The sequence below is a fragment of the Nocardia shimofusensis NBRC 100134 genome (assembly GCF_001613125.1).
In the GTDB taxonomy this organism is placed as follows: Bacteria; Actinomycetota; Actinomycetes; order Mycobacteriales; family Mycobacteriaceae; genus Nocardia; species Nocardia shimofusensis.
The window spans coordinates 1-57,671 of record NZ_BDBT01000006.1 but is presented as its reverse complement, the minus strand read 5'-3'; the positions used below and the strand labels follow the sequence as shown (position 1 = coordinate 57,671).

The 57,671-nt window shown below is 68.3% G+C and carries 46 protein-coding genes and 4 pseudogenes (1 of these 50 running past the window's edge); 5 read left to right on the top strand and 45 right to left on the bottom strand.

All coding sequences use genetic code 11. The features are described from left to right. From NS3_RS08550 to NS3_RS28940, 6 genes are all read right to left on the bottom strand, one after another. A protein-coding gene (locus tag NS3_RS08550) for a DEAD/DEAH box helicase family protein (RefSeq protein WP_067856389.1) crosses the window boundary here: on the bottom strand, positions 1-1,598 show its start. 1,861 nt of this gene lie to the left of the window's left edge; the window shows 1,598 of its 3,459 coding nt (coding positions 1-1,598); it begins with the start codon at positions 1,596-1,598; the stop codon falls past the left edge of the window. 14 nt (positions 1,599-1,612) lie between these two features. Beyond that, positions 1,613-1,978, bottom strand: a complete 366-nt coding sequence (locus tag NS3_RS28945; protein WP_157101239.1) for a restriction endonuclease subunit S domain-containing protein — start codon at positions 1,976-1,978, stop codon at positions 1,613-1,615. After that, entirely contained in the window at positions 1,950-2,192 is a 243-nt protein-coding gene (locus NS3_RS08545; protein WP_067856386.1) for a hypothetical protein, read from the bottom strand. Before NS3_RS08545 ends, NS3_RS28945 begins: the two co-directional genes overlap by 29 nt. Before the next feature lie 993 nt (positions 2,193-3,185). Then, positions 3,186-4,313, bottom strand: a complete 1,128-nt coding sequence (locus NS3_RS08540; protein ID WP_067856383.1) for a hypothetical protein — start codon at positions 4,311-4,313, stop codon at positions 3,186-3,188. Positions 4,314-4,390: 77 nt separating this feature from the next. Further along, entirely contained in the window at positions 4,391-4,756 is a 366-nt protein-coding gene (locus NS3_RS08535) for a hypothetical protein (RefSeq protein WP_067856381.1), read from the bottom strand. Positions 4,757-4,764: 8 nt separating this feature from the next. Then, positions 4,765-5,481: a hypothetical protein gene (locus NS3_RS28940; protein ID WP_157101238.1), complete on the bottom strand. Its 717-nt coding sequence runs from the start codon at positions 5,479-5,481 to the stop codon at positions 4,765-4,767. Between the two features lie 476 nt (positions 5,482-5,957). Here NS3_RS28940 and NS3_RS28340 point away from each other — a divergent pair. After that, a pseudogene (locus tag NS3_RS28340) lies at positions 5,958-6,218 on the top strand (transposase); the annotation flags it as partial. 495 nt (positions 6,219-6,713) lie between these two features. Here the strand turns inward: NS3_RS28340 and NS3_RS08520 are convergent. The 26 genes and pseudogenes from NS3_RS08520 to dop form a co-directional block, all read right to left on the bottom strand. Next, complete coding sequence (locus NS3_RS08520) at positions 6,714-8,351, bottom strand: long-chain-fatty-acid--CoA ligase (RefSeq protein ID WP_067856375.1); 1,638 nt, start codon at positions 8,349-8,351, stop codon at positions 6,714-6,716. 70 nt (positions 8,352-8,421) lie between these two features. Further along, complete coding sequence (locus NS3_RS08515) at positions 8,422-9,687, bottom strand: wax ester/triacylglycerol synthase domain-containing protein (RefSeq protein WP_084495182.1); 1,266 nt, start codon at positions 9,685-9,687, stop codon at positions 8,422-8,424. Continuing rightward, positions 9,684-10,853 carry an acyl-CoA dehydrogenase family protein gene (locus NS3_RS08510; protein ID WP_067856372.1) on the bottom strand — a complete coding sequence of 390 codons (1,170 nt, stop codon included), beginning with the start codon at positions 10,851-10,853 and terminating at the stop codon, positions 9,684-9,686. Before NS3_RS08510 ends, NS3_RS08515 begins: the two co-directional genes overlap by 4 nt. Further along, on the bottom strand, positions 10,850-11,101 hold the full coding sequence (locus tag NS3_RS08505; RefSeq protein WP_067856369.1) for an acyl carrier protein: 252 nt from the start codon (positions 11,099-11,101) through the stop codon (positions 10,850-10,852). The genes NS3_RS08510 and NS3_RS08505 overlap by 4 nt, the downstream gene beginning before the upstream one ends. Before the next feature lie 112 nt (positions 11,102-11,213). Further along, positions 11,214-12,581, bottom strand: coding sequence for a lysine N(6)-hydroxylase/L-ornithine N(5)-oxygenase family protein (locus NS3_RS08500; protein WP_067856366.1), 1,368 nt, complete (start codon positions 12,579-12,581; stop codon positions 11,214-11,216). Then, positions 12,574-14,127 (bottom strand): pyridoxal phosphate-dependent decarboxylase family protein, encoded by a 1,554-nt coding sequence (locus NS3_RS08495; RefSeq protein ID WP_373865287.1) that lies wholly within the window; start codon positions 14,125-14,127, stop codon positions 12,574-12,576. Before NS3_RS08495 ends, NS3_RS08500 begins: the two co-directional genes overlap by 8 nt. Positions 14,128-14,256: 129 nt before the next feature. Then, the gene (locus tag NS3_RS08490; RefSeq protein WP_067856363.1) at positions 14,257-15,735 is read right to left on the bottom strand and encodes an amino acid adenylation domain-containing protein; all 1,479 of its coding nucleotides are present in this window, start codon (positions 15,733-15,735) and stop codon (positions 14,257-14,259) included. Then, complete coding sequence (locus NS3_RS08485; RefSeq protein ID WP_084495180.1) at positions 15,732-18,161, bottom strand: penicillin acylase family protein; 2,430 nt, start codon at positions 18,159-18,161, stop codon at positions 15,732-15,734. Before NS3_RS08485 ends, NS3_RS08490 begins: the two co-directional genes overlap by 4 nt. Further along, complete coding sequence (locus NS3_RS08480; RefSeq protein ID WP_067856360.1) at positions 18,158-19,975, bottom strand: IucA/IucC family protein; 1,818 nt, start codon at positions 19,973-19,975, stop codon at positions 18,158-18,160. Before NS3_RS08480 ends, NS3_RS08485 begins: the two co-directional genes overlap by 4 nt. Before the next feature lie 44 nt (positions 19,976-20,019). Beyond that, positions 20,020-20,556: pseudogene (locus tag NS3_RS30510) on the bottom strand (GNAT family N-acetyltransferase); the annotation flags it as partial. A 126-nt stretch (positions 20,557-20,682) separates the two neighbouring features. Next, positions 20,683-24,132, bottom strand: a pseudogene (locus tag NS3_RS08475) (non-ribosomal peptide synthetase); the annotation flags it as partial. Between the two features lie 295 nt (positions 24,133-24,427). Continuing rightward, positions 24,428-26,194 (bottom strand): ABC transporter ATP-binding protein, encoded by a 1,767-nt coding sequence (locus NS3_RS08470; RefSeq protein ID WP_067856354.1) that lies wholly within the window; start codon positions 26,192-26,194, stop codon positions 24,428-24,430. Next, entirely contained in the window at positions 26,194-28,911 is a 2,718-nt protein-coding gene (locus NS3_RS08465; protein ID WP_067856351.1) for an ABC transporter ATP-binding protein/permease, read from the bottom strand. Before NS3_RS08465 ends, NS3_RS08470 begins: the two co-directional genes overlap by 1 nt. A gap of 90 nt (positions 28,912-29,001) precedes the next feature. Further along, complete coding sequence (locus NS3_RS08460; RefSeq protein ID WP_245649519.1) at positions 29,002-29,796, bottom strand: ABC transporter permease; 795 nt, start codon at positions 29,794-29,796, stop codon at positions 29,002-29,004. Continuing rightward, complete coding sequence (locus NS3_RS08455) at positions 29,793-30,530, bottom strand: ABC transporter ATP-binding protein (RefSeq protein WP_067856345.1); 738 nt, start codon at positions 30,528-30,530, stop codon at positions 29,793-29,795. The genes NS3_RS08460 and NS3_RS08455 overlap by 4 nt, the downstream gene beginning before the upstream one ends. 135 nt (positions 30,531-30,665) lie before the next feature. Further along, on the bottom strand, positions 30,666-31,148 hold the full coding sequence (locus tag NS3_RS08450) for an MTB12 C-terminal domain-containing protein (RefSeq protein ID WP_067856852.1): 483 nt from the start codon (positions 31,146-31,148) through the stop codon (positions 30,666-30,668). A 234-nt stretch (positions 31,149-31,382) separates the two neighbouring features. Continuing rightward, positions 31,383-32,330 carry a twin-arginine translocase subunit TatC gene (tatC, locus tag NS3_RS08445; RefSeq protein WP_067856342.1) on the bottom strand — a complete coding sequence of 316 codons (948 nt, stop codon included), beginning with the start codon at positions 32,328-32,330 and terminating at the stop codon, positions 31,383-31,385. 110 nt (positions 32,331-32,440) lie between these two features. Next, positions 32,441-32,728 (bottom strand): Sec-independent protein translocase subunit TatA, encoded by a 288-nt coding sequence (tatA, locus tag NS3_RS08440; protein WP_067856339.1) that lies wholly within the window; start codon positions 32,726-32,728, stop codon positions 32,441-32,443. Between the two features lie 100 nt (positions 32,729-32,828). Beyond that, positions 32,829-33,860: a 2-dehydropantoate 2-reductase gene (locus NS3_RS08435; RefSeq protein ID WP_067856337.1), complete on the bottom strand. Its 1,032-nt coding sequence runs from the start codon at positions 33,858-33,860 to the stop codon at positions 32,829-32,831. A 20-nt stretch (positions 33,861-33,880) separates the two neighbouring features. After that, on the bottom strand, positions 33,881-34,867 hold the full coding sequence (locus tag NS3_RS08430; RefSeq protein ID WP_067856334.1) for a helix-turn-helix transcriptional regulator: 987 nt from the start codon (positions 34,865-34,867) through the stop codon (positions 33,881-33,883). Further along, the gene (locus NS3_RS08425; RefSeq protein ID WP_157101237.1) at positions 34,864-35,934 is read right to left on the bottom strand and encodes a helix-turn-helix transcriptional regulator; all 1,071 of its coding nucleotides are present in this window, start codon (positions 35,932-35,934) and stop codon (positions 34,864-34,866) included. The genes NS3_RS08430 and NS3_RS08425 overlap by 4 nt, the downstream gene beginning before the upstream one ends. Positions 35,935-36,028: 94 nt before the next feature. After that, positions 36,029-37,387 (bottom strand): Pup--protein ligase, encoded by a 1,359-nt coding sequence (gene pafA / locus NS3_RS08420; protein ID WP_174550446.1) that lies wholly within the window; start codon positions 37,385-37,387, stop codon positions 36,029-36,031. A gap of 191 nt (positions 37,388-37,578) precedes the next feature. After that, positions 37,579-38,382, bottom strand: coding sequence for a proteasome subunit alpha (prcA, locus tag NS3_RS08415; RefSeq protein WP_067856328.1), 804 nt, complete (start codon positions 38,380-38,382; stop codon positions 37,579-37,581). Then, a complete protein-coding gene (gene prcB, locus NS3_RS08410) occupies positions 38,379-39,230 on the bottom strand; it encodes a proteasome subunit beta (protein ID WP_067856849.1) in 852 nt (283 codons plus the stop codon). Before prcB ends, prcA begins: the two co-directional genes overlap by 4 nt. Positions 39,231-39,244: 14 nt before the next feature. Beyond that, entirely contained in the window at positions 39,245-39,439 is a 195-nt protein-coding gene (locus tag NS3_RS08405) for a ubiquitin-like protein Pup (RefSeq protein WP_067856325.1), read from the bottom strand. A gap of 164 nt (positions 39,440-39,603) precedes the next feature. Then, positions 39,604-41,103: a depupylase/deamidase Dop gene (gene dop / locus NS3_RS08400; RefSeq protein ID WP_067856322.1), complete on the bottom strand. Its 1,500-nt coding sequence runs from the start codon at positions 41,101-41,103 to the stop codon at positions 39,604-39,606. Positions 41,104-41,292: 189 nt separating this feature from the next. On the opposite strand from dop, the gene NS3_RS08395 reads away from it, so the two are divergent. After that, the gene (locus tag NS3_RS08395; RefSeq protein WP_067856846.1) at positions 41,293-42,471 is read left to right on the top strand and encodes a DUF418 domain-containing protein; all 1,179 of its coding nucleotides are present in this window, start codon (positions 41,293-41,295) and stop codon (positions 42,469-42,471) included. A 147-nt stretch (positions 42,472-42,618) separates the two neighbouring features. Then, a complete protein-coding gene (locus NS3_RS08390) occupies positions 42,619-43,383 on the top strand; it encodes an AraC family transcriptional regulator (RefSeq protein WP_067856843.1) in 765 nt (254 codons plus the stop codon). Positions 43,384-43,507: 124 nt separating this feature from the next. Here NS3_RS08390 and NS3_RS08385 read toward each other — a convergent pair whose 3' ends face one another. From NS3_RS08385 to arc, 5 genes are all read right to left on the bottom strand, one after another. Continuing rightward, entirely contained in the window at positions 43,508-43,903 is a 396-nt protein-coding gene (locus tag NS3_RS08385) for a nitroreductase family deazaflavin-dependent oxidoreductase (RefSeq protein ID WP_067856319.1), read from the bottom strand. A gap of 10 nt (positions 43,904-43,913) precedes the next feature. After that, positions 43,914-44,594 (bottom strand): TIGR00266 family protein, encoded by a 681-nt coding sequence (locus NS3_RS08380; RefSeq protein WP_067856316.1) that lies wholly within the window; start codon positions 44,592-44,594, stop codon positions 43,914-43,916. A 36-nt stretch (positions 44,595-44,630) separates the two neighbouring features. Then, complete coding sequence (locus NS3_RS08375; protein WP_067856313.1) at positions 44,631-45,839, bottom strand: Fic family protein; 1,209 nt, start codon at positions 45,837-45,839, stop codon at positions 44,631-44,633. 170 nt (positions 45,840-46,009) lie between these two features. Continuing rightward, complete coding sequence (locus tag NS3_RS08370; RefSeq protein ID WP_067856310.1) at positions 46,010-46,378, bottom strand: arsenate reductase family protein; 369 nt, start codon at positions 46,376-46,378, stop codon at positions 46,010-46,012. A 141-nt stretch (positions 46,379-46,519) separates the two neighbouring features. Further along, positions 46,520-48,280 (bottom strand): proteasome ATPase, encoded by a 1,761-nt coding sequence (gene arc / locus NS3_RS08365; RefSeq protein WP_067856306.1) that lies wholly within the window; start codon positions 48,278-48,280, stop codon positions 46,520-46,522. A 175-nt stretch (positions 48,281-48,455) separates the two neighbouring features. On the opposite strand from arc, the gene NS3_RS08360 reads away from it, so the two are divergent. Next, positions 48,456-48,995: a WKL family lipoprotein gene (locus NS3_RS08360; RefSeq protein ID WP_067856303.1), complete on the top strand. Its 540-nt coding sequence runs from the start codon at positions 48,456-48,458 to the stop codon at positions 48,993-48,995. Positions 48,996-49,046: 51 nt separating this feature from the next. On the opposite strand, the gene NS3_RS08355 is transcribed toward NS3_RS08360, so the two are convergent. Continuing rightward, the gene (locus NS3_RS08355) at positions 49,047-49,880 is read right to left on the bottom strand and encodes a tRNA (adenine-N1)-methyltransferase (RefSeq protein WP_067856299.1); all 834 of its coding nucleotides are present in this window, start codon (positions 49,878-49,880) and stop codon (positions 49,047-49,049) included. A gap of 48 nt (positions 49,881-49,928) precedes the next feature. On the opposite strand from NS3_RS08355, the gene NS3_RS08350 reads away from it, so the two are divergent. Beyond that, complete coding sequence (locus NS3_RS08350; protein ID WP_067856296.1) at positions 49,929-50,825, top strand: RecB family exonuclease; 897 nt, start codon at positions 49,929-49,931, stop codon at positions 50,823-50,825. Between the two features lie 188 nt (positions 50,826-51,013). Here NS3_RS08350 and hisG read toward each other — a convergent pair whose 3' ends face one another. The 7 genes and pseudogenes from hisG to NS3_RS08315 form a co-directional block, all read right to left on the bottom strand. After that, positions 51,014-51,865, bottom strand: coding sequence for an ATP phosphoribosyltransferase (gene hisG / locus NS3_RS08345; RefSeq protein WP_067856293.1), 852 nt, complete (start codon positions 51,863-51,865; stop codon positions 51,014-51,016). A 52-nt stretch (positions 51,866-51,917) separates the two neighbouring features. Beyond that, entirely contained in the window at positions 51,918-52,181 is a 264-nt protein-coding gene (locus NS3_RS08340; RefSeq protein ID WP_040796837.1) for a phosphoribosyl-ATP diphosphatase, read from the bottom strand. A 136-nt stretch (positions 52,182-52,317) separates the two neighbouring features. Further along, the gene (locus NS3_RS08335; RefSeq protein WP_067856290.1) at positions 52,318-54,135 is read right to left on the bottom strand and encodes a choline/carnitine O-acyltransferase; all 1,818 of its coding nucleotides are present in this window, start codon (positions 54,133-54,135) and stop codon (positions 52,318-52,320) included. Between the two features lie 201 nt (positions 54,136-54,336). Continuing rightward, positions 54,337-55,173: a class I SAM-dependent methyltransferase gene (locus NS3_RS08330; protein WP_174550445.1), complete on the bottom strand. Its 837-nt coding sequence runs from the start codon at positions 55,171-55,173 to the stop codon at positions 54,337-54,339. Between the two features lie 32 nt (positions 55,174-55,205). Beyond that, the gene (locus NS3_RS08325; protein ID WP_067856283.1) at positions 55,206-56,066 is read right to left on the bottom strand and encodes a HalD/BesD family halogenase; all 861 of its coding nucleotides are present in this window, start codon (positions 56,064-56,066) and stop codon (positions 55,206-55,208) included. Between the two features lie 143 nt (positions 56,067-56,209). Continuing rightward, entirely contained in the window at positions 56,210-56,881 is a 672-nt protein-coding gene (locus NS3_RS08320; RefSeq protein ID WP_067856281.1) for an HAD family hydrolase, read from the bottom strand. A gap of 154 nt (positions 56,882-57,035) precedes the next feature. Further along, positions 57,036-57,671: pseudogene (locus tag NS3_RS08315) on the bottom strand (serine/threonine protein kinase); the annotation flags it as partial.

Below are 57,671 nucleotides of genomic sequence, written 5' to 3'. Positions count from 1 at the left end.
TAGACGTCGGTCGGCACGCCCTCCTCGAGGTGGAACAGCCGGTAGGTGTTGCGGTCGATCTCGTTCTTCGGCGTCGCGGTCAACCCCACGAGCAGCGAATCGAAGTGCTCGAAGATCACCCCGTACTTCTGATACACCGACCGATGCGCCTCGTCGATGACCACGAGATCGAAGTACCCCGGCCCGAACGGCCGCTGCTTGGTGTCGTCGACCTGATTGATGAGATTGAGCATCGTCGGATACGTCGACACGTAAACCCGTGCGTTGCTGTCCTTCTCGTTCAACAGGTTCACAGTCGGCACGCTCGGCAGATGCGTCTTGAACGCATTCGTCGCCTGCGCCACCAACGCCTGCCGGTCGGCCAGGAACAACACCCGCTTCACCCAACCGGCCCGGATCAGCTGATCCACCAGCGCGATCACCGTGCGCGTCTTGCCCGTGCCCGTCGCCATCACCAGCAGGGCTTGGCGCTGTCTGTCCTTCTCGAACGCCTCCCCGATGCGCTCGATCGCACGCTTCTGGTAGTGCCGGCTCGCGATGGCATCGTTGATCGGCTCGGTCGCCAGGGACCGCCGATTCGCGCGCCGCCGAACGAGCAGGCGCAGTTGCTCTTTGGTGTAGAAACCCTGGACGGGGCGGGGCGGGTAGAAGGTGTCGTCCCAGATCTGGGTCTCGTAGCCGTTGGTGTAGAAGATGACCGGCCGCTGCCCGTGCTGGCGCTCCAGCGCGTCGGCGTACAGCGACGCCTGATACTTGCCCGACTCCACGCTCTTGGACGTGCGCTTGGCCTCCACCACGGCCAGCGGTTTGCCGTTGTCGTCCCACAGCACGTAGTCGACCCGGCCCTTGCCGCTGTCCGTCGGCATCCCGGTCACCGGGTACTCGCGGTCGTCGTCCCCGTCCAGCGCCCATCCCGACTCCTGCAACAACAGGTCGATCAGCTGCGTCCGCGTCTGGGCCTCGGCGTAATCGTGCCGGTCCGGCACCGTGGCATTGGCCGCCTTCGCCGCCTTGACCTCGGCCCGCAGCCGCTTGACCTCGTCGTCGAGTTCCTTGCTTCGCCGCCGCTCGTTGGCCAGCTCGGCCTGCTGCGCGGCGAACTCCTTCGCCATCTCGGCGACCTCGGCCTGCTTCTTCTTGCGCACCTCGGCAGGCAGCGGGCGCGGGATCAGCGAGGTGTCGAACCGCTGCCCGTCGAACGGCTTACCCTCCTCGGAGCGCGCATAGGTGCGGCCCAGCCAATACAGCACATGGAACAGCTCACCGACCGCACCCACCGCATCCTGCGCCGGCACCTCGCCCTTGCGGTGGACGGCGACATTGCCCCGCCGCCGCACCACATCCATCTTCGTGACGATCACCTGCCCCGCCACCTGCGCCAGCGTCGGCTCCTTGAGCTTGGCGCTCAGATCGTCGCGGTAGGGCATGCGCAGGGCGCTGTCGGCCCGGAACAACCATTCGACCGCCAGCTCGAGCGTGCGGCGGGCGAAGAAGCACGAGACTCGCGGATCGCCCACCGCGCTGCGCTCGGCCCGGATCGCTTCGGCGAACAGGTCCGGCCACTCGGTGCGCAGGAAGTCGAAGTTGCTGTCGGTCACGAAAAGTCCTCCCCTTAAACGGCTTTCACGTCATCTTGCCAGAGCTCGCCACGGAAGGCGCGGGACTGGATGGAGGCGAAAAGGTTGTCCAGATGGGCGAGGTGGCGCTCCGCAACTTGACGTGCTTCTCGAATCTTTCGGACCCGTTGTACGTAGCGCTCTTGTAGTTCCAGAGGAGGAACTGCGACAGGAAGCGATTTTATGATTCCCATGTTCAAACCGGCCATGATGGCACCCTTGGCCTTCTGCCGAAGGTACCTCTGCGCGTCCGGATGCTGAAGAAAGTAACTGTGCAGATATTCAGGTAAGCATTTACTGTGATCGAGGGTGATGCAGCAGAGATGCTTCGTATTAATGGCAACTGAAATACTGTCGGGCACCACAGCGCATCTCGGGGTCGTGCATGATCTTCAGCGCGGTCCAGTAGCCGATCACCAGAGTCGCCGGGACGCCCGGCGCGAGCCAGATCGGCGCCAGTGAACCGAACCGCTCACGCATGTGGGCGTAGGCGGCGTGCGGGTCGGCCGCGAACCGGTCGGTGTAGATCGGGACGCGGAAACTGTTGTCGGCGTCCTGCGGTGAGCCACGGCCCACGCCATGCAGAACAGGATCGGCGGAATGCGCTGTAGGCAACGTGATACTCCGGATCGAACGGAATGCGGACGATGCGCACCCATCACGGCGACACTGTTCGCGACTCGCTGATGATGTCGAGCTGGTGTGGTGCGGAGCGGCTACCGGTAGCTCGGGCGAACATCCCAGCACAGCGCCTCCTGGAGGGTCGTTGGAGTGGAAGGCACTCGACACCGGGGCTTTCGCCACCGGCTTCCCTCCTCTCCGGGGAAGCCGCCGCGCCGTGTGAGGGTGAGGACGGCGTCACCCGGTGTCGAGCGCCGGGGCGACCATATGGGCGCGGATTCGGCAGCGCCGAGGGCAAATCCGCGAAGAGTTATCGAGGTATGCGCGAATCGCATGAGGTCGCACGAGCAGACGGGGACCACCCTGGTACCGAGATTCCGATCGCATCGATCCCCCAAGCCAATGGACCTCGGAAGGCTTGCGATGACCACCGCGACGGGCGAAGTCATCCGGCGAATACGCAAGTCCTACGGCATGGCCTGGAGCGGGACACGATGATCGAACAGACTCGCGCCGGACTGGCAGCGGTATCGGAGAACGGTCGACTGGTTGATCGCTCAGGCGGCGGCCGCGCGTGATCGATGACTCCATGTCGAGCTCAAGCGCTTTGTCTACCAGCAGTTTTACGCCGCCCGCTCAAATCTGATGACAATCTTCGGCGCAGGTGGTTCCGCCTTCCCGCCGCCGGAATGGGTCGCCGATGTCAACGGCCATTCGTAAGCCCCCGCTGGTGGCCGGCAGCTTTCTGCTCCGCGACCAGGCGGCGGAAGTTATGGGGTGAGCCTTCGTAGCCGGCAGCGCGGGCGATCGGCAGCGGCCACACCAATATCGCCGCCGCGCTACGCGCACGACTTCACCCGGCCGTTCGAACTACTACTGAGCTGCTGAAAGGAGACTTTGACGGAGCCCTGGCCCGGATACAACCACCTCATACCTAACAAAGCACTATTAGGAGGGCGATGCAATGGTGCTCTCCCACCACACTAGGTTTTCGAACCCGTATCGGCTCGCACCGAAATCGACAACCACTTTGTCTGGCACCTCATATTCAGCAGCGGAGAAGGTCGGAACGGCCCCTCCCGGCGCGTAGTCGAGCGCCTGGGTGATCTTGCCGATCATTGTCGTGATCGACTCGTGCCGAGCAGCGGATGCTGCTTTCAGAGTATCGACTGCCGTGACGATCTGCGATCTATAGGACTCGTTCATCGGCCGATCGATGAGTTGAGCCCAGCCTCCGAGCGGGAGAGTGAAGTTCAGGAAGGTCATCGGCTGGGACAGCCCGCTGCTCAAGGCCATCGCCTGGTTGTAGACCAGACGTTCGAGGCAAGCCCCACCGTTGGTGACGATCTTCGCCACGACGTCCAGATCGGAGCTGCGGGTGGACAGGGCCTGCCCGAGGGCAGTCGCACTCGTCGCAAAGGACTCCGCAGTGTTCCCGGACCAGCTGCCCTGCAACCACCGGACGCCGCTGGACAGGTTTTCCGACGCCACGAAGTCATTGAAGCCGAGCTGTCGAATCCGACTGCCCAGCGCCTCCAACCTCTCCCAATCCGAGGCCAGCGGGACGAGATAGTCTGCTGTCGGCTTGATCCCGATCGCCCCGTACAGCGGATCATCGAAGTGTGCGAGCAGCTCGATAGCCGAGTCGACCACCTTGCGCACGGTGAACTGACTGTCCTCGATTGCTGGCAGTGTAGGCAACTGCAGACCCGCGTATCGGGTGACTCCGATAGCTTCCGACAGCCCAGTGGTCGCTTGATCAATCATCGTGCTCGCAGCGAGGGTCGAGATCGCGTGTGCGGAAGCATTGTCGGTTCCCTGAAACTGACGTGAAGCTGTGGACAGGCTGGACCGGTAGGAAGACAAGCTGGTCAAGTCCTGCTGATACGACGTGGCCAACCTTGCCTGAAGGTTCTCGACCGACGATGTCAGCGTGGCGAGTAACCCGGTCGTGCCACTGGGTATTGATAATTCCGAAAGCATGCGCGAGGCATTGGAGGAGAAGTTCATTCCAAGGTCCTGCAGGTCCAGCCCGAATCCCTCGAGACTGGCCACCTGCACGGTGAAGTCATTCATAGGTTCCCCCCTCAGGGCCCGGCGACAACGTTCGGTTCGAACTCGCATCCCCTTCCGATCCGGCCACTTCCACCCGGTCAGTCCGGTGCAAATCCGTTGGTTTCGAATGAGATCACCATAGCAGCAACTGCGGCCGAGCCCAGGACGAAAACTACCGTGAACACCAGCGCGAAGACCCGGAGTCGACGCCAGAAAGACAATGCCGATCCGATGGAAATCACGACAAGTATCGGAATCATCCACGTTGCCCAGTACCACATCGATATCGGTTCCGTTTCGCCTCGATATTTTTTGGGAACCGGTGTGAGTTCGGGAACATCAAAAACGTTCTGCAGCCACGCAACCACAGGGAAATAGACGAGCACCGCCAATATGCCACCAGTGATGACACCCACGATCGAGGGCATCAGCGCGTTTTCCGACCTGCTGCTCTTGTCAGTCATGCCTCTACCTACCTCGAGCCCGACCATGCATGTACCGAACTCTCCCCTTGCACAAGGAACGGCTTGGCAAGTCCGAGTTGCTCGCTCTGTGCCATTGTGTTCACCGCAGACTGCGCCATATTCCCGTAATCGGAGTCCTCGTGAAAGTTGTAAATGTCGCAGATGTGGGACTGCTGCCGGAGTTCGATTTGGTGCGAATTGATCTCTCCCGGCCGAGCGATCACCACGGTAGTCGAAGCCATGCTGTAGCGGCCAATCGATTGAACATTATCGTTCGAACTTCCGGCGACGACCACCCAGTCGGTGGACAAGATTACCTTGACGGGATTCTGGGTCCTGTCCACTTCGGCGATCGCTCTCCTTATCGTAGCCTCCTTGTTGTCGGCAACTACTACAGGGCAAGTTGAAATTTTTGGATCACCGTATGCGTTGCTGTCCTCTGCAATCCAGCGGTCAACGGTTGATTCATCCAGGTAATAGTCGTCACCAGTCCTCCGATAGTAGTGATCGAACAACTTTTTGGCGATCGGACGGTCTCTCACGTCAAAGTATGCCCCCACCGAGGCTGCTTGGACCAGATTGGCCTGAGTCAATTCGCCGGTGAGGTCCGAAAGTGTATCGTAATTACTCAGATCGACCGTCGGATAATTTGGATGAATAGATGTATCGTAACTACGAATGGTCGGCGTCTGCCCGTTCTCGGCATTCTGGACTTCCTCGTACATCACACCCCCCTTGCTGCATCAACCCTGCGCGCATTAATTGCACGCTGCTCGAGCGCCCCGACTATACTTTATTGGTGTCCACTGGTCAATTCGACGGCATGACCAGTCTTGTCGTAGTGACGGGGACGGCGTCAGCCGTAGAGACGCTCGCGCGTCTCGAGCACCCGCGGCAGATCTGCGGCCAGCATACGAATCCACTCGATGAAAACGTGTCCCCACTTCTCTGTAGCGGACGATTTCGGCATAGATCCAGAAATGGGGATCGCCCGAAGCGGGATCCTCCCCGCGTAAATCGTAGAACATGTACCCCAGATGCGTTTGAAAATGAATGCATCGGCATATGGTGAGAAATCCTCGGAGTAGTCGTCCTCTGGGATCTCCTGTGCGATCGTCTTCGCTGCGCGAAGCCAGTCGTAGAGCCTCTAACGGGCTCGCTCGGATAGCGGCGGTCATGCTGTAGTGCAGTATCTTTCGTCGTGGCAGCACCGTGGATCGTGAATGACGAGTTATGGTCGGTTATCGAACCTCTACCACCGATCAAACCTGCCGGGACACCGGGCCCGGCCCAGCATGATCCACGGTTGGTGTTTCAGGGGATCTTGTTCGTGTTGTTCACCGGCATCGGATGGGAAGATTTACCCCAGGAACTCGGGTTCGGATCCGGGATGACGTGCTGGCGTCGGTTGCGGGACTGGCAAGCCGCCGGGGTGTTCGAACAGATGCATCAAGCGGTCTTGCGCGAAGGCGCCCCGATCTTGGTGCTGTCGGCGTCCGCAGGTGGTTGATACTGCGTTCCACGCTGGATCTGTGAGCGCTGATCTCCTGAGCGGCCCGGATCTGGCAGCCCGCGGTGATCTTGTGCAGGATGAACATCAGCCGTGTCGCGGGGGGTGAGGTCGCGGCGGCGCAGGGTGTCGAATCGACGGTGGTGAGGTCATCGAGAATCAGGCGGAGGCGGGGCAGGTGTTCGCCGAGTGCGGGGCGGGTGGCGGGGGGCAGGTCGATGAGTTCGGACAGCTCGGTGGGTGTTCCAGCGGCGGCCGTGAGGTCCGCTGTGGACGACGACTGGGACGATGGCGGGCAGGGTACGGGCGTCGGGGCGCTCCGCAATGCACTGGTCGATCCCCCGAAGATCCGGAACGCGGTGGGTAATCCACCCCTGAACTCGCTTGGCGGGTCAAGGATTCGGGTAAGGGCCGCAACGCGTGCGGCGCGGCGATTCGAGGAGACGATCAGGCCGTGATCAGGCTCGCCGACGCCGCGCGGCGCAGCTTGCCCGAGGGCGTCTTGGGCAGCGCTCCCTTGCCGACGATGGTCACCACAGCGGGGGCGATCCCCACATCGTCATAGACCGCCCGGGCGACCTCCTTGCGGATGCGCTCGGACTCCTCCGCATCGCCCGCCGCGTCGGATTCGGCGATGACGGCGATGCCCTCGCGCGCCATCGACGGCAGTTTGACCGCGAGCGCCGCCACGCCGCCCGCGCGCACGCCCGGGATCACGCCCGCGGCGCGCTCCACCACGACCGGGGAGATGTTGCGGCCCGCGACGATGATGATGTCCTTCTTGCGACCGCTCACCACCGCTTCGCCGTCGGCGGTCAGGTAGCCGAGGTCGCCGGTGTCGAGCCAGCCGTCGGCGTCGACGGCCGCGACGAAACCGTCCGGGCCGAGGTAGCGGCGGGTGACCGCCTCGCCGCGCACCTGGAAGGTGCCGATGTGGTCGGCGGGCAGGGGGTTGCCCTCCTCGTCGACGACCCGCATCTCGAGGCCGGGGACCGGCGGGCCGAGCCGCACGACCGTCCGTTCGCGCCCGATGTCCTCGCGCGCGGCGATGTTGTCGCGCTCGGCGCGGTCGGCGTCGATGACGTCGACGGTGTAGCGCTGGTCGTGGGCGCTGAACGACACCGCCAGCGTGGTCTCGGCCATGCCGTAGGCGGGCATCATGGCTTCCGGCTTGACCCCGAAACGCGCGCCCTCGGTGAGGAATTCCTCGACCACCCCGGTGTCGATGGCCTCCGCGCCGTTGACCGCGACGCGCAGCTTCGACAGGTCGTAAGCGCCGTCGGGCGCCCGGCGCAGGCGGCGGGCGAGCACGGAGTAGGCGAAGTTCGGGGCGGCGGTGAAGGTTCCGCCGAAGCGGGTGAACAGCTCGGCCCAGGACAGCGGGTTCTTCAGGAAGGCCATCGGCGTGGTGATCACCGTGGTCGTCCGGGCGAACATCGGGGTCATCAGGGTGCCGATCATGCCCATGTCGTGGTAGAGCGGCAGCCAGCTGACCGCGACGTCGTCGGTGCGGAAGTCCGCGGCCTGCACGATGGCCTGCTGATTCGCCCACAGGTTGCGATAGGTGATGGCGACCGCCTTCGGGACACCGGTGGTGCCGGAGGTCAGCTGCAGCACCGCGAGATCGTCCTCGTCGGTGTCGACGGCCTCGATCCGGCTCGTCCCGGCGCGGATCTCGTCGATCGAGACGATCGGCGCGCCGAGATCGAGTTCGCGCACGGCGTCGAAGAAGGGCTGTCCCACCGCGACCGCCCGCGCGCCGAGCATCCGCACCACCTCGCGGCAGTCGGCGAGCCAGGTCTCGAGGTTGGTGCGCGGAGTGGGCTGGTGCAGCATCGTGAACGCCGCGCCGCGCATCCAGGTCGCCTGCACCGTCACGGTGACGTCCTCGGCGCCACCGGCGAGGATCGCCACCGAATCACCGGGCCCGACCCCGGCGCCGGCCAGGCCCGCGGCGGCCGCGCCCGCCGCCGAGCGCACCTGCGCCCAGGACAGGAACGACAGCTCCGACGAACTCTCACCGCTCCACAGACCGGTGTCCTCGGGCGCGGGCTGCCGGAACAACAGGTCGGTAATTCTGCTCATCGGTACTTTCTCATCTCAGTCTGCGGTGAAGGCTGCGGTACTGCGGGATCGGTGTGCGCGGTGCCGTGATTCAGGACGTCGGCGCGGCCTCGGCCAGCACACGACCGAAGGTCTCCACGAAGGTGGCGGCGTATCCGTCCGACAGCGCGACCGGGTCGGTGACGACGCCGAAGGAGGTGCGGTTGCCCAGGATCAGGCAGGTCACCGAGAACGAGTAGCCGACCAGCGGGGACAGCGGTGTCAGCTCGGTGATCTTCTTGCCCAGCACGGCCCTGATCCGGGAGAAGCCGGGATTGATGCCGATGTGGATGTCGGGGGCCATCCGGGCCATCGAGGCGATGGTGATGGCACGCTGCAGCGGCCACGGCGCCTTGGGGCCGTTGTCGGTGGCGGCCAGCGACAGGTGCGGCTTGCGTTCCTCGATCAGCGTCAGCTCGGCGCGGGCGCGTTCGATCTGCGCGGCCAGATCCGATTCGGCGCCGGGCAGATTGAGCAGCGAGACCAGCACGGCGTTGCCGGTGTGCCGGAACGCCTCGTCGTGGGTCACCGGCAGGGTCACCCGCAGGATCTCGCCGCCCGCTTTGCCGGGCGGCGGGGTCAGGTTCAGCGCCCGGCCGACCGCGGCGAGCACGAACTCGTGCACGGTCGCGCCGTTGTGCTTGGCGGCGCGGCGCAGATCGCGGGTGGATACCCCGGTCATGGCGACTTCGCGGCGACCGCTCTTGGTGAGTTTCGGCCAGCCACGCCCGGCCTGACCGGCGGTCCACTGCTCGCCGAAGGCAGCCTTGGACGCCGCGAACTGTTCGGGATCGATCTCGGTGATCCGGTAGCGCGGGCTGGTGGCGAAACGCTCGAACTCGGTGAGTTCCTCGGGCGTCCCGTCGGCGACCAGGGCGGCGAAGGCCGCGCCCGCGATGCCGTCGGAGACGCTGTGGTGCACGCGCAGCACGATGTGCTGGGCGCCGGACGCGTGCGGGGTGAACAGCGTGATGTGCCACATCGGCGCCGGGCGGGGCAGCGGCTGTTCGTGCAGGACGGCGATGCGCCGGAACAGGTCGGCGTCGTCGGTGTACTCGGCATGCGCGACCTGGGCCTGCACGTCGACCTCGGCGGCCAGCTCGACCCGCGGCCTGCGCCAGCGGCCTTCGCGGATACCGAGCCGGAACAGGTCGAACAGCGTGCCGCGCTCGCGCACCCGCGCGCGCAGATCGTCGATCGACAGGTGCTCGCCGTCTTCGGCGAGGACCATGACCATCGCCCAGTGCATCGGACTGGTCTTGGTGTCCAGATGCAGATAGGTGTGGTCGGGCGGGGCGAGTTCGACAGGACTGGTCACTGTGGCACCTGACTCTTGTAGAGCTTCTCGTAACGTTCGTTGTCGGGCTTCATGCCCGCCGCGACCAGCTCCCACAGCACCTCGTCGGTGCCGCCGCCGACACGGGCCAGCTTCATGTCGCGCCACCAGCGCCCCACCGGGGTCTCGGACTCGAGATAGCCTGAGCCGCCGAAGATGTGCAGGCATTCCGAGGCCACCTCGACGCCGAGGTTGGCGGCGGTCGCCTTGAGCGAGGCGGCGGTGCGCAGGTTGATCTTGCCCTCCGCGGCGACGCCTGCCAGGCCGTAGCGCAACAGGTCCACCCGCGACTGCAGGTCCGCGACGCGCAGGCGCAGCGCCTGGTGGTCGAACAGTCGCTTGCCGAACTGGCTGCGGTGCATCATCCGCGCCAGCGTCACGCCGATCATGGCCTCGCAGTTGGCCGCAATCTGGCCCGCGACCGAATAGCGTTCGTGCGCCAGGCCCCAGCTGATCACGGCCAGGCCGGTGCCCGGACGCGCCAGCAGGTTCTCCTCGGGCACCCAGGTGTCGATGGTGACCGGGGCGGTGTCCAGCGGTCCCGCGCCGAGCTTGGCGTAGGGCGTTCCGATGACGACCTGCGAGGTCGGCACGATCACCAGCGCCACATTGCCGTGCGCGACAGCGCTGCTCGCGCCCGAGTCGGCGGTGGCCGCACCGTCGACATGCCGGCAGACGACCATGATGTAGTCCGCGATCGGCGAGAGCGAGACGAATTTCTTCACGCCCCGCACCCGGTAGCCGCCGTTCTCGGCCTCGAGGGTGGTCGCGACATTCTGCAGATCCGAGCCACCGGATTCCTCCGAGGCCGCGATGCAGAGCACCTTCTCCACGCTGATCGCCTGCTCGGCCAGCGTGCGCTGGAAGTCGTTGCGCGCGAAGCGACGCAGCATGGCGATGGCCGAATCGTGCAGGCTCACACCGACGGCGATGCCCGCCGACTGCAACGATCCGAGCCGCAGCGCCAGGGCGAAGTGCATACCCAGGTCGGTGAGCTTGCGGTCGGACCACTTACGGGCGAACACGCCCGCCGCGCCCAGGTGCTCGAGCAGTTCCCTGGGGAACTTCTCCTCCCGCTCGGCCTGCTCGGTCCATGCCACGACGCGATCGTCGAAGACCGTGTCGAGCAACTCGTCGTAGGACGTCACTTCGCGACGCTGCCTGCCTTCGAGCGGATGAGATCCTCGAGGTCGCCGACCGAGGCAGCCTCGGACATCTCGCGCTCGCTCAGCTGCACACCCAGGCGCTCCTCGATGGCGACCACGCCGATGGCGAACGCGACGGAATCCAGACCGAGGTCCTCGATCAGCAGCGACGAGCGAGTGAGTTGCGCGAGCGGCAGGTCGAGATCCTCTTCGAGGATGCTGTCGAGCGTTTCACGGATATGGTCGGACATTCGAGAACTTCTCCTTCACAGGCGAACCGGATACTTCCGGGAGCCGGACACCGTCGGGGCCGAGCAAACACTAATCGACACCTGGATGGTCAGGCAAGGCAAACCTAACTAACTACTGCTCGTCCACGACGTCTTCGCCGTCGGCGGCGAAGCTGGTGAACGCGGTGTTGCGCTGCAGGCGATAGACCTCGCGACCGAGCACCGTGTTGAGGATCTTGGCGTTGCGCATGGCGCCGATGTCGAGGTTGGGTGCGGACACACCGACCGCGTGCGCCTCGGCATTGACGACGAAGAGCCGGTCCGCCAGCGCGCCGTCGGCGGCCACCGAATGATTCGACTCGACGACCAGCCGGTCCCGCGAATCCCGATGCAGCCGATCGACCACCGGCGCGAGGAAGTCCGGCTTGCGCTGCTGGTAGCCGGTGCAGGCGATGACCAGATCGGCGGTGTGCGCCAGTGCCTTCCCGGTGTCCAGGTGCTGACCGCGGACCCGCAGCCGGCCGTCGCCGAGGGTGTCGATGCGCTCGACCGCGACGCTCTGGCGCAACCGTACCGGCTGCAGTTTCTCCAGCAACTGCCTGCGGTAGAGCAGGTCGTGCAGCCGCGCCAGCGTCTCGGTGGAGATGCCCTTGTGGAACTGCCAGTGCTGCGCGCGCACCCGATCACGGGCGTCCTCGGGCAGCGAATGGAAGTAGTCCATGTACGCCGGGGTCGTCATCTCGAGCGAGAGCTTGGTGAAGTCCAGCGGCGCGAACCACGGGGTGCGAGTCCACCAGGTGACCGCCGGGCCGCCGCGCAGGTTCTCCTCGAGCAGGTCGATGACGATCTCGGCGCCGGACTGGCCGGAACCGATCACCGTCACCGAGTCCGCGGCGTGCGCGGTGTCGGAGTGGAACAGGTACTGCGAGCTGTGGATCAGGGCGGGCGAGTCGGTGGTCAGCGCGGGCGGGATCACCGGCTCGGTGCCGATGCCGACCACCACGTGCCTCGCGTGGATCACCGAGGCCGTGCCCCCAGAAGTTACCGAGGCTGCGCCTCCAGAAGCCACCGAGGCTGTGCTTCCAGAAGTCACCGAGACCTCGAACAACTCCAGCTCGTCGTTCCAGCGCACCTGCTCGACGGTGGTGCGCCAGCGCAGCGAGTCCAGTTGCGCGACAACCCACAGCAGATAGGCCTCGTACTCGCGCCGGGTGGGGAAGAAGTCCTCGCGCACCAGGAACGGGTAGAGCCGGTCGACATCGGCCAGGTAGGCCAGGAACGACAGCGGGTGGCGGGGGTCCACCAGCGAGACCAGGTCGGACAGGAAGCTCACCTGGAGCTTGGCCTCGTCGAACATCAGGCCGGGATGCCAGCGGAACTCCTCGGCCGAGTCCACCACGAGTACGTCGGCGTCCTCGACCGTCGACGCCAGCGCCGCCAGACCGAGATTGAACGGACCGCAGCCGATCGCGAGAATGTCTACCGATTCGATGTCACTCATGGACCTTCACCATTTCCTCGACACTGTGTTCCAGACCTTCTGATTCCACTTCCAGGGCGATGCGCAGGATGTCGTCGAACAGCGCGTCGATGTCCTTCTCGGTCGCCTCGGGATTGAGCAGCGTGAGCTTGAGGCAGGTGCGCGGCTCACCCTCGCCGTGGACGCGCACCTGGGTGCGACCGATGAGCGCCTTGCCCGAATCGATCAGACGGCGGCGCACTTCGCCGTTGACCTGATCCAGATCCAGGTCTTCGCAGCGGTAACGGAACACCACCGTGGTCAGGGTGACCGGGGCGACCAGGTCCAGCTGCAGTTCGGTGGCGATCCGGCGCTCGGCGTGCAGGGCCAATTCGTGGCAGGTGTCGAGCATCTCGCCGAGTCCTTCGCGGCCGTAGGCCAGGAAGGTGGCGGCGACTTTGAGCACGTCGGGGCGGCGGGTGGTCTGCAGGGTCTGGCCGAGCAGTCCGCCGTAGCCGGCCTCCACGTCGTCGTCGGGATTGAGGTAGGCCACCGAGCGGTTCAGCGAGGCGAAGCGCTGCTGGTCGGCCAGCAGCAGCACGCTGGCCGCGGCCGGCTGCCAGCCGACCTTGTGCAGATCCAGGGTGATCGAGTCGGCGCGTTCGACGCCGGTCAGCAGATGCGAAAGGTTGCCGGAGAACAGCGAACCGAAGCCGTAGGCCGCGTCGACGTGCATCCACACGTCGTGCCGGGCGGCGATCTCGGCGATAGCCGGCAGCGGATCGATGCTGCCGAAATCGGTGGTGCCCGCGGTCGCCACGATCGCGATCGGGGTGTGATCGGCGCTGTAGCGCTCCAGCAGTTCCTCGAGCGCCTCGGGGATCATCCGGTGGTCGGAGTCGACCGGCACCGCGATGGCCGCGGCCTCGCCCAATCCCAGTGCGGCGCAGGCGCGATGCACGGAGAAGTGCGCCACCCGCGAGCAGAACACCACCGGTCGCGGCAGCGCGCTGACCCCGTTCTGGCGGACATCCACGCCGCGCCGCGCCGCACCGTAGTCACGGGCGACCAGCAACGCCAGCAGGTTCGAGTAGGAACCGCCGGGGCCGAACACGCCGCCCGCGGCGTCGGTGAGACCGGCCAGCCGGGCCAGCGACTTGATGGTCCACTGCTCGATGCCCAGCGTCGCCGGGCCGGAGTCGTAGGTGTCCAGCGACGCGTTGGAGGCGCTGGCCAGCGCGTCGGCGACCACGGACACGGTCAGCGCGGGCGGCTGCAGGTGCGCCGCGCACTGCTTGTGGGTCAGGTCGAGGCCGTAGCGGGCGACCAGGTCGGCCACCTGCTCGAGCGCGGCCTCCGCACCGATTCCGGCGGCGGGAATCTGTTCCGGGCCCAGCACGTCCGCCACGGCGGCCAGCACCGTGGCCGGATCACCCGCGGGCAGGGGGAATCCGTGATGGCGGCCATCGACTACGGCGGCGACGCGGGTCAAGCCGGCGCCGACTTCCGCCCAGCCGTCGCCAGGGCGGGAGAACTTCGACGCCTGCCCCCACGGGAAGACAATTTCTTGTGACACGGACAGCCCCATCAGGTAATTCGGATAAAGAGCGGTCGAGCGGTACCGAGTGGTCGCTCAACCGGTGGTCGCGCGGTGGGTCATTCCGGCCCCGGCAGGCCGGGCACACCGCGGTGATCGCTTGTTTTCGAGGCGGGACGGCTAGATGACTTCGGGTTCGCGAAGCGCCGAGACCAGCTGTCCCACTTCGATGTCGAGACGGTCCGGGATCCGCTCGATCAGTCCGGTCAGCAGCGCGGCGGCGCGGTGCGCGAATTCCTCGTCCACGATCCCGGTCTGGTAATCCACCTCCAGGTGCACCCGCTCGTCGGCTCCGATCTCGAAAGCTCCGATCTCGAAAGCGAAAGTGAGCGGGTAGTTGCCGACCCCGTTGAACACCGAACGGCACGACACCGACGCGCCCTCGGGCACCGGGATGCCGCGCAGCGGCGCGTTGCGCACCGAGGCCATGATCTCGGCGACCGGGAAACGCCCGCCCGCCCCGCGCAGCGCGGTGAGGACGGCGCCGTAATCGACCGTGGAGTACTCCATCGCCGCGTAGACCGCGGCCACCCCCGAGCGCAGCGCCTCGCGCAGGTTCGATGTGGGGTCGAAGGTGAAGCGCATCGGCACGATATTGCCGCTGTAGCCGACACGGTCGGGTGTGTCACCGGGCCTGCGGTTGTCGGTGGGCACCAGCAGCACGTGGTCGGCGGCGCCGGTGAGCGCGTAGACGCCGAGCGCGCAGATCGCGATGTAGAGCGCGTTGCTGGTGGCGCCGACCTCACGAGCCACCTCGTCGAGTGCGGTTCGGTGCTCGGGGGCGACCGGCGCGTACAGCTTCGCGCCGGGCCTGTCGTCCATCGGCGACAGCCAGCTCTCCTCGGCGCCGAGGGCGGGCAGATCTCCCGACAACGGGAAGCGCACATCCTCGGCAGCCCAGGTCCGCTGGGCGTGACGCAGCGCGTCCTCGACGGCGGCGACCGGGCGATCGGCGGCCGACTGCCCGTCGGCCCCGGCCTGCTCCGGCCACGCCCCGGTGGTGAGGGTGCCCAGCAGCGCGGGCCAGGAGGTGTCGTCCACGGCCAGGTGGTGCACGACCAGGATCATGGTGACACCGCCGTCGGCGCGGGAGTACAGACGCACCCGCAGCGGCGGTTCCTTCGTCAAGGCGAACGGGGATCTGGCGAGCACGTCCGCGGCGGCGAGCACACCGTCGCGATCGGTGCGGCCGTCGTAGGCCGGCAGCGTGCCGTACTCCCACACCCGGCCGCGGTCGGCCCAGCGGCCACGCACGCCGCTGGGCGTGCGGCGGGCGACGCCGTCCGCGCCGACGGTGACGATCGAGCCGAGCACCGCGGCTCTGCCGATCATCAGTTCCGTCGAGGCGACGAGAGCGTCGAGGGTGTAGGTGTCACCGAAATCCAGGACGAGGGCGATGTTGTGGGAGACCGAGTCCTGGTCGAACTCGTAGATCCGCCACATCCGGCGCTCGGCGATGCCGAACTCACCGGTACCCGGCTGCGCCCGGTTCGCCGTGGGCGCCGCCACGGTCCGGGCGGGGACGTGCTCGCCGGCGATCCCGGCCGCGGCCATCCGGCGGCGCAGCAGTGCCAGTCGCGCGTCGGTCAATGCGTTCATGCTTCTCCCAGCGTCGAGTCGTCGGTGGACTGCGGTGGTGTCGTCCGCTCGGCTCGGGCGAGCACGAAACTGTCGACGGGACCACCGGATTCGGCGGCCTCTTTCGGGACTCGGGTGAAGGCGTCCACCGTCGTCGCCCGCGCGCGCAGTGCCTGCCAGTCGCCCACGACGCCGACGAGTTCGCCCCGCGCCCACAGCCGGGCCTGGTCTTGGAAGTGGTCCGAGCGCGGATCGCCGCTGACGCCCAGCGGGACGATCCAGCGGCTCGCGTCGCGGTCGGCGAGATCCCAGATGTATCGCGCGGCCGAACCGAGGCTGCACGCGTGGGAGAAGCCGATCGCACTGGCATTGGCCATCACGCACTCGCCGTCGCCGCCCAGCGGCAGCCGGGCCGGGCGGATCTTCGCCGACAGTTCCGGGTGCGCCGGGGTGGCGCCCATCAGGTCCATACCGTGGATCGGTTGCAGCACATGGACGCTGCCCCAGGTCGGTGGGGTCTTCTGCTCGGCCAGGTGCGCCGCGACCGCTTCGATCGCCGCGGCCGCCACCACGGCGATGTCGACGCCGACGGCGGCGGCTCGGTGCACGACCGAGTCCAGCGCGGCCCCGAGCCGGGTCTCGACCACGAACCAGGGGTCGAACACGCGCGGGAAGCCGTGCGGGGCAGCCAGTCCGGCCAGCGCCTCGTGGCGGGCGATCGCCGAGACCAGGCGGGTGCGGACCTCGGCGAAGACGTAGGCGTCGACGCTGTCGGCGGCCATGGTGCGATCCCAGGCGAGCAGGCGCTCACGCACCTGCTCGGCGGCCGGAGTGAGACCGGTCAGCGAACCCAGCAGCGACAGCAGGGTCCGCGCGCCCTCCGACACCACATCGCGGTGGATCTCGGCGCAGTCGTCGACCGTGACCGGCGCATCGACCCGCTCCGCACCGCCTGGTTCCGTGCCTGCCTGGTTCGTGGTGAGCGTCAATCGGTCGAGCAGAGCCGCGATGCGCTCCGCGCGGTCGGGGGCCGCGCACTCGGTTGTGACCGGCTGTAGGGGCGCGGATGCGCGGATGCGCTGATTGGCGATCACCGCGTACGAGCCCACGGTCGCGTCGAAAGCGGTATCCGACACCGAGGCGGTGGCCCGCCCGCGCCACTGGTAGCGAGCGTCCCAGCCGGGCACCGGCAGCCAATAGTTCTCCGGCGCGCGCAGGGGCATGGCTCCGACCACGTGCCGGGTCAGCCTGCCCTCGACATCGGCGACGACGACGCGGTTGGCCGGTTCGACCCACTGCGTCAGCGCCTGCTCGACCTCGGGGACCGAACGGGCGAACAACAGATCCAGCGCGGAATCGAAGGTCGCGTCGGCATCGTCGAGCAGCGGGGTGCGCAGGCTGATGGCGAACGGCGCCTCCGGTCCACCGAAGACGACCGAGCCGTTGCCGGTGCCGATGATCTCCACCGAGACCGGGTCGCCGTCGCGCACGAGGATGTCCTCGCGGTGGGTCGTCGCGACGCGCGGGCCGTCGGCCGACTCGGCGAGCACATCCGCGCCCCTGCGGGTCAGGCGCTCGAAGTACAGGTCCTGGTAGTCGCCCATCGCATTGGTGATGCCCCAGGCCACCGGGCCGGCGTGGGCGAAGTGCGGAACCGCGGGCACACCGGCGAAAGCGAAACCGACGACGTCGAATTCGGGTGCGGCGAGGTGCACCTGCTGGTAGATGCCGGGCAGTTCCAGGAACCGATGCGGATCTCCCGCGATCAGCGGGGCGCCGGTGGCGGTGCGCGCGGCGGCCAGCCCCCAGGCATTGCTGCCCGACAGCGGTTCGCCGAAGGAGGTACGGTCCGGCTGCCCGGCGTCCGCGCCCGCGCCGAACTCGGCGAGCACCTCGGTCAGGAAGGCTTCGTCCGGGAGCGCGGGCACGCTCTCCCAGGACTCGTCCACGCCCTCGCAGTCGAACAGGCGCAGCGCGTCCCGACCGAGCGCCTTGCAGGCGTGCAGCCGCCACAACTTGGTGGTGAACCGGCCGAACAGAATGTGGTGGACGATGAAGATCGAGATCGGCGTCCACGGCTGCCACGGGGTGGGCCGATGGTCGAACTCGGTCAACTCGAGCGCCTCGGCGGTGTCGAGAGTGCTGTTGACGCCGTCGACGTAGGCCTGGACCAGACCGCGGGTGCGTTCGGAGGAAGCCTCGAAGATCCGCCGGGCGGCCGCGTCGATGCGGGCGCGGCGGGCGAACTCGTCCCAGCTCACGCCGACCGCGCCGACGATCTCGGCCGTGCGGCCCTCGGCGCGCAGCCGCAGGTATTCGAGCTGCCAGGCACGGTCGACGCCGCAGGCGTAGCCCTGGCCGAACAGCGCGCCGGTGGCCGAATCCGCGGTGATGTGCGCGATGCCGTGTGCGTCGCGGATGATCTCCACAGCGGGAGTGGCGCTCACGAGACCGACACCTCCGCTCGGCGGGCGGCGCGGTCGGCGGCGGGCCGGAACACCGCGATCGGGTTCACCAGTTCGTGGTCGGAGTCGACCAGCGTCGCGTACGAGTCGCCGAGAGCGACCATGCGGCGATTGTTCGTCAGCTGAAGACGGTTCATGTGGATGGCCTTGAAAGTGGGCGCGAACAGATCCCAGCGCCGGAATCGCTCGTCCAGATCCGGGTGGGTGTCCTGGAACTCGACGACGCTCTCGGCCACGACCGCCCAGAACGTCTCGTCGGCGACCAGTCCGCCGGCATGCAGGATCGCCGCGAGATGGCGCAGGTAATCGTCGAAGACGTCCGAGAGCACGCCCATATTGCGGATTTCGTCGGATTCCCGCGACACCGCCCGGCGGCAGCTCTCCGGCACCACGTCGGGATCGCAGAAGATGGTGACCTCTTCGCCGATGTCCTTGAGGATCGCCCGGACCGGGACACCGGAATCCAGCACGAGGATCAGGTTCTCGCCGTGCGGAGAGAACTTGAACTCGTACTTGTAGAGCAGGTAGATGATCGGGTGCAGATAGGACCGCAGGTAGCGGGCCAGCCAGTCCTCGGCGGGAATGCCCGAGGCGCGAATGAATTCCGCGACCAGTGGTGCGCCGGTATGGTCGATGTGCAGCAGGGCGGCCATCGTCGTCAACTGCTCATGCGGTTCGACCAGCGGAACGGGGCTCTCCCGCCACAGCGCCGAGAGCAGTTTCCGGTATTCCGAACCCGGCTGGGTGAGCTTGTCGAGCACGGTGTTGCGGTAACCGATCGCGGCGGTCTCGTAGATCATCTCGAAACCGATGGACCGGAGATATTCGTCGCCGCCGACCCGGCCGCGGATGTAGTCGTTGATCAGCGGGGTGGTCCGCATGTAATCGGCCGACATGCCGCGGGTGAAACCCATGTTCACGATCGACAGCGCCATCTTCACGTACTGGCGCTCGGGGTGGGTGGTGTTGAACAGGGTCCGGATGGACTGCTGCGGCTGGTACAGATCCCGGCCCTCGCCGACCTCGACGATCTTTCCTTCGGCGATGTCGAGCGCGTAGATCCGGGCGACCTTGTGCGCCCACTGCCAGGGATGCACCGGCATGTAGTAGTACTCGGCCGGATCCAGGCCGCGGCCGGTGAGCACCGCGTCGAACCGGGCGAGCGTTTCCTCGCCGAGTTCGGCCCGCACCAGGCTGTCGTAGCCGACGCCGGTGACGGCGGCGAATTCGGAGTTCGCCCGCGCCACGGCCACCCAGGTGAGCCGGAAGCGGTTGCCCTGTTCGGGGGCGTAGCGGGCGATGTCGTCGACGCTGAATCCGAGCCGGCCGGCATTGGCGACGATGCAGGGATGCCCCTCGGTCATCGTCGCCTCGATGGTCTGGAAATCCGAGACCGCCAGTTCCGCGGCGGTGATGCGGCGGGAATCATGCCTGCCCGCGCTGATCACCAGCGTGTTGGTGAATTCCTCCAGATATTCCGGCAGCGCTTCGCGTGGAATGCCGAGGAAATCACCGAGATCGACGAGCAGTTCCAGGGCGTCGACGCGCAACTGCTCGCCGTCGCGCACGCGCCGCATCGACCATTCGTCGATGTTCCAACTGTCCAGCGACAGGATCTCGGCGCGGAAACGGTATTCGGTGCGCCGGTCACCGGAATGGACCACGTACTCCCCCGGCGCCACCTCCACGGGCAGGATGTAGCGCTCGTGGCAGAACTCGGCGAGGATCTTGCGGGCGATGCGTAGGTGATAGGCCGGCCAGAACGACTGGCCTTCGACGAATCGCGGATCGCGCACGGCTGGGGAATGGCTGACGGATCGGGTGCTCACACTCTGCTCTCTCACGAATCGATCTGCGCCTGCGGCGTGATGATCCGCCCGTTGTCGGTCGCCCGCAGGAAGTCCTCCCGCGTGCAGTAACTCAGCCGCGCGATCTTGTCGGCCACCGGGTAGTCACCGGCGACGACGAAACCGACCGCGGCATTGAGCCGCTGCACATCGAGATTGCGCACGTCCGGCTCCACGACCACCCGCTGCGCGCCCGATTCGAAGAACGCGGTCCGCATGATGTGCAGCATCACGTTCGCGGTGAAGCCGGGCAGGCGCTTGTCGCTGGGCGAGACCAGCAGGTGCATGCCGATGTCACCGGGGACGTAGGTGTACCCGGTGCCGGGCTGTGCCAGATCGCCCACCGCCGGGTTGTAGAGCTCGAAGAAGAACGAGCGCTCCCCCTCGTAACTGCCCATCCGCAGACCGAATTCGGGCGAACCGCCGACCGTCGCGCTGTGCCGGATGAGCTCCGCCACCTCGGCGACGGTGCTGTCGAGCATCCCCCAGTAGCCCGACTTCGGATGGGTGAGCCACTCGTGCGCGATCACCGCGTCGAGTTCGACCGTCATCCGCCGGTGCTCGAACTCGTAGGACGGCAGCGCCCTGGTGGTGGCGAGTTCGGTGGTGGTGAGTTCGGCTGCGGTGAGTTCGGCTGTGGCGAGTTCGGCTGCGGTGAGTTCGGCGTCGACCTGTGCGTCGGACAACTGCATGACCTCCAGGAAAAGCGCCGCCACCCGCTCGGCGCGTTCGCCGTCGAGTTCGGTCAGGCGCTGCGCGAGACCCGCGAGGGTGCGGCGGCCGAAGATCTCGGCGACCGTCAACCGGGGCACATCCAGCCAGCGGCGGACTTTCGCGACGAACGCGGTGGCCAGCACCGAATCCCCGCCGAGTGCGAGGAAGTCGTCGGTGACGCCGAGCGGTCGGGTGCTCAGCACGGTGCCGAGGATCTCCGCCAGGGCCGACTCGACGGGGGTGCGTGGCGCGACCGCGGCCGACCGGTCCTCGGCGACGACGAGCTGCTGGACCTTCGCGCGGTCGTACTTGCCGTTGGAGGTCAGCGGCAGGTGCTCCGTCACGGTGATCGAGCGCGGAATCATGTGCGATGGAAGGGCTTCGGTGAGCTGTTCGCGCAGCGATTCGCCGGTGGCGCCGGTCGCGGTGACCGCGGCGCGCAGATCCTTGCCGTCGGACCAGGCCACCGCCCCGGTGACCGCGTCCAGACCGAGCAGACCCGCTTCCACCTCACCGAGTTCCACCCGGTAACCACGGATCTTGACCATGTGGTCGGCGCGGCCGAGGAAGTCCAGGAACCCGCCGGGCAGGTAGCGCACCATGTCGCCGGTGCGGTACCAGCGCACGCCCTCGACGGTCACGAACCGGTCCGCGGTGCGCTCCGGATCGCCGCGGTAGCCGTCGGCCACACCCGCGCCGCCGATCCACAGCTCGCCGGGGACGCGGTCGGGCCGGTCCCGGCCGACGGCGTCGACGACCCGGCAGCGCACGCCGTCCAGCGGCACGCCGTAGGGCACGAAGGTCGCGCCCGCGGGCACGTCCGGCGCCTCGCACACCGTGGAATGGATGGCGGTCTCGGTGGTGCCGCCCAGACCGGCGACGCGGCAGCCGGGCAGTTGCGCGCCGACGCGGTGCAGCAGCGAGACGTCGACTTTGTCGCCACCCATGATGATCACCCGCAGCGCGGCCGGCAGCGGGGCGATGTCGAGGATCATGCCGAGGACCGAGGGAACGCAGTTCAGCACCGTCACCTGAGCGTCGCGCAGCAGACGGGTCCAGGTGTCGACCTTGGCGTCCGGGTCGTCGATGGGAACCACCACCGCGCCGCCCACGGCGAGCAGACCGAAGATGTCGAAGACCGACAGGTCGAACTCCAGCGCGGAGACCTGCAGGCTGCGATCGTTCGCGCCCAGTTCGTAACGGCGCACCAGATCGGTGAGAGTCGCCACGGCCGCGCGGTGCGGCACCTGCACGCCCTTGGGCAGACCGGTGGAGCCGGAGGTGAACAGCACGTAGGCCAGTGCGTCGGTGGACACCGCCACCGGCTCGGCGGGCGCGGCGGTGCGCGCGTCCGCCGGCCCGAGCACCGGGACGGCCGAATCCGCCCAGCGCTGCGGGTGATCGGTGAGGATCGCGGCCGGGGTCGCCACCGAGGCGATCCGCTCGCGGCGGGCCCGCGGCTGGGTGGGCGCCATCGGCACATACGCCGCGCCCGCGGTGAGCACGCCGAGGGCGGCCACGATCTGGTCGCCGCCCTTGGCCAGATCGACGATCACGGTGTCACCGGCGCCCACGCCCGCGGCCAGCAGCGCACCGGCCACCCGGCGGGCCTCCTGCGCCAGTTCGGCATGGCTCCAGGTGCGCGCGTCGCTGATGATCGCCGGAGCCTCGGCGCGCTGTTCGGCGGAGGCGAGGAAGTGTCCGTGCAGTGTGCCGTCGAAGAACTCGGTGCCGGGCAGCGGTCGCTCGACCGAAAGCCGCTGGGCGCGGACCTCGTCGGAGACCGGGTCCGGGGCGGGCCGATCCCACTCGTCGGCCATCAGCAGATCGAGCAGCCGAACGTAGTAGGCGAACATCTCACGGGCGGTGTCGAGTTCGAGATCGGAGGCCCGCACGTCCCAGTTGAGCAGCAGACCGCCCGCGAGCTCGGTGACCTGGGCGTCGAGCAGCACCTGCGGGCCCTGGGAGACGATCCACGACGGCTCGCCGAACACCTCGGTGACCGCAGGGGAGAACAGCTCGCCCAGTCCGAGCGCGCTGGTGAACACCACCGGCGACACCACGGGTTCGCCCCGCTGCCTGCTCAGTTCACGCAGTACATCCAGGCCGCCGAAGCTGCCGTGCGCGGCCGCCTCGTGCATGGCCACCCGCATCGCCCTGGCGCGCTCGGCGAGGGTCAGGTTCTCGCGCAGGTCGACATCGATGACGAGCGAGGAGGTGAAGTCACCGACCACCTTCTCGACATCGGGGTGCACCGGGTCGCGGTCGAACAGCGGCACCGTCAGCAGGAAGCGGGGACCGGCGGAGTACGCGCCGACAGCCTCGGCGAAGACCGCGGCCACCGCGGCGGCCGGAGTGACACCACGCTTGTGGGCGTACTCCTCGAGACGCTTGCGGTCGGTGGCGTCGATGGCATGGTGCAGGCGCACGGTCGCAGGGGGCGCCTCGCCGCGCGCGGCGGCCTCACGCACCGGAAGTTCCGGCGGGCCGGGCAGATCCGCGATCCGTTCCCGCCACCAGGCGATATCCGCTTCGTCGGGGGTGCGGCCGGTGCGCTCGGCAGAGAGTGCGGGGAAGTGCACACGCAGCTCGGGCAGATGCTCGCCGCGGTAGATGCGGGCCAGGTCGTCGACCAGCACGCGGTAGCTCATGGCGTCGGCGGCGATCATGTCCACATCGAGGTGGACCCGGCTGCCGCCGCCGGGCAGCAGGCTCAGTTCCACGCGGACGACCGCGCCGTCCTCGATCGGCAGCGCGCGGTGGGTTCCCTGTTCGCGGCGGCGGGCCAGGATGTCGGCGGCCGATTCCGGCGACTGCTCGCGCAGGTCGTGGATCGCGATGGCCTCCGGATGCGGTGCGCCGACCAGCTGGGTGCCGTCGGGCAATACCCGAATCCGCAGCATGGGATGGCGCAGCAGAAGTTTCGTGACCGCGTCGCGGAAGCGCTCCGGCTCCAAGTCGTGGCCGTCGAACTCGATGTAGAGGTGGGCCGCGACGTCGCCGTAGGCGTGGCTGTCGGAGCGCCCGATCCAGTACGCGTGCTGCATCGGGGCCAGCGGGAACGCGGCGCCGAGGTCGCTGGTGAGATCGCCGATCCGCTCGGCGGGCTCCGCGGACCTCGCGCCCCGATCCGAGTCCGCACCATCGGCGGCGTCGCCGAGGAGCAAGGCCGTCCAGGCCCGGATCGTCGGCGCCCCGGACAGCCGGGCGAAATCGATGTCGTGCCCGCGCTTACGCCACTGGCCCGCCAGCCGCATCATCCGCAGCGAATCCAGGCCCTGCGTGATCAGGTCGCCGTCCAGGTCGAGCGACTCCGGCGCGATACCCAGAACTGATCCGACTTCTGCTCGGATATCGATATCCGCCCTCGCCTCGGGACGAGCAACCACCATGAGAACGCCTCTCGCAAGATCAGGTTTTCGAAGTTAGCGTACCCTAAGAAATTAGGTAATGCTAACCGGCCCCCGATATCGGCCCGCCCCTTCGAGGCAGAGCGTCGAGCTGCGGACAACGCCACATCGTCTCCGATTGGTTAGGTTACACTAACCTCACCTTTGCTTGTCCAGTTCGCCACGAGACGCCCGGGATTTCGCGCTTTCCGACACCAGATCTGTTGCGGGCAGACAACTTCGGGCACAACGAGGACGCCCGCCACGAGTGCTCGTGGCGGGCGCCTTCCGTCGAAAGTCAGTTTCCGCCGACCGAAACGGTTTCCGAGGTGATGCGCCATCCGGCGGCATCGTTCTGATGCCGCCAGAACCGCGCGAAGCGTCCGTCCGCGGCCAGCAACTCCGCGACGGTGCCGTCCTCGACCACGCGACCGCCGTCGAGGAACAGCACGCGGTCCGCGCCGGCGATGGTGGACAGCCGATGCGTCACCACGATGCGGGTGCGCTGCCGGGGATCCTCGCCGATGGCCGTCACGACCGCGGCCTCGTTCTCCGCGTCCAGCGCGCTGGTGCCCTCGTCGACGAGCAACACCGACGACGGCTTGAGCAGCGCGCGAGCGATCGAAACCCGCTGGCGCTCACCGCCGGACAACGCCGTTCCCGCTTCCCCGACCACGGTATCCACGCCGTCGGGCAGCCGCCGGGCGAACTCCTCGACGCGCGCCAGGCGCAGCGCCGCGGCCAGTTCGTCCTCGCCTGCCTCGGGATTGCCCGACAGCACGTTCTCCCTGATGGTTCCGGCGAACAGGTACGGCTGTTGGAAGACCATGCTGCTCACCGTCGAGCGATGCGCCGAGTCCAGCTCGCCCAGATCGACGCCGCCGACGACCACGCTGCCCGCATTCGGCTGCTCGAGCCCGGCCACCAGGCCGAGGACCGTGCTCTTGCCCGCGCCGGACGGGCCGACGATGGCGGTGACCTCACCGGCTCGGAATTCCAGGTCCAGACCGTCGAGCACCGGTGGTTCGCTCTCGTCGTCGCCGTAACCGAAACGCACGGAACGCAATTGCACCGTGGCGGCGGCCGGGGTGAGTTCCCCGGCCCGACCCGAGGACTCCGGGCCCGGCGTGTCGATGACGGTGCGGATGTCCTTCAGGGTGGAGCGGCTGGTCTCCATGGCCGGAGCCAGATCGCGAATCGAGGTGAACGGCTCCACGAACCGCACCACGACCACGATCAGGGCGATCGCCTCGGGAATCCCGATCGTGCCGCGCACCGCCAGCCACGCGATGGTCCCGGCCATCGCCAGCAGGGCGATCTGCGCGGCCACGGTGAACAACAGTTGCCCCGGGATGCTCAGCAGCAGCAGACGCAGGGTGGCGCCGTGCTGGGCGGCCAGCGCCGCACCGGCCTGACTGCTCGCCGGTTCCACCCGGCGGGCAGCGCGCAACGCGGCCTGGGTGCGGGCGAATTCGATGATGCGCGCGGTGAGCTCGCCGTTGGCGGCGGCGGCCACCCGGTCGGCCTGCTGACTGATCCGGTTGGCGCCCCACAGCGCGCCCAGCAGCAGCGGCACCGCGATCAGCGCGACCAGGCCGAGCTGCCAGGCGATCGGCACCAGGGCCACCGCGATGGCGATCGGCAGCAGGATGCCCTGGATCAGCGGCGTCAGCAGGTAGCCGACCAGCCCGACGAGGTCGGGACCGGTGCCGGCGATGGCGCGCCGCGCGGTCGCCGAGTTGTCTTCGGTGAACCAGCGCAACGGGATGCGCGCCACCTGAGCGGCCACCGAACGCTGCGCGTTGTCCAGGATGCCGAAGCCGAGATCGAAGCCGATCCGGTAGCCGATCGAGTCGACCACCCAGCCGATCGCCACCGCCAGGGTCAGCAGGCCGACCCAGCGCCAAGCGGCGCCGGGATCATCGCCGAAAAGCTCTGTCACCAGCGGAACCACCAGCACGACGGCGACGGCCCGCACGATCGTCGAGAGGACCTCGATCGCGAGATAGCCCGCGACACGGCCACGCTGCGCGGGAGGCAGCAGGCTCAGCACAGTCCGGAACATCAGACGTTCTCCTTCGAATGCACACCGATACCGCCGCCGACGCCCGCACCGGCTGTCTCCACGCTCGCCGCGCTGTCCACGCTCGCCTCCCACAGCTGCCGGTAGCGGCCTCGCTCGGCGATCAGGTCGTCGTGCGTGCCCGTCTGGGTGACCCGGCCGCCCTCGAGCACGACGATGCGGTCGGCGCCGGCGATGGTGCGCAGCCGGTGCGCGATCACCAGCACGGTGCGTCCGGCGGTCAGGCGGTTGATCGCCTGCTGCACCAGGAATTCCGACTCCGGGTCGGCGAAGGCGGTGGCCTCGTCCAGGATCAGCACCGGCGTGTCGGCGAGCAGCGCCCGCGCGATGGTGAGTCGTTGCCGCTCACCGCCGGAGAGCGTGACATTCGCGCCGAGCACGGTGTCGTAGCCCTGGGGCAGCGCCAGGATGCGTTCGTGCAGCCGGGCGTCCTTCGCCGCCTGAACGACGGCCTCCTCGGAGGCGTCCGGGACGGCCAGGGCGATGTTCTCCCGCACGGTACCGTGCACCAGCTGGGCGTCCTGGAAGACGAACCCGATCCTGGCGTACAGCTCGTCGGGGGTGAAGGTCGTGATGTCGCGCCCGCCGATCCGGATCGCACCGGCGTGCGGATCGTGGAAGCGCGCCAGCAGCGCGGCCAGCGTCGACTTGCCCGCGCCGGAAGGGCCGACCAGGGCGGTCACCGTGCCGGGAGCCAAGGTCAGCGAGACGTCCTGGACCACCGGCGCCTCGGCGCGGTATCCGAAGGTGACGCCGTCGAATTCGACATGGCCGTCGGCCTCCTCGAACCGCGTGCCGCCGGTGCGGACGTCGAGTTCGTTCTCGTCCAGCGCGGCCTGGATGTTCTGCGCGGCCACGCGGCCCTCACGCAGGCCCATCAGGCCGTAGCCGATGCCGAGCAGCCGTGATCCGAAGGTGGTGCCCAGGAACAGGAACGGCAGCAGATCCACCGGATCGAGACCGCCGCCCGCCACCAGCGCGGTGCCCGCGAGCAGGATCAGCCACAGGAAGGTGACCGGCCGGGTGATCAGGTCCATCGTCGCCTTCTTGCCGACGAAGGGCCGCTGCCAGCCGTCGAGGAAGGCGATGTAGTCGTCGAGGCTGCGCCGGAACGGCGAGGCGGCCGAACCGCCGAACACCCGGATCACCGGCTGGCCGTCCATGTAGGAGGTGGCCTCGCCGTTCATCCGCTCGGCCCACCGCTGCGACTGCATCGTCTTGGGACCGGAGGTGGCCATCATCGTCATCATCGTGATGATGTAGGCGAGAATCGGCACCAGCAGCAGCAGACCCAGTCGCCAGTCCACCCAGATCAGGTAGACCAGCACGGCGATGGGCGCGACGACGGCGGCCACCGCGTCGGTCACCGCGTGCGTCACCAGGTAGTGCAGCGACAGCGTGTCACCGGTGACCAGCTTGTCGATCTGGCCCGAGGTGCGCGCGGTGAACCAGCCCAGCGGCAGGCGAGCCAGTTTGCTCAGCAGGCGACCGCGCAGGTCACGACTGAACCGGGCGTCGACGGTGTGCAGCCACAGTTGCAACGCCGCCTCGAGCACCGCGCTCAGCGCGAGCAGACCCACGGCCCACAGGCCCAGCGCCCACAACGTGGAGTTCTCGCTGCCCTTCAGCAGATGCCGGGCCAGCTCCACGAGCAGCACGTACGGCGCCAGCTGGAGCAGGGTCAGCAGTACCTGGAGTACGCCCGCGACCACGAATTTCGGCTTCAGCTCGGCGAAGAGCTTGCTGCCCGCCTGCGAACGCCAGTTGCCCCTGGTGGGCGCGACGGTCGCCGCGGCGGGCCGCGCGACGGGAGTCGCGGGCGGCTCGACGACCTTCTCGGTCGCCGCCGTCACTTCGGGCACGTCGGTGGTGGCCGTGGTCCCTGCGGCCTCGGTGGTGTCGGCCCCTGCGGCTTCGGTGGTGTCGGTCCCTGCGTCCTCGAGCTCGGAGCCGTCGCGCTCCTTGCCCATGGCACGGCCGATCGCCCAGTACGCCTGCTGGTAGAACTCCGACTTGGGGAAGCCGAATTCGTCCTTGACCCTGGTCCGGATGTGTTTGAGCGCCTTGGATTCCGGTCCGGCCCAGCAGTACCAGTTCGACCAGTCGCGGGCCTCGAGCGCGGCGGCCATCGCCTGCTCGGAGGTCCGTGGCACCCAGTGCACGCGCGCGAGCGGATGTTCGGCCAGCGGGATGAGCTGGTCGTCGCCGTGGTGCTGTTCGAGGTACACCTCGACCGACACGTGCTGCGGGAGCGCGCGCAGGATGGAGTTGATCGCCGGGATCGAGGCGGAATCGCCGATCAGCAGATAGCCCGCGGGCAGGTCCTCGGGGATCGCGAAACCCCGCGAGCCGAACGAGGCCACCTCGATCTCTTCGCCCGCCTGCGCCCGTTGCGCCCAGGCCGAGGCCGGACCCGCCGGTTCGTGCAGCACGAAGTCCACGGCGAAATCGCCGGTCTCGGAGTCCACTTCGGCGATGGTGTAGCCGCGCTGGAACTCCTTGTCCGAGCCGTCCGCGGCCGGGAACCAGATCCGCAGCCAGGCCGTGGGTTCGATGTCGATCTCGGCGAACAGCGTCGGCGCGGTCAGCCAGACCCGGCGCATCCGGGGCGTCGTCTGTTCGGAACCGACGACCGTGGCGGTGTGATACTGGATGCCGTAGGCACGAAGCATCGCGCCGGTGAATCCTCTGCGAGCCATTCAGCCATGTCCTCTCGCGTGCGACTTTGGTTAGCCTACACAAACTTCGAGCGCCGCGACCGTCGTGCCGCCGAATCGGTACGGCACGGGTCAGTTGTCGTTCTTCAGATCGGTCAGCGACAGGCGAACCACGCCCGCCACGAACAGCGCCAGGCACAGCGCGCCGAAATACAGCAGCGAGCCGTTCTCTCCGCCGAACAAGCTCTTGAACGTCGCCAGCTGGCCGACGCCGAGTTCGCCGTTCTTGAACGGCATCAGGCGTTGCACCAGCATGCCCACGTCGCCGGGGATGAAGTTGACGAACACTTCCACGCCGAACTTCCACAGCAGCACGATCATCACCACGAAGCCCGGTTTCGGCACCAGCGCGGCCAGGCCGAGGCCCAGGGCGCAGACCAGCACGGTCAGCAGCGGGATGCCGAACCACAGCCGCAGTCCCTCGGAGGAGAACACGTCCACGCGGCCCCAGACATCGGGCAGCAGACGCGGGAAGCCCCACAGGATCACGAAAGTCGTCACCCAAGCGGTGAGTGCCGCGATCGCACCGAACACGATCAGCTTGGCGACGGGCAGCAGCCAGCGGCGCGTCTGGATGCCGAAGACGATCTGGATCGTGTTGTCCTTGAACTCCGAGCACAGCGAGGAGACCCCACCCGCCATCAGGATGAAGGTGGAGAACACGATGATCCAGTAGGCGGCGTTGTCGGTGTCCATGCCGCCCGCGCCGTCGAACTTGTTCGTCTGCACCGCCATCGCGATCCCGTAGTTCAGCAGGATCGGGATCAGCACGGCCGCGGGCACGATCGTGTACCACAAGGAATTGCGCCAGGACAGTTTCGCGCATTCGCTGCGCACCGACCTGATCAGGTAGGTCGCGGTGCTCACCGCACTCCCCCTTTCGCGGCGTATTCGACGCTGTTTCCGGTGATCTCGAGATAGGCCGACTCGAGCAGGCGCGGCCCGCTGCCGCGCGCGACGGTGTCGTCACGACTGGCGTCGGAGAGGACCTCGCCCTTGCCCATCACGGTGATCCAGGTGGCGGTGATCTCCACTTCGGTGAGGTCGTGGGAGGCCACCATCACGCATGTGCCCTCGGCGGCGAGACCGGTGAGCAGTTCGCGCAACCACAGCGTGCCCTCGACATCGAGGCCGTTGGCCGGCTCGTCGAGAACGACGGTGCGCGGATCGCCCAGCAATGCCGAGGCGATGCCGAGGCGCTGCAACATGCCATAGGAGAACTTGCCGACCGGGCGCTCGGCCACGCTCGCCAGTCCGACGCGCTCGAGCGCCGGGGCGACCGCGCTGACGGAGATCCCGCCGAGGCGAGCCTGCCAGCGCAGATGTTGCCCGGCGGTGTGTTTCGGGTTGCGGGAGAACGCACCGAGGCTGAAACCGACCTCGCCCATGGTGTTCTCCAGTTTCCGCAACGGCCTGCCGTTGATGGTGATCGTCCCGGAGTCCGGGGTGATCAGACCGGCGATCATGCGCATGAGGGTGGTCTTGCCCGCACCGTTGGGTCCGAGCAGATAAGTGATCGCCCCGTCCTCGGCCGTGAAATCGACCGCCCGCACCGCGGCTTTGTCACCGAAGCTCTTGGAAACGCCCTTGACGCTGATCATCGCTCAGTCCGTACCTCTCCGTACCTCTCTGTACCTCTCCGTCCCTCGGCGGCGCGCCGCAGCACTGCGGCCCCTTCGCAGCACTGGAGCGACCCCCGGAACACCGGGGATCGCTCCAGTCGGGACATCCGATCGTCAGTAACCGAAGCTCGGGTTACCGGCGCACTGCATCTCCTGGCAGATCGACTTCCAGTCGAACTTCCACAGGCCGCCTTCGCGGATCCAGTGGTAGACGGTGGTGGTGGCCGGGAAGCCCGCCATCAGACCCTGCACCGCGACGGACATCTGGCTACCGGAGATGTTCACCGGACCGAGCGCGCGGCCCTGGATGGAGAAGAAGTCCATGGTCCGGCTGTTCTGCATGACCTGCTCGAGCGCGGCACGGGCGCCAGGGCCGTTGTAGCTGACCTCGATCTTGGGGTCGATGCCGATGTTCGGGTTCCAGAAGGCCGCGAACTGGCGCTCGATCTGGTCGAGGCCGGGGGTATCGGAGCTGACGTAGAGGTCGTTCGCCGTGGAGTTACGGATCGAGACATCGGCCGAAGCGGGCGAGGCCAGACCCAACGCGAGCAGTGCGGCGAAAGCGCCGGCGATGACAACCTTGAGGATTTTGGACATGACACCCTTCTCGACTCGACCCGGGGGAGGTCCGGCCTGGCCGGACTCGCGCGAGACGTCCACGCCTCCCCGCCGTTGCGCGCCTCGGACTTTCGAGGACCGCGCGGCGTGAGAACCATAAACCGCGATAGTTAGGTGAGTCAAACCTAACTATCTATCGGGTCGACATCGCTGTGCCGGTCGGCGAGGCCATCCGCGCCGCGGCGTGGTGGCCGGTCCCGCAACCGCCGGGGATCAGAGGGTGTCGGAGAAGTCCGCCGCCGAACGCGACGAGTGCGGCGCCAGATCCGGATGCGGCGCCGCCGGATCTACCGGCTGGGGCATCGCGATCTCGGAGGCTTCGTCGTCGCGCAGCGCCGCGGCCGCTTCCCGCTTGGCACGGCGGGCGTCGGTGATCCGGGCGATCTGCACCGCTAACTCGAACAACACGGTCAGCGCGCACGCCAGCGCGAGCATCGAGAACGGATCCTGCGGGGTCACCACCGCGGCGAAGACGAACAGGCCGAAGATGATCCCGCGCCGCCACGCCTTGAGCTTGACGTAGGGCAGCACCCCGACGGCGTTCAAGCCGACGACCAGCAGCGGCGTCTCGAAGCTGACGCCGAAGATGATCAGCAGCTGGATGATGAACGAGAAGTACTGGGAACCGCTCAGCGCGGTGATCTGGGCGTTGTCACCGATCGAGAGCAGGAAGCTCAACGCGTGCGCCACCACGACGTAGGCCAGCACCGCGCCGGTCACGAACAGCACGCTGCCCGCGCTGACGAAACCGACGGCGTACCGGCGTTCCTTCGCGTAGAGACCGGGGGTGATGAACGCCCACAGTTGGTACAGCCAGATGGGCGCCGCCAGAACCACGCCCGCGGTGAAGCCGACTTTCATCCGGAGCATGAACTGCTCGAACGGAGCGGTCGCCAGCAGTCGGCAGGAACCGTCGAGCGTCAGCGACGCCCGGGTGTCGGCGGGCAGCGAGCAGTACGGCCCGGTGAGCATGTCACCGAGACTGGGCAGCATCCAGAAGGAATGCGCGTACCAGAAGAACCCGAGCACCGAGGTCAGCAGGACAGCCGCGATGGACTTGAGCAGCCTGCTGCGCAACTCCTGCAGGTGTTCGACCAACGACATGGTGCCGTCGGGATTCGTCCTGCGCTTGCTGCGCCGAGGATCGAACGGGATTCGCATCGTCGTGATTTGTCCCTGTGCTCGCGGGCCGCGGAGGCGGACGCCTGTCTCTACCACCGAACAGCACTGATCGGGGCGAGCGTGGGCTCACCCCGAGGGAAGCGATCGGCTCAGGCCGACTTCTGCTCGTGCTGAGTGGCCTGCGGTGCGGCGGCCTGCTGCGGAGCGGCTGCGGGCTGCGCGGCCTGACCGGCGGGCAACTGCTGCGCGGGCTGCTGCACAGGCGCGGCGCCGGACTGCTGCGGCGTCTCGTTCTGCATCTGGCTGACCTCGCTCTTGAAGATGCGCAACGAACGCCCGAGGCCACGCGCCGCGTCGGGCAGTCGCTTCGCACCGAAGAGCACCACGAACAACAACGCGATGATCAGCAGGTGCGACCAGCTGAACGTGCCTGACATGTGTACCTCCCGAGAAAGTGGTGTCTTCGATGCTACCGGACCTGCCCGGCACCGCATCGGCGCTCCGGGTGTAGCTGGGAGTAGTCACCGACCTGTCGCCCTACGGCAACCGCGCGGTCCCCTTGCCGCCGCGGTCGGCCGCCGCGCGGAGTTCGGCGAGCAACTCCCCGCCGGTCCATTGCCGGGCCTCGCCCTGTTCGGCCTCGTTGATCAGCTGGATGAGCCGCTGGTTCACCGGCGTCGGCACCCCGGTCATCGCCCCGAGATCCACCACTTCCCCGCACAGCCAGGTGATCTCGGTGCGCCGCCCGGCGGCCAGATCGTCGGCCATCGACGATCGCGCCAGCGGATCGATCGCCAGCACCCGGGCCGCCAGCAGACGGAACAGCCAGGTCGGCACCCTGAGCACCGAGGCCATCAGTGTCGGCGGCAGCGCGGTGAGCCGGGCCGGGTGGATACGCGCTCGGCGCATGACCGCGAGCGCCTCCTTCTGCGCCAGCGCCACACAGCGGCGATAGTCGCGATCGGAGAGTTCCTCGCGCAGCGGCAGGCCCGACAGCGCGTTGACCGGGTTGTTCAGGTTCAGCAGCAGCTTGGCCCACTGCACCGGGCGCAGATCGTCGTGGCGCTGCAACGGCAGGCCCGCGCGGTCGAACAGGCCGAGGTAGTCCCCCAGCACCGGATCGTCCTGCACCGCGAGCCCGCCCTCGGTACCGCGATGGTAGTGACCGGGCGCGCGGCGGATCACATTGAACATCACCATGCCGGGCAGCACGACGCACGAGGACAGGATCTCGCGCGCGACGGTGTCGTTGCCGATTCCGTTCTGCAGGCTCAGCACCACCGTGCCGGGCCGGATCCGGCCCGCCAGCGCGCGGGCGGCGTCGGCGGTGGCCCCGGATTTCACCGTGACGAGTACCAGATCGGCTCGATCGGCGTCGTCGGGTTCGGTCGCCACGCGGAACCGCTGCGGGGCGATCCTGTGCGACGCGCCGTCGAGATCGGTCAGGTGCAGGCCTTCGGCCGTGATCTCGTCGAGCAGCCGTCGCCTGCCGACGAAAGTCACCTCCGCGCCGGCGTCGGCCAGCAGCCCGCCGACATACATGCCGATACTGCCCGCGCCGAACACCATCACCCGAGGCGGCGCCCCGCTCACAGCGCGCCCACTTCATCCAGGCCCGCATCCCGGTAGGCCGACAGCGCGGCCTCGGAACGCTCGCGCACCGCGGCGACCAGTTCCACCGGCCCGAGCGCACGCACGCCCGCGCCGAAGCCGAGCAGCAGCCGCGCCATCCAGTCCAGGGTCGCGAAGCGCATGGTGGCTTCCATCGAGCCATCGGGGCGGGTGGCGACCCGGTGCATGGGGTATTGATCGAGCACCCAGCCGTAGTCCGGCCGGATCAGCAGACGGGCCAGCGGCACCGCGGGATCGTCCTGGAACAGGTCGAGTGCCGCCTCGGTGGATACGTCACGTGGCGGCTCGGCCCGCTCGTCCAGTTCGGTGGCGGCCTCCATCCGATCGAAGCGGAACAATCGCACCGCCTCGGCTTCCCGGCACCAGGCCTGCAGGTAGCTGTTGTCGTCGACGAGCAGGATGCGGATCGGATCGACCACCCGCTCGGAGACCTCGTCGCGACTGGCCGAGTAGTAGACCAGGCGCAGCGCGTGCCCATCGGCCAGCGCCGAGCGGACGGAGGTCACCGCGGGCGCCTCCGCCGGGGCGAACGAGGCGGGCTGCGCCCCCTCGGAGTCGGTCGCGCCGTCGGCGATGGCGGATTCGATCTTGGCGATCGCGGCGTGCGCGGCCGTGGGATCGACCATGCCCGGCATCTCCACGATCGAACGCAGCGCCACCAGCAGGGCGGTGGCCTCGGTCGAGGTCAGCCGCAGGGGGCGGTCGATGCCCGCGGAGAAGGTGACCTCGATGCTCTCCTCGGAGAACGACAGGTCGATCAGGTCGCCGGGACCGTAACCGGGCAACCCGCACATCCACAGCTGATTCAGATCGCTCATCAGCTGTTTGATGCTCACGCCCAGGTCGGCGGCCGCCTCGGCGGCGCTGATACCCGGATTGGCGATCAGGTACGGGATCATGTTGAGCAGCCGCGACAGCCGCACCGAAAGCCTGCTCGTACTCATGCCGAAGCCTCCGGGCTCTCCGAGACGGTGACCTTCGCACCCGTGACCTTCGCACCCGTGACCTTCGAACCCGCGGCCTTCGAGACGGCGAGTTCGGAGACCGCGCGCAGCCGCGCCATCACATCGGTGCGCAGTTCCGGCGGTTCGAGCACCAACGCGTCCGGCCCGAGGCCGGTGACCAGCCGCGCGATCCAGTCCCACGAGCGAACCGGCACCTCGAGCACCATCCCGGACCGACCGGCGAGCACCTTCGGCTCCCGCACCGAGGCCAGCCTGCGCAGGTCACGACCGCGACCGTCGGCCACCCAGATGACCGCGGTCCCGGTGACCGGGCTGCTCCTGGTGACCCGGGCGACGATATCGCGCAGATCCACGCCCTCGGGTTTGCGCACCACATTGCGCGGCCCGTAGGCGGTCACATCGGCGGTGATCCGGGAGAGCCGGAAGCTGCGCACCGCGTCGCGGTCCCGATCGTGCCCGACCAGATACCACCGGCCTCGATGGGTCACCACGCCCCACGGCTCGACATCACGCATCCGGTACGGTTCGCCGACCGAGCCCCGATGCTCGAAACGCACGGCCTGACCGGCGTCCACCGCGGCCAGCAGCTTGCCGAGCACCGGCTCCGACCCACGGGTGCGGGCGGGCACCGCGGGCACCGTCGCCACCGGCGCCTCGGTCTCGACGTGGATGCCCGCCGCGCGCAGCTTCAGCAACGCGCCCTCGGCCGCGGCGGCCAGCTCCGGCGACTCCCACAACTGCACGGCGACCGCCACGGCGGCGGCCTGCTCGTCGGTGAGATCGATGTCGGGCAGGGCGTAGGCGTCGGGGTTGATCCGGTAGCCCTCCAGCGCCGAGAACCGCCCGACCGGCCCCACCTCGAGGGGAATGCCCAGGTCGCGTAGCTCGTTCTTGTCGCGCTCGAACATCCGGCTGAACGCTTCGTCGCTGACCGAGTCCTCGTAACCCGCGACGCTTTCCCTGATCCGCTCCGCGCTCAGGAACTGACGGGTCGACAACAGCGCGATGACCAGATTCATCAGCCGCTCGACCTTGGATATCGCCACCCGATAGAGGGTAATCCGCCCGCGCGCGCAGGTGCGCGGCGGCGCGCGAAACCCGCCTCACGCGCTGGTGAGGCGGGCTCGGGCCGGACACGGGTTACATGGAGGCAATCAGCCGTTCCACCCGCTCGTCGACCGACCGGAACGGGTCCTTGCACAGCACGGTGCGCTGGGCCTGGTCGTTGAGCTTGAGGTGGACCCAGTCCACGGTGAAGTCGCGGCCGGCCTCCTGGGCGGCGGTGATGAAATCACCGCGCAGCTTGGCGCGCGTGGTCTGCGGCGGGGTGTCCACCGCGGCGTCGACGGCCTCGTCCTCGGTGATCCGCTTGGCCAGCCCCTTGCGCTGCAGCAGGTCGAACACGCCGCGGCCGCGCTTGATGTCGTGGTAGGCCAGATCCAGCTGAGCGATCTTGGGATCGGAGAGCTCCATGCTGTAGCGATCCTGATAGCGCTGGAACAACTTGCGCTTGATCACCCAGTCGATCTCGGTGTCGACCTTGGCGAAGTCCTGCGCTTCCACCGCGTCGAGCGTACGGCCCCACAGGTCGACGACCTGGTCGATCTGCGGGTCGCGGTCCCGGTTGCGCAGATGCTCGACCGCGCGGGAGTAGTACTCGCGCTGGATGTCGAGCGCACTGGCCTGCCGCCCGCCCGCGAGCCGCACCGGCCTGCGACCGGTGAGGTCGTGGCTGACCTCGCGAATGGCGCGGATCGGGTTGTCCAGCGCGAAGTCGCGGAAGGAGACCCCCGCTTCGATCATCTCCAGCACCAGCGCCGCGGTGCCCACCTTGAGCATCGTGGTGGTCTCGGACATGTTCGAATCGCCGACGATGACGTGCAGGCGCCGGTACTTCTCGGCGTCGGCGTGCGGCTCGTCCCGGGTGTTGATGATCGGGCGCGAGCGGGTGGTCGCCGAGGAGACGCCCTCCCAGATGTGCTCGGCCCGCTGCGACAGGCAGAAGGTGGCGGCCTTGGGCGTCTGCAGCACCTTGCCCGCCCCGCAGATCAGCTGGCGGGTGACCAGGAACGGCAGCAGCACGTCGGAGATCCGGGAGAACTCTCCCGCCCGCACCACCAGGAAGTTCTCGTGGCAACCGTAGGAATTGCCCGCCGAATCGGTGTTGTTCTTGAACAGATAGATGTCACCGCCGATGCCCTCTTCGGCGAGCCGTTGCTCGGCGTCGATGAGCAGATCTTCGAGCACCCGCTCACCCGCGCGGTCGTGGGTGACCAGTTGATGCAAGCTGTCGCACTCGGCCGTGGCGTACTCGGGATGCGAGCCGACGTCGAGATAGAGGCGAGCACCGTTGCGAAGGAACACGTTCGAGCTACGGCCCCAGGACACCACCCGGCGGAAGAGGTACCGGGCAACTTCGTCGGGGGACAGCCGACGGTGACCGTGAAAGGTGCATGTCACACCGAACTCGGTCTCGATCCCCATAATTCGTCGCTGCACTCTTCGAGGTTACAGCCAAGTGGGGTTGTCGCGGGGCGGTGCGGACAACAGCGGGGCACACGGCTTCACAACGATTCGGGGCGGATCGACCGTTTCCGACCGGGAAACTCCGGCCGCAAAAACAGAACGGGTCCGTGCTCGAACCAGTGGTTCGAGCACGGACCCGTCGAGTGATATTCGTCCCGTTCTCGCTAGGCGGAGCCGCCCGGTTCTTCGGGGGAATCATCGGGCAATTCCACCGTAGTGGTCGGTTTCTTCGCCGCCTCGTCCGGTGCGGGCGCGCCGTCGCCCGCGGCCAGGAGTTGCTCGAGCGCGGAGGCGGCGACCCTGCGGAACGCCCGGCGAGGCCGCGCCTGTTCCAGGGTGGCGACCTCGAGCTGCGCGACGCCGATGGCGCGCTTGTCCTTGTCGCCTTCGGGGATGGCGGCCTTCAGGGCTTTCACCGCGATGGCGATCGCCGCACCGAGCTCCAGGCCCGGCTGGTAGGAGCTCTTCAACTCCGTGACGATGGGCTCGGTGGTACCGCCCATGACCACGAACTCGCGCTCGTCGACGATCGCGCCTTCGTAGTTGATCCGGTACAGCACCGCTTCCGGAGACTCCCCGGCGTAGCCCACCTCCGCGACGCAGATCTCCACCTCGAACGGCTTGAGCTGGTCGTTGAAGATCGTGCCGAGGGTCTGGGCGTAGGCGTTGGCCAACGCCCGGCCGGTGACATCGCGCCGGTCGTACTGGTAACCCCGCAGATCGGCCTGCAGGATCCCGCCACGGCGCAGGCTCTCGAACTCGTTGTACTTGCCCACGGCGGCGAAGCCGACGCGGTCGTAGAGCTCGCTGACCTTGTGCAGCGTGGCGGAGGGATTCTCCGCCACGAACAGCACGCCCTTGTCGTAGGTCAGCACGATCACGCTGCGACCCCGAGCGATGCCCTTACGGGCGAGCTCGGTCTTGTCGCGCATGATCTGCTCGGCGGACGCGTAGTACGGCAGCGTCATGCGAGCGCACCCCCTTCCTGAGCGGCGGTGCGATCTGCCACGATGCCGCGGGCGATCTCGGCGAGCCGGTCCCCGGCCACCTCGAGCGCCCCCTCGGCATCGATCACGACCGCGGTCGGGTAGATGCCGCGCAGCAGATCCGGCCCGCCGGTGGCGGTGTCGTCGTCGGCCGCGTCGTAGAGCGACTCGATCGCGATGCGCAACGCCCGGTCCTGATCGATTCCCTTGGTGTACAGCTTCTTCAACGACGTCCGGGCGAACATCGACCCGGAACCGACCGCGGTGTACCCGAAACGTTCCTCGCTGCGCCCGCCGACCACGTCGTAGGACACGATGCGACCGGCCCGGTCCGGGTCACCGGCCGCGCGCTCGTCGTAACCGACGAGCACCGGCACCACGGCCAAGCCCTGCATCGCCGCGGGAAGGTTGTCGCGCACCATCTTCGACAGCTTGTTGGCCTTGCCGTCGAAGGTGAGCGGGACGCCCTCGATCTTCTCGTAGTGCTCGAGTTCGACCGCGAACAATCGCACCAGCTCCACGGCCATGCCGGCGGTACCGGCGATGCCCGCCGCGGAGTAGGTGTCGGTGATGTACACCTTGTCCATGTCCCTGCTGGCCAACAGGTTTCCCTGGGTGGCCCGGCGATCGCCCGCGATCAGCACGCCGCCGCGGTAGCTGACCGCGACGATGGTGGTGCCGTGCGGGGCGATGTCCTTCGCGGCGGCGCCACCGGCAGAACCGGTGGCGCCGTCGAGGGCTGAGAACCTGTTGGGCCACAGCAATTCCGGAGCGTGTAGCCGCAGGTGTTCGGTGAAAGAGGAAAGCGCGTGCCCCGGGTGGAGACGCATCGGGTCACCCGCAGTCACTGGCCGCCCTTCTGCACGTAGGCGCGGACGAAGTCCTCCGCGTTTTCCTCGAGCACGTCGTCGATCTCGTCGAGCAGGTCGTCGGTCTCCTCCGCGAGCTTCTCGCGGCGTTCCTGCCCTCCGGCATCGGGGCCGCCGGAACCTTCGTCCTCGTCGCCGCCCCCGGTGCGCTTGGTCTGCTCTTGTGCCATGGCAGCCGACCTCCTGTGTTCTCATCATGACCGGAGCCAGGGGTGAGCACGGTTCCGATCATGCGCAATGTGCGTGCTCGTTCCTCAACACTACCCAGCGACCCCGACACCATGTCGGATCTGTTGTCTTTTCGTGCGGTCTGTCCAGGTGATCTCCCCGGCGATCAGTGGGTGAGCTCACGCACCAGTTCGGCCGCGCTGTCCACGCCGTCCAGCAGTTTTCCGACGTGCGACTTGGTGCCACGGCGCGGCTCCAGGGTGGGAATGCGCACCAGCGAGTCACCGCCCAGGTCGAAGATCACCGAATCCCAGCTCGCCGCCGCGATATCGGCGCCGAACCGGCGCAGGCACTCGCCGCGGAAGTAGGCCCTGGTGTCGGTGGGCGGATTGGTCATCGCGTCGAGCACCTGCTGCTCGCTGACCAGCCGCTTCATCGACCCGCGTGCCACCAGCCGGTTGTACAGGCCCTTGTCCAGGCGGACGTCGGAGTACTGCAGGTCCATCATGTGCAGCTTGGGCGCGGCCCAGTTCAGGCCCTCCCGGCTGCGCATGCCCTCGAGCAGGCGCAGCTTGGCCGGCCAGTCGAGCAGGTTCGCACATTCCATCGGGTCGCGCTCGAGCAGGTCGAGCACCATCGCCCAGTTGTCCAGGACGTCGCGGGCACGCGGGTCGTCGTTGCCCTCGCGGTCCATGAACTTGGCGACCTTCTCGTGGTAGAGCCGCTGCAGAGCCAGACCGGTGAGCTCGCGTCCGTCGGCCATCGCGACGGCCACCCGCAGGGTCGGGTCGTGGCTGATCTGGTGCACGGCGGTGACCGGGCGGGCCAGCTGCAGGTCCGACAGGTCCTCGCCCGCCTCGATCAGATCGAGGACCAGGGCGGTGGTGCCCACCTTGAGATAGGTCGACATCTCGGCCAGGTTGGCGTCGCCGATGATGACGTGCAGCCTGCGGTACTTGTCCGCATCGGCGTGCGGTTCGTCACGGGTGTTGATGATGCCGCGCTTGAGGGTGGTCTCGAGGCCGACCTCGACCTCGATGTAGTCCGAACGCTGGGACAGCTGGAACCCGGACTGATCACCGGACTGGCCGATGCCGACCCGGCCGGACCCGCAGATCACCTGGCGGGAGACGAAGAACGGCGTCAGTCCCACGATGATCTGATTGAACGGCGTGTCCCGGTTCATCAGGTAGTTCTCGTGGGTGCCGTAGGAGGCGCCTTTACCGTCGACATTGTTCTTGTACAGCTGTAGGCGCGGCGCCCCCGGCACGCTGGAGGCGTGCCTGGCGGCGGCCTCCATGACCCGTTCGCCCGCCTTGTCCCAGATCACCGCGTCGAGCGGGTCGACGACCTCGGGCGCGGAGTACTCCGGGTGGGCGTGGTCGACGTAGAGCCTGGCCCCGTTGGTGAGGATCATGTTGGCCGCGCCGACCTCGTCGGCGTCGATGACCGGAGCCGGGCCGTTCATCCGGCTCAGGTCGAACCCGCGCGCGTCGCGCAACGGCGACTCCACCTCGTAGTCCCATCGGGTCCGCCGCGCGCGCGGCACGCCCTCTGCCGCCGCGTACGCCAGGACCGCCTGCGTGGAGGTGAGGATCGGGTTGGCCGACGGCTCGGTAGGCGTCGAGATGCCGTATTCGACCTCTATTCCGATGATGCGCTGCATCCCTCGAGCCTAGGCGACGCGCGCCGTCGCGGCGGCCGTACCCGTTCGCGCCCCGTCCGATCCGGTGTCTCCACATTCGTCGGGGGTGCGATCGGGGTAGCGGTCGTCCGCGATGGGTACCCCGGATGGTTCTCTCGGGTGACGACAGCGCAGGCGCCCGCGCCGGATAGTGACGAGGTGACCGAACAGATCGCCGATCCCGCGCGCAATCCGGCTCCCGGCTCGCCGGCCCCGGCCGCGCCCGGACGACTGGCCGCCCTCGATGTGCTGCGCGGTATCGCGATTCTGGGCACGCTCGCGACGAATGTCTGGATCATGACCGATTCGGAGGGCATGATCGGCTATCTCGGCCACGTGGGCTCCACGAGCGCCGGGTGGACCGAGCGCGTTCTCCAGCAGATCGCCCAGGGCAAATTCCTGGGATTGCTCACCATCATGTTCGGCATCGGCCTGGCCATACAGCAGGCCACGGCGACCCGTGCGCGGCGCCGATGGCCGGGCGGTTACCCGTGGCGCGCGGGTCTGCTGTTCCTCGACGGCGTCGTGAACTTCGTGCTCGTGGCCGAATTCGATGTGCTCATGGGCTATGCGGTCACCGGCCTGGTGGTGGCGTTCCTGCTCGCGACGAGCGAACGGGCGCAACGGCGATGGCTGATCGTCGCGACGGCGGTGCATCTGACCCTGCTGACACTGATCGCCGTGGTGCTGGCGACCGCGCAGGCCACCGAATCCGCACCACCCGCACCACTCGACCCGAATCCGTACGCGGACGGCTCGTTCTGGGATCTCGCGCTGTTCCGGCTCGAGAACGCGGGCCTGTTCCGGCTCGAGCCGGTGGTGATCTTCCCGATGTCGGTCGCCCTGTTCCTGACCGGCGCCGTGCTCTTCCGGCGCGGCGTCTTCCGGCCGGAAGGCGCGCGCCTGCGGCGGGGACTGATGATCGTCGGCGCGGCGGCCGCCGTCGTCGATCTGCTCGCGGGCGTGCTGGGCGGCGGCAACGCGCTGATCTTCACCCGTTACGGGACCGCTCCGCTGGTGTCCTTCGGTCTGCTCGCCCTCGTCGCCGAGTGCTACGCGCACGGGCGCCGGACCGGATTCGCCGGACGCAGGCTCACCGAGGTCGGCCGAACCGCGTTGTCCTGCTACATCCTGCAGAATCTGGTGGCCTCGGCGCTGTGCTACGGCTGGGGGCTTGGGCTGGCGGCGCGGGTCGGCGACGAGACCCGGGTGCCGTTCACGATCGGGGTGTACCTGCTGGTGTGCGCTGTCGTGGTGACGGCCGCGCATCTGTGGTTGCGCCGCTTCGACCGGGGGCCGGTGGAATGGCTGTGGCACACGAGTTATCGGCGGCTGGCCGGCGACCGCTGACGAAGGTCGTCTTCCCCCAAGCCAGGACGGTCGGCCCCGACGGGGACCGACTCGCCGAAACGACCACGGTGAGCGCGTGTCGCCGGATATTCTCGTGTGGCGGGCCCGAATCCGGACCCGCGGATGCGCGGCATGCGGGAGCGTCGGATGGAGAAGACCCTGGTCGTCGACGAAAAGCCCCGCTGGGCAACGGCTCTGCTGCGCCCCGGCATCCTGGCCTTCGGCGGGCCGATCGAGCCCTCTGCGCTGCACGCCCATCACACCGTCCAGATGCTGGTCGCCCGGACGCCCGTCACCGTCATGGACGCAGGCGGCGTACGCCATCAGGGCACCCGGGTGATCGTGCCTGCCGACGCGCCGTACCGGATCGAATCCGCGGCCGAGGGCGCGACTCTGTACCTCGACCCGGAGACCGCCGCGGGCGCGGCCGCCGTGGCCGACGCCCACCGCGGCGGCTGGGCGGATGACCGGAACCCGTTGCCCGCGACCATGGCCGACTCACCCATCGCCGAACAGGTCGCCGCCATCGTGCAGACCCTGCGCTCGACACCGCTCATGGCGCCGCACCGGCACGCCGCCGTCACCGAGGCGCTGCAGCTGCTGCCCTCCCTGGTCCTCGACCGCAGCATCCGCGGCGCGGATGTCGCCAAACGGGTCGGGCTCTCCCCCGGCCGCCTGTCCCACCTGTTCACCGAGCAGGTCGGAATCCCGTTGCGCCCCTACATCCTCTGGCTGCGGCTGCGCATCGCCATCGGCCGCTTCGGCTCCGGCGACGATCTGGCCGCGGCGGCGAACGCCGCGGGTTTCGACGACAGCACCGACCTCACCCGCACGTGCAGGCGCACCTTCGGTCTCACCCCGGACGCCCTGCACCACGCCGCGCACTGGGATCTCGGCGACGAAGTGCGTTAGCACGCGCCGTCGATCCACGGTGTCCGATCGCCGCAGCCCTCGCCCGGCAGGTCCCTGCGGCGGACAACCGCTGTCCGGCATCGCGGCCGAGCACTGGGCCCCGACGAGCGGGTCCGCTCCGGCATCAGTCCGTAGCCGGCTCCTCGTGTGCCGTGGCGCGCAGGTGATAGCGCGCGCCGATCGTCCTGAGCGCCTGCCGGACACCCGGCGGAGCCCATGCCGCCGACGGGTCCTCGAGCACCTCGGGATCGATCAATCGCACGGTGTGGTGTTTGAGCCGGAGCTCGAATTCACCCGCGGCCATGACGTTCTTGAGCCAGTCGACGTCACGGCCGTAGGTGAGTGCGATGCGATGCACCGGCCCGTCGGCGAACGCGAGCACCGGCGTCTCGTAGGACCGGCCGGAGTGGCGGCCCTTGTGCAGCACCACCGCCAGCGGTCGCACGCGGCTCGCCAGCGGACCGGCGACCCGATTGGTGACGTGGCGGTTGAACGTGGCCAGGGAATGCGGAAGTACCATCTCGCCCTTCTCAGCTCGAGGATGCCACCGAGGCGGCCCACGCGGCGAACGCGCTCGGATTGCGGGTCTGCAGCAGCACCCGGCCGGGCCCGATGAAATCGAAGACGAAACCCTCACCGGATTTCAGTGACTGGATCGACCGTCCCGACACCGCCCGGCGAATGGTGAAGCTCATCGTCAGGTCGTAGGCGACCACGTGCCCGGTGTCGATGGTGATCGGCTCCCCCGGTGGCAGGTCGATGACGTCGATCGCACCGAACACGCCGACCACCGCCTCGCCCTCGCCGTGGGCTCGCAGACCGAATCCGCCCTCACCGCCGAACAGGTTCGCGAACCCGCCCCACTTCCCTTCCACGGTAACCCCGTGGGAGTTGGCGATCCAGCCCCCACGATTGATGAAGTACGGCCGGTCCGGCGTGATCGTCAGGCTCAGCATGTCACCGGGCAGCGCGGGCGCGACATCCACCCAGCCGCCCTGCGGCGGCGCGGTGAAGGTGGAGACGAAGAACGACTCCCCGGCCAGTACCGACCGCTTCAACCCGGCCAGGATGCCGCCTTCGGCCTTGGCCTGCAGGCTCACACCGGCCGAATGCGCGAGCATCGCGCCGCTCTCGACCCGCATCGGCTCACCGCCCGCCAGAAAACAGCGAGCGACGGTCGAAGCGGGATTGTGGCGCATCTGTACCTTCATGTTCCCGGACCCTACCGCGAGGCAACGCTCAACGCTCTACCCGCGAACTCGCCGGGCCCCCTCGGCGAATTCGTCCAGGACGCGCACGATCTCCTCGGCCACCCAGATACGGTTGCGCGCTCGCGCCTTCGGAGCCCGCAGCACGCCGGCGCCGACCAGTCGGTCGATCGCCCGCTGCGCCGCCACATCCGTCACGCCGAAGGTAGCTCGCACGTAGGCGTTGCCGACAACGGGCTGCGCGGCGAGCCGGTCGATCAGGGGCCACACGACCGAGTCACTGCGGGCGGTGACGGCGGAGCGGTAGTCGTCGCGGATCTCGCACAGCCGCGCCACGAGCCGGGCGCCGCTGTCCACGGCGAAGAAGGTGGCATCGACGAACTGCCGGATTATCGGCACCGGATCTCCGGCCCGGTAACTGGTCAGCGCCTCGAAGTAGGCGGAGGTGTCGACGAGCAGGCCGGCCGACAACGGCACCGTGACGTGGCGGATGAGCCCGCGGCGGTGCAGCATGGCGTGCACCAGGGCCCGGCCGGTACGCCCGTTGCCGTCGGTGAACGGGTGGATCGTCTCGAACTGGGCGTGCGCGAGTGCGACATGCACCAGGCCCGGCACGTCGGTCCTGGCGACGAAATCGAAGAGGTCGGCCATCGCCGCGGGCACCCGAGTGTGATGCGGCGGCACGAACATCGCACCGTGCGGACCGAGCGCGGAACCGCCGATCCACACCTGCTGGTCCCGCCACCGTCCCGCATTACCTGGATCGGATCCGGACAGCAGGGCGTGATGCATCGCCAGCACCGAGGATTCGTCGATCTCGTGGCTGAGCGCCAGTGCGGCTTCCATCGTGCGGACATTGGCGGTGACAATCCGCGCATTGCGATTGGTGTGCTCACCGAGTCCGGCCAGCGCGAGCTGCCGGGCCCCCACGGTGAGGTTCTCGATCTGCGAGGAGGCCGCGCTCTCGGTACGCAGCAGCACCGCGCTCATCGGGCCCGCTTCGGTACCCAGCGCGCGATGCGCGTCGAACCGGGCGAGGGTGCTCGCGGCCTCTTCCGCCTCGACCAACAGTTCGGCGGGCAGCTCGAGTGACTGTCGGGCGATGACGGGCACGGTCGCGGCGCGATAGTCCCCGGTGTGCTTACGACGCTGCGTCCGCGACGTGGCCGCGTCGCCGAGGGACCAGGGGTAGGACTCCTCGCCGATCGCAGGCCAAGCAGCTGGGACGCGCAGGCGATCGTCTGCCATGCGCCGAGCTTACCAAACCTTATCGAGATAAAGTTCGGTAACAGGTGCGTTGACCGTACCTTGCGGCGGAATACGGTACGACGCCGTGTGCCGAAGGTGTCCGGATCGACGAGCCGGCCCGGGCCGCCGATCGTCGGCCCGGTGTCGGGTTCGGATCGGGAGTGGGCCGGTCAGCCGAGTTCGCGCAGCGCTTCCGCGCTGCGGGCGACGATCGCACGGCCGTCGCCGGTCAGCACGATGGGCCGTTGGATGAGCTCGGGCCGCGCGACCAGCGCTTCGATCCAGCGCTCACGGTCGTCCGGAGTGCGGCCCCACTGCGCGAGACCGAGATCCTTGGCAAGCCGTTCGCCGGTGCGGGTGATCTCCCACGGCTCGAGGCCGAGACGGTCGAGCACGGCACGCAGTTCCTCGGCGGTAGGCGGCTCGTCCAGGTATCTGCGGACGGTGAATCCCGTGCTGATCGCCTCCAGATGCGCGAGTGCTGCCCGGCTCTTGCTGCACCGGGGGTTGTGCCATATCTCGGTGTGCCCTTCGGTCATGGGCTCAGCCTAGTATCCGGACCCGATCGCCTCTGGCTCGTGTCACAGGCGCATCCAGCGCGGCCACAGGGCCGCCCAGCCGCGTAGCGACCACCGGCCGCGATCCCGAGACGGAATCGCGGCCGGTGGTCCGGTGCGCTCTTACAGATACTGACCGGTGTTGGACTCGGTGTCGATCGCACGGCTGGCGCTGGCGTTCTTGCCGGTGACCAGGGTGCGGATGTAGACGATGCGCTCGCCCTTCTTACCCGAGATCCGCGCCCAGTCATCGGGATTCGTGGTGTTGGGCAGGTCCTCGTTCTCGGAGAACTCGTCCACGATCGAATCGTAGAGATGCTGGATGCGCAGGCCCGGATTGCCGGTGTCGAGCACCGCCTTGATCGCGTACTTCTTCGCGCGGTCGACGATGTTCTGGATCATCGCGCCGGAGTTGAAGTCCTTGAAGTACAGGACTTCCTTGTCACCGTTGGCGTAGGTGACCTCCAGGAAGCGGTTGTCCTCGCTCTCGGCGTACATCCGGTCGACGACCCGTTCGATCATCGCCCGGACACAGGCCGCCTTGTCGCCGTTGAACTCCTCCAGGTCGTCGGTGTGCAGCGGCAGTTCCTTGGTCAGGTACTTGGAGAAGATGTCCTGCGCCGATTCCGCGTCCGGACGCTCGATCTTGATCTTCACATCGAGGCGGCCGGGCCGCAGGATCGCGGGGTCGATCATGTCCTCACGGTTGGACGCGCCGATCACGATGACGTTCTCGAGCCCCTCCACGCCGTCGATCTCCGAGAGCAACTGCGGCACCACGGTGGTCTCCACGTCCGAGGAGACGCCCGAGCCACGGGTACGGAAGATCGAATCCATCTCGTCGAAGAACACGATCACCGGTGTGCCCTCGGACGCCTTCTCGCGAGCCCGCTGGAAGATGATCCTGATGTGGCGCTCGGTCTCGCCCACGAACTTGTTGAGCAGCTCGGGACCCTTGATGTTCAGGAAGAACGACTTGGCTTCCTTGGCGTCCTCGCCGCGCGCCTCGGCGATCTTCTTGGCCAGCGAGTTGGCCACCGCCTTGGCGATGAGCGTCTTACCGCACCCGGGCGGACCGTAGAGCAGCACGCCCTTGGGCGGACGCAGCTCGTATTCGCGGAACAGGTCCTTGTGCAGGAACGGCAGCTCGACCGCGTCGCGGATCTGCTCGATCTGCCTGCCGAGGCCGCCGATGTCGGTGTAGTCGACGTCGGGCACCTCTTCCAGCACGAGGTCCTCGACCTCGGCCTTGGGGATGCGCTCGAAGGCGAAGCCCGCTTTGGTGTCGACCAGCAGCGAATCGCCCGGCCGCAGCTTGCGGATGGGCGAATCGGGATCCTCCAGGTCGTCGACCTCGGCGACCTTGGCCAGCGGGCCCGCCAGCCAGACCACCCGCTCCTCGTCGGCATGGCCGACCACCAGGGCCCGGCGGCCGTCGTCGAGGATCTCGCGCAGGGTGCCGATCTCACCGACCGCGTCGTAGTCGGTGGCCTCCACGACCGTGAGGGCTTCGTTCAACCGGACGGTCTGGCCGTAGGCGAGCGTGTCGGTGTCGATGTTGGGTGAACAGGTCAACCGCATCTTCCGACCGGAGGTGAACACGTCGACGGTCTGATCCTCGTGCACGCCGATCAGCACGCCGTACCCGCTCGGGGGCTGGCCCAGCCGATCGACCTCCTCACGCAACGCGACCAACTGCTGACGTGCCTCCTTGAGGGTGTCCATCAGCTTGGTGTTGCGAATGGTCAGCGAATCGATGCGGGCTTCCAATTCCCGCGCCTGATCCGGCGAGTCGGCCAGTTGCCTTCGGAGCGCAGCCACCTCGGCGCGTACCGCCTCGAGCTCTCTCCAGGCCGCCGAATCCGAATTCTCGATGGGGCTCATGTGCTGCTCCTCCCAGTCCCGGTCTTACAACGCTACCGGGCGCGAACCGTTCTCGCCCTGCGACATTGTTTCTTCGTGATCACATCTGCCTTGCGATCGGCGGCGGAGCTCCATGTTAGCCTCCCCTAACCCGACTGGGGAGACATTCCCTCGCACCGCCGAAAGGTTGCCGAATATGCACCGTCCTACCCGATCGCTGCGAGCGGGCATCGCCACCGCCGTCGCCGTCGTCGCCCTGGCCGCCGGACTCGTCGGCTGCTCGGACGACGAGTCCACCGACACCGCCGCGACCAGCAGCGCGGTGGCCACCAGCGCGGCCTCGGCCACCACCGGCCCGGCCTCCGCCGCTACCGGCGAAGAGGGCCACTCGCACGAGGCCCCCGCTCCCGACGAACTGCAGGCCACCCTCGACCGGTTCGCCGACCCCGCCGAGCCCGCCACCGAGAAGACCGGCCTGGTCGTCGACGGCGACAAGCGCCTCGCCAATATCGAGGCCATGAACGCCGCCCTCGGCGGGTACGGCGCGCTGACCTTCACTGTCACCGACGTCACCGTCGAGGGCGAGACCGCGACCGCCCAGGTGGTCATCACCTCCCCGCACGGCCCTGCCCCCGCGATGCCACTGACCTGGCAGCACGAGGACGACAGCTGGAAGATCTCGGACGGGAGCGCCTGCACCCTGCTCGGCTTCGCCCAGGCGCCCTGCCTCTCCTGACCGCTCTCGCGCGGCCGGGGTCACCCCCGGTGGCGGGCCGGGCGTCAGCGCTCAGCCCTTGGACGGGCGCCGCTGCGGCTTGGGGGTGACCACGCCCTCGGCCAGCCGCCGCGCGCTCACCAGGAACGCGGTGTGCGCCTGCATCCGGTGCTCCGGGCGCACCGCCAGTCCGACCACGTGCCACGGCCGCACGATCGACTCCCAGGAGCGCGGCTCGGTCCAGCACTCCTGCTCGCGCAGCGCCTCGACCACCTTGGACAGCTGGGTGACCGTCGCCACGTACACGATCAGCACGCCACCGGGGATCAGCGCCTTGGACACCGTCGGCAGCGCGTCCCAGGGCGCGAGCATGTCCAGCACCACCCGGTCCACCGGTTCGCCGTCGTAGTCGGATACGTCCCCGACGGTCAGCGACCAGTTCGCCGGCCGCTCGCCGAAGAAGCGCTCGACATTGCGCACCGCGTGCTCGGCGTGGTCCTCGCGGATCTCGTGCGAGATCACCTGCCCCTCCGGCCCCACCGCGCGCAGCAGCGAGCAGGTCAGCGCACCCGAGCCCGCGCCCGCCTCGAGCACCCTGGCGCCCGGGAAGACATCGCCCTCGTGCACGATCTGCGCGGCGTCCTTGGGGTAGATCACCGCCGCACCGCGCGGCATGGACAGCACGTAGTCGACCAGCAGCGGCCGCAGGGCCAGATACGGCGTGCCGTTGGTGGAGTTCACCACGCTGCCCTCGTCCGTCCCGATCAGGTCGTCGTGCTTGATCGCACCGCGATGGGTGTGGAACTCCTTGCCCGGTTCGAGGATCACCGTGTGCAGGCGTCCCTTCGCGTCGGACAGTTGCACCCGGTCCCCGATGGCGAATGGCCCGGTCCGTCTGGCCGTCATGAAACTCCGTTCCCTGTGGTGTCAGTGCCGCCGGATAGCCTGCCAGGTATGTCAGCGCCCGCGTCCACACCCCCTGCCGAGCCTTCGACACCGCCGCGTGCGCAAGCCCGCAGACCGGCACTGTCGCCCTCGCGGGCAACGGATTTCAAGCAATGCCCGTTGAAGTACCGGCTGCGCGCGATCGACGCGATCCCGGAACCACCCACGCGCCAAGCGGTGCGCGGCACGGTGGTGCACGCGGTCCTCGAAGACCTCTACGGACTACCCCAGCCCGAGCGCGGCCGCGCCCGCGCCGACGAACTCGTCGAGCCCGCCTGGGCACGGGTGCTGGCCGAACAGCCCGAGATCGCCGAACTGCACGCCGACGAGGGCACCGGGCCCTTTCTGGCCGAGGTGCGGGCGCTGCTGGACAATTACTACCGGCTGGAGGATCCGACCCGCTTCTCCCCGGAATCACGGGAGGCCAGGGTCGAGGTGGAGCTGGCCGACGGTGTGCCGGCGCGCGGCTTCGTCGACCGCATCGATGTGGCGCCGACCGGGGAGCTGCGGGTGGTCGACTACAAGACCGGGCGCGCACCCGGTCCGGTGCAGGAGACCAAAGCGCTGTTCCAGCTGAAGTTCTACGCGCTGGTGGTCCTGCGCACCCGAGGCGTGCTGCCCGCCCAGCTGCGATTGATCTATCTGGCCGACGAGCTGATCCTCACCTACACCCCCGACAGCGAGGAGCTGGATCGTTTCGAGCGCACCCTCGGCGCGCTGTGGGCGGCCATCCTGGAAGCCGGGCGCACCGGCGATTTCCCGCCGAACGTCAGTTGGCTGTGCGGTTATTGCGATTACAAACCGCTGTGCCCGGCGCACGGCGGTACCCCGCCGGTCTATCCCGGCTGGCCGCAGACGGTCGGCGAGTCCTTCGAACAGATCGAGGCCGAGGCCGTCTCCGACTGACCCTCACCACCGGGTCCGACGCTGGAGCCAGCGGACAACAACACCGACAGCACCACGCCGACAACCGGATTCACCACCGTCGCGAAACCGCGCACACGGGCGGTGTTCGGCCTGAACAGATCCTGTGACCACCGGGCTCGGCAGCGTCACCGTGCGGCGCACAGCGGCCGCTGCCGAGCGCGCGGTACTCAGAACGCGCGGCAGGACCGGATGTCGGTGGCCAGGATCGCCTTGGCGCCCAGATAGGCCAGCTCGTCCATGACGTGGTTCGACTTGCCGCGCGGCACCAGCGCCCGCACCGCCACCCAGGACTCGTCGGCCAGCGGCGAGACCGTCGGCGACTCCAGGCCGGGGGTGATCTGCACCGCCTTGTCCAGCAGGTTCTTCGGGCAGTCGTAGTCCAGCATGAGGTACTGCTGGGCGAAGACCACACCCTGGACGCGCGCGATGAGCTGGTTGCGGGCCCGGTCCTGCGCGTCGGAGCCGATGCGCTCCACGAGTACGCCCTCGGAGTCGCACAGCGACTCACCGAAGGCCACCAGATTGTGTTGGCGCAGAGTGCGGCCGGAGCCGACCACGTCGGCGATCGCGTCCGCGACACCGAGCTGGATGGAGATCTCGACCGCGCCGTCGAGGCGGATGACCTCGGCCTCGAGGCCGCGCTCACGCAGGTCGGCGCGCACCAGGTTCGGGTAGGAGGTGGCGATCCGCTTGCCCGCCAGATCGTCGACCTTCCACTCGCTGCCCGCCGGGGCGGCGTAGCGGAAGCTGGAGCGCCCGAAGCCGAGGGCGAGCCGTTCCTGGACGGGGGCGCCGGAGTCGAGGGCCAGATCGCGGCCGGTGATGCCGAGGTCGAGTTCGCCGGAGCCGACGTAGACGGCGATGTCCTTGGGCCGCAGGAAGTAGAACTCGACCTGGTTCTGCGGGTCGAGCACGCTCAGTTCGCGCGAATCGGTGCGCTTGCGGTAACCGGCTTCGGACAGGATGGAGGTCGCCGATTCCGACAGCGAGCCTTTGTTGGGGACTGCTACGCGCAGCATGGGGAACGGTGTCCTTCCGGAGGGTGGAGGTATCGAGCGGAGAACGCGACCGTCACAGATGTCGGTACACGTCGTCGAGCGTCAGCCCCCGGCCCACCATCAGCACCTGGACCCAGTACAGCAACTGCGAGATCTCCTCGGCCAGGGAATCGTCGCTCTCGTGTTCCGCGGCCAGCCAGACCTCGCCCGCCTCCTCGAGAACCTTCTTACCCTGGGTATGCACGCCGGCGTCCAGGGCGGCCACGGTGCCGGACCCCTCGGGACGGGTGGCGGCACGATCCTGCAGCTCGGCGAACAGGGATTCGAAAGTCTTCACGGGTCGACATTCTCTCAGATCCCGGCATCCGCCCCGCACACGCCACCGGGTTCACCCCGCGCGCACGCGCGCGCCCGGTCCCTCGCCTCGGAAATCGGCGGCGGACCGGGCGCGGGCGAACCTCAGCGAGCCGGGGTCACTGCGGCGCGGCCAGCAGTTCGGCCAGTTCGCTCACCGCGATCCGCAGCTGATCGGCGAAGGCGTGCATCTGATCGGCGACCGTGGTCGGGGTGGCCAGGTACAGGTTCCAGCGATCCGGCAGCAGCACATAGGCGATGCCGATGCAGCGCGGGCTGGTGGAGCCGAAACCGAAGTACTCGATGTTCACCGACGGCGCCGAACTGGTGCTCAGATAGTCGTCGCGCATGATCGTCCAGCCGGGGCTGTCGTAGAGCGCGAGCGGCTCGGTGACGCCGAGCTCCGCGCCGCGACGGCGCTGGATCCACTGCAGCTCCCACAGGTGCTGTTCGGGGGCGTCACCAGCCTGGCACTGCTGGGCGCGGGCAACGTGCGCGTCGGCGGCGACACGGGCCGCGGCCAGCCTCGCCTCGTGATCGGCCGCCGGGTCCACCATGGCGTCGACAAAGGCGATGATCTCCGGGGTGATCACGCGCATCGCCTCGGTGCGGCCGTTGCGGTACTGACGGGTCGCGATGGACTCGTAGGTCGCGCCGGTCAGGCCCTTGCTGCGCCGGTGCGCGAGCTGGTAGCTGAGCTGGGCGAAGGCGTCCGGTGAGATCTTCAGCTTCTTGGCCTCGGCGGTGCCGAACTCGGTGAAGCTGACCGTCGTGGTCGCATTCGCCGCCGCGTAGTCGGCGAAGTCCTTGGCGGCGGCGAGAATGCGCTGGCGCAGTTCGGAGTCGAGGCCGAACTCGATCGGCGCGACCGCCGGCGTGCCCTGCGCTCGTGCGCCCGCGGCCTCGGCGTGCTCGGCGGCGGTGCGCTCGAGCAGGGTGTCGACGAAGGACAGGATGGTGGTGCCGTCCAGTCCGCAGTGCTCGACATTGATGCCCGCGCTGCCGTCGGCGAAGACGATGAACGACACCGACTTGTCGAAGTAGCGGTTGGCGCTGTCGCCGTGCAGCAGCTGATCGCAGGCGTGCAGGGTGTCGCGGGGCGCGAAGTCCTCCAGGCACACGCAGAACAGCGCGGTCTCGATGGTGTCGAGCGCGGCGGCGTTGGCCGGCTCCGCGCGCAGCAGCTCCCGGTCGGCGGCCCATTCGGCGCGGGCCTTGGTGGTCAGGTGCCCCACGGAGGTGTCGGCGTCGGCAGCCGTGGCGCCCGCCTCGAGCACCGTGCGCAGACCCTCGCCCAGCTCGTCCAGGGTGTGCGGCACACCTTCCGGGCCGATCACGTCGAGCCGGAAGACGTTGCCCCGATGGAAGACCGCGATATGGCGTTCCCGCGAGGGGCCGGGCCATTCGTCGGTGTAGGGCACCCGCACGGAGTCCTGTTCGGCGCCGGGGATGCGGGTCTCGGAGAACAGGTACTTGTTCTGCCACATCGACAGCCGCTTGCCACGCTGGGTGGCGGGCGGGATCTCCTCGCGATCCAGCGCCAGCTTGTAGTCGACTGCCGCGATCACGATGGCGGCCGCGCGCGAGACCTGATCGGACGCGGTGGAGGCGGCCAGGACGGTGTCGTCGCGGAAGAGGAAGAAGAAGTTGGCGTTCAACGCGATCCGGTCACGTCTGCCCAGGTAGCGCGAGGGCCAGAACTGGTCGAGCCAGCTGCCGACGCCGGGGGTGGCGTCGTATTCGGCGAGCGCCGCGTGCAGGGTGCGCCCCGGCCCGTCGGCGCTGAGCAGTTCGGCCACCGCCGCCTCGGTGGTGGCCAGTTCCTCGGCGGTCAGCAACGGCGAGCACCACTGCAGGAAGCGCTCGGCGCTGGCCTCGAGCGTGGGCAGCGGAACGCGGGGCAGTTCGTCTTCGGCGGCGAAAGTGCGTTCGGTCAACTCGGTTCCTCGTATCGGGTGGGTGCGCCGCGCCACGGGTGCGCGGGCAAATCTGCGGAAGGGGTTCACTCGTGCCGGGGATCACGCTTGTCCACGATCCTCGGGCACGCGACGGCGTTTCGCCAACCGCCCTCGCGCGGGTCCGCGCTCGGGCGTGGCGCCCCGGACGGTGACCGGGGCGCGGCGTGGGCAGTTCTGGTCTCAGGGACGGCGTTCGGGGTCTGGCCGGGAGAGGAACAGGCGGGCGCACAGCCAGCCTTCGCTTTCGTGGCCGCGGGTGTCGATCTCGTTGTCGGCCAGCGCCGTCAGCACCTGCCGCTGTTCGACGGGCGAGGCGAACCGCCGCTGCTTGTACAGGCCGGGAAGCTGCTCGGTGCGATAGCCGAGCGCGTCGAGCTCGGCCGCGATCGGCGTGAAGTCGAACATGCGCAGCACGAAATGCGCCATCCACGGCAGCCGGTCGGGCCGCGCGGCGGCGATCCTGGTGATCGTCTTCTCGGTGACATAGCCGATGCAACCGGTGGAGACGACCAGATCGGCCCTGGCGAGCGCCTCCCGCTGGTCGTCGGTGGGGTCCGCGGCCTCCAGATCGGCGTGCACCACCTCGTGCAGCAGCCCCGCCTGCTCGGCGTACTCGAGGGCGGGCCCGGACGCGTCGATGCCGACGAAACGGACGCCGGGCCACGCGTCTTTCGCGGCGAGCCTGGCACGATCGCGCTCGACGAGCTCGGCGCGATCGGCCTCACCCGCCGAGCGGTAGTGCTCGGCCAACTCGCCGATGGTGGTGTCGAAGCGCATGAGTGCGGCGTTCACGCCGTAGGAACAGCCGATGTCGAGCACGGTGACCGGGTCGGCGGCCTCCGGCGAGCCGTGCATCACGGCACGGAATTCCCGAATCTGCTGTTCGAAGAAGGGCTTGGCCAGTTCCGGAATGCGATAGTCCAGTTCGGACATCCGGGCGTAGTACTCGCGGGGATCGGGACGGTCGTAGATGTCGTCGAAAGAGGCTTTCCCGGTGGTGTGCAACGGCACTGGCACGTGTCTCGGTTTCCCTTCGGGTCGGAACTTACTCAGTCGAGTAGTCGGTCGCTCCGGACCGCCTCGGCCGCGGCGATGTGATCCGGCAGAACGCGCCCGAACAGCTGGCGGGTGCGTTCGACGGTGCCGATGACGCCGGGTCGGTCGGTGTAGGCGAAGATCGCCGAATGACGTTGCGTGGCACCGGAGACCGTGGACACCCGGTGCAATGAGTAGCGGCCCTGGAACAGTTGCAGGTCGCCGGGGCGCAGGTCGAGTCTGCGCACCAGGTGATCGCCGGAGCCGGTGAGCACATCGCGCACATCGTCGAGATGCTCGTCGTCGGGAGTGCGGATGGCCGGGCAGTACTCGAAGACGCCGCCGTCGTCCGGCACGCGGGTCAGCATGCTGACGGTGAATTCGTTGGTGTCGAAATGCCACGGGTGCGACATGCCGGGGGCCACCACGTTCAGACACAGCCCGGCCAGCGGATCAGCGTATTCGTGCAGTTCGGGACGGCCGAAGCAATCGGCGACGAACCGCTGGAAGAACTCGTCGACGTAGAGGCGATGGATCAACGAGCCGGCGGGGATGCGGTCGCGCGGCACGAAGGCGTTGCCGCGTTCGAGCACGATGCGGCCGGGATGCCCCTCGGGCAGTTCGGCGTCGAGCGGGATGTTGTAGGCGTTGACCTGCTCGGTGCGGTAGTAGGCGTGCGGCGCCATCTGCTCGCCCTGCTTGCGCAGGGTGTCGACCAGCTCGGGCCGGATGAACTCACGCAGCACGGTGCAGCCCGACTCCGCGAGTTCGGCGCGCGCGGCCGAGACCGCCGCCTCCCATTGCGCACCACCCGGCTCCCGCAGCGGATACCTTGCGGTGTCGACGATTTCGTCCAACACGCCGATCGATGCCATATCGACATTGTTATGCACGGCGTGTCGAACACGCCCGGGATTCGGAAAGATCATCGGTGAAGACGGTCACAGCGGCGATATTTCAGCTATCCGGGCCCAGTTGCCTTGTGACACAGCCGGTTATCGCCCGGACAACCATATCTTCAGTAGTTGAGCAGCAGCGCTTCGTGCAGATGATCGACGGTCAGGCCGACGAGCGAATCACGCAGCATCCGGCCGGGGCCGGCAGGCACCGGGATCTCACAGGGCACCACGATCACCGCGCAGCCCGCCGCGGCCGCCGCCCGAGCGCCGGTCGGCGAATCCTCCACGGCCACACAGTGCCGCGGGTCGACGCCGAGCAACTCCGCGGCACGCAGGTAGGGATCGGGGGCGGGCTTGCCCTCTGGCACCTCGTCGCCGCAGACCGAGACGTCGAAGTGGTGCCTGCCGATGGTGTCGAGACCGAACTCGGTGAGCGAGCGGACGGTGTTGGTGACCAGCGCCGTGGACACCCCCGCCGACCGCACCGATGCCAGCGCGTCGGCCGCGCCGGGACGCCACGGGATCGGGCCGGTCATCAGCCGGCCCACCCGCCACTCCAGGAAATCGGCGGCCTCGGCCAGCGCCCGCGGCGTCGGATCCGCGCCGAGACCGTTGAACACGATCCGTAGCGCGTTCGGCCCGGACGCGCCGATCAGCGCGTGCCGCAGCTCGTCGGTCATCACGCCGCCGAGTTCCACCGCGAGCTCGCGCACCGCGATGTCCCACAACTTCTCCGAATCCAGCAGCGTCCCGTCCATATCCCACAGGACCGCGGCGAGTCGCCCCGTCATCCGCGTATTTCCCCTCGACCCGAGCCTTCCGGGGGCTGTCCCCGGCCTGTCGCCTCCAGCCTATCGGCCCACCATCGCCCGAGCCGGGCACGGTGGGGCCCGAACCGGGCGGGCGCCTACCGCCGCCCCGGACCTCCTCGGCGCGGCCGGGGGCTCAGAGACCGGAACCGGAGATCAGGGTGCGGTCGCCCTCCCGGGTGACGCTGATCCAACGGCTCTCCCCCGCCACCGTGCCGTCGCTCTTGACGTAGGTCAGCGAGACCGTCGCGCGGTCGGGCCCGTTGGGAGTCACGCTGTTCACGCTCACCGAGCGGATCGAGGACCAGAACGAGGAGTAGGAACCGTAGCCGCCGGTCTGTGCCTGGTAGGCGGGCGAGAGCTGCGCCCACGCGCCGGCGATGTCGCCGGGCAGCATGGCGTAGTAGCTCTGGGCGAACTGCGCCGCGTCGGCCGCAGGGGCCGCCGTGGTGGTCGTCGAGGGCGTGGTGGTCGGCGCCGCGCCGGTGGTCGGCTCGGCGTCACCGGCGTCGGTGGTGTTGTCCGGCGGCGCGGGCTCGGCGGACGCCGGAACCGAAGGGGGCGCGGCGGTTTCGTCGCCGTCGGTGCCGCGGGTGAGCAGCAGGACCACGGCGAGGGCCAGCACGGCCACCACCGCGACGGCCGCCAGCATCAGCGTCGGCTTGCGCTGTGTACCCGAGTCCGCGGCACCGGCAGCCGGGGGCGGCGCCGGTGGACCGTACCCACCCATGGCCGGTACCGGGGGCGCGACCGGCGCGGGCGAGGGCCGGAC

Bases quoted from the DNA above. Each gene is read 5' to 3' on its own strand.
- NS3_RS08540 (WP_067856383.1), bottom strand. From the start codon at position 4,313: ATGAATGACTTCACCGTGCAGGTGGCCAGTCTCGAGGGATTCGGGCTG.
- NS3_RS08535 (WP_067856381.1), bottom strand. From the start codon at position 4,756: ATGACTGACAAGAGCAGCAGGTCGGAAAACGCGCTGATGCCCTCGATC.
- NS3_RS28940 (WP_157101238.1), bottom strand. From the start codon at position 5,481: ATGTACGAGGAAGTCCAGAATGCCGAGAACGGGCAGACGCCGACCATT.
- NS3_RS08520 (WP_067856375.1), bottom strand. From the start codon at position 8,351: ATGAGCAGAATTACCGACCTGTTGTTCCGGCAGCCCGCGCCCGAGGAC.
- NS3_RS08505 (WP_067856369.1), bottom strand. From the start codon at position 11,101: ATGTCCGACCATATCCGTGAAACGCTCGACAGCATCCTCGAAGAGGAT.
- NS3_RS08500 (WP_067856366.1), bottom strand. From the start codon at position 12,581: ATGAGTGACATCGAATCGGTAGACATTCTCGCGATCGGCTGCGGTCCG.
- NS3_RS08495 (WP_373865287.1), bottom strand. From the start codon at position 14,127: ATGGGGCTGTCCGTGTCACAAGAAATTGTCTTCCCGTGGGGGCAGGCG.
- NS3_RS08490 (WP_067856363.1), bottom strand. From the start codon at position 15,735: ATGAACGCATTGACCGACGCGCGACTGGCACTGCTGCGCCGCCGGATG.
- NS3_RS08470 (WP_067856354.1), bottom strand. From the start codon at position 26,194: ATGTTCCGGACTGTGCTGAGCCTGCTGCCTCCCGCGCAGCGTGGCCGT.
- NS3_RS08465 (WP_067856351.1), bottom strand. From the start codon at position 28,911: ATGGCTCGCAGAGGATTCACCGGCGCGATGCTTCGTGCCTACGGCATC.
- NS3_RS08455 (WP_067856345.1), bottom strand. From the start codon at position 30,530: ATGATCAGCGTCAAGGGCGTTTCCAAGAGCTTCGGTGACAAAGCCGCG.
- NS3_RS08450 (WP_067856852.1), bottom strand. From the start codon at position 31,148: ATGTCCAAAATCCTCAAGGTTGTCATCGCCGGCGCTTTCGCCGCACTG.
- tatC (WP_067856342.1), bottom strand. From the start codon at position 32,330: ATGCGAATCCCGTTCGATCCTCGGCGCAGCAAGCGCAGGACGAATCCC.
- tatA (WP_067856339.1), bottom strand. From the start codon at position 32,728: ATGTCAGGCACGTTCAGCTGGTCGCACCTGCTGATCATCGCGTTGTTG.
- NS3_RS08435 (WP_067856337.1), bottom strand. From the start codon at position 33,860: ATGGTGTTCGGCGCGGGCAGTATCGGCATGTATGTCGGCGGGCTGCTG.
- NS3_RS08430 (WP_067856334.1), bottom strand. From the start codon at position 34,867: ATGAGTACGAGCAGGCTTTCGGTGCGGCTGTCGCGGCTGCTCAACATG.
- prcA (WP_067856328.1), bottom strand. From the start codon at position 38,382: ATGACGCTGCCGTACTACGCGTCCGCCGAGCAGATCATGCGCGACAAG.
- prcB (WP_067856849.1), bottom strand. From the start codon at position 39,230: ATGCGTCTCCACCCGGGGCACGCGCTTTCCTCTTTCACCGAACACCTG.
- NS3_RS08405 (WP_067856325.1), bottom strand. From the start codon at position 39,439: ATGGCACAAGAGCAGACCAAGCGCACCGGGGGCGGCGACGAGGACGAA.
- dop (WP_067856322.1), bottom strand. From the start codon at position 41,103: ATGCAGCGCATCATCGGAATAGAGGTCGAATACGGCATCTCGACGCCT.
- NS3_RS08390 (WP_067856843.1), top strand. From the start codon at position 42,619: ATGGAGAAGACCCTGGTCGTCGACGAAAAGCCCCGCTGGGCAACGGCT.
- NS3_RS08385 (WP_067856319.1), bottom strand. From the start codon at position 43,903: ATGGTACTTCCGCATTCCCTGGCCACGTTCAACCGCCACGTCACCAAT.
- NS3_RS08380 (WP_067856316.1), bottom strand. From the start codon at position 44,594: ATGAAGGTACAGATGCGCCACAATCCCGCTTCGACCGTCGCTCGCTGT.
- NS3_RS08375 (WP_067856313.1), bottom strand. From the start codon at position 45,839: ATGGCAGACGATCGCCTGCGCGTCCCAGCTGCTTGGCCTGCGATCGGC.
- NS3_RS08370 (WP_067856310.1), bottom strand. From the start codon at position 46,378: ATGACCGAAGGGCACACCGAGATATGGCACAACCCCCGGTGCAGCAAG.
- arc (WP_067856306.1), bottom strand. From the start codon at position 48,280: ATGAGCCCCATCGAGAATTCGGATTCGGCGGCCTGGAGAGAGCTCGAG.
- NS3_RS08360 (WP_067856303.1), top strand. From the start codon at position 48,456: ATGCACCGTCCTACCCGATCGCTGCGAGCGGGCATCGCCACCGCCGTC.
- NS3_RS08355 (WP_067856299.1), bottom strand. From the start codon at position 49,880: ATGACGGCCAGACGGACCGGGCCATTCGCCATCGGGGACCGGGTGCAA.
- NS3_RS08350 (WP_067856296.1), top strand. From the start codon at position 49,929: ATGTCAGCGCCCGCGTCCACACCCCCTGCCGAGCCTTCGACACCGCCG.
- hisG (WP_067856293.1), bottom strand. From the start codon at position 51,865: ATGCTGCGCGTAGCAGTCCCCAACAAAGGCTCGCTGTCGGAATCGGCG.
- NS3_RS08325 (WP_067856283.1), bottom strand. From the start codon at position 56,066: ATGGCATCGATCGGCGTGTTGGACGAAATCGTCGACACCGCAAGGTAT.
- NS3_RS08320 (WP_067856281.1), bottom strand. From the start codon at position 56,881: ATGACGGGGCGACTCGCCGCGGTCCTGTGGGATATGGACGGGACGCTG.